Source organism: Streptomyces sp. NPDC051822, assembly GCF_044452745.1.
Lineage (GTDB): Bacteria > Actinomycetota > Actinomycetes > Streptomycetales > Streptomycetaceae > Streptomyces.
Window position 1 is genome coordinate 913508 of the sequence record NZ_JBITBZ010000002.1, and the last position, 56408, is coordinate 969915.

Annotated in this window: 53 protein-coding genes and 1 riboswitch (1 of these 54 cut by a window edge); of the genes, 36 read left to right on the forward strand and 17 right to left on the reverse strand. The window is 71.6% G+C overall.

Going from position 1 to position 56408, the window contains the following annotated elements; genetic code table 11:
• The 12 genes from lepB (ACIA8N_RS09945) to ACIA8N_RS10000 form a co-directional block, all read left to right on the forward strand.
• Positions 1-276: the end of a signal peptidase I gene (gene lepB, locus ACIA8N_RS09945; protein WP_365780484.1), read on the forward strand. It extends 534 nt beyond the left edge of the window; only the last 276 of its 810 coding nucleotides appear in the window; its start codon lies off the left edge, out of view; its stop codon occupies positions 274-276.
• Positions 269-1252 (forward strand): signal peptidase I, encoded by a 984-nt coding sequence (gene lepB, locus ACIA8N_RS09950; RefSeq protein ID WP_365780485.1) that lies wholly within the window; start codon positions 269-271, stop codon positions 1250-1252. Before lepB (ACIA8N_RS09945) ends, lepB (ACIA8N_RS09950) begins: the two co-directional genes overlap by 8 nt.
• Entirely contained in the window at positions 1221-2156 is a 936-nt protein-coding gene (gene lepB, locus ACIA8N_RS09955; RefSeq protein ID WP_365780552.1) for a signal peptidase I, read from the forward strand. The genes lepB (ACIA8N_RS09950) and lepB (ACIA8N_RS09955) overlap by 32 nt, the downstream gene beginning before the upstream one ends.
• Before the next feature lie 74 nt (positions 2157-2230).
• Entirely contained in the window at positions 2231-2980 is a 750-nt protein-coding gene (gene lepB / locus ACIA8N_RS09960) for a signal peptidase I (RefSeq protein WP_365780486.1), read from the forward strand.
• Positions 2977-3510 carry an NUDIX hydrolase gene (locus tag ACIA8N_RS09965; protein ID WP_365780487.1) on the forward strand — a complete coding sequence of 178 codons (534 nt, stop codon included), beginning with the start codon at positions 2977-2979 and terminating at the stop codon, positions 3508-3510. Before lepB (ACIA8N_RS09960) ends, ACIA8N_RS09965 begins: the two co-directional genes overlap by 4 nt.
• 55 nt (positions 3511-3565) lie before the next feature.
• Entirely contained in the window at positions 3566-3874 is a 309-nt protein-coding gene (locus ACIA8N_RS09970) for a DUF2469 domain-containing protein (RefSeq protein ID WP_005311352.1), read from the forward strand.
• 112 nt (positions 3875-3986) lie between these two features.
• A complete protein-coding gene (locus tag ACIA8N_RS09975; RefSeq protein WP_365780488.1) occupies positions 3987-4409 on the forward strand; it encodes a YraN family protein in 423 nt (140 codons plus the stop codon).
• A 1-nt stretch (position 4410) separates the two neighbouring features.
• Complete coding sequence (locus ACIA8N_RS09980; RefSeq protein WP_365780489.1) at positions 4411-6021, forward strand: YifB family Mg chelatase-like AAA ATPase; 1611 nt, start codon at positions 4411-4413, stop codon at positions 6019-6021.
• Positions 6018-7193 (forward strand): DNA-processing protein DprA, encoded by a 1176-nt coding sequence (dprA, locus tag ACIA8N_RS09985; protein WP_365780490.1) that lies wholly within the window; start codon positions 6018-6020, stop codon positions 7191-7193. Before ACIA8N_RS09980 ends, dprA begins: the two co-directional genes overlap by 4 nt.
• A 239-nt stretch (positions 7194-7432) precedes the next feature.
• A complete protein-coding gene (whiG, locus tag ACIA8N_RS09990) occupies positions 7433-8269 on the forward strand; it encodes an RNA polymerase sigma factor WhiG (RefSeq protein ID WP_030206417.1) in 837 nt (278 codons plus the stop codon).
• Positions 8270-8341: 72 nt separating this feature from the next.
• Complete coding sequence (locus tag ACIA8N_RS09995; protein ID WP_365780553.1) at positions 8342-8890, forward strand: helix-turn-helix domain-containing protein; 549 nt, start codon at positions 8342-8344, stop codon at positions 8888-8890.
• 73 nt (positions 8891-8963) lie between these two features.
• Positions 8964-9668, forward strand: a complete 705-nt coding sequence (locus ACIA8N_RS10000) for a TipAS antibiotic-recognition domain-containing protein (RefSeq protein ID WP_365780491.1) — start codon at positions 8964-8966, stop codon at positions 9666-9668.
• A gap of 45 nt (positions 9669-9713) precedes the next feature.
• Here ACIA8N_RS10000 and ACIA8N_RS10005 read toward each other — a convergent pair whose 3' ends face one another.
• Complete coding sequence (locus ACIA8N_RS10005) at positions 9714-10163, reverse strand: M23 family metallopeptidase (RefSeq protein WP_365780492.1); 450 nt, start codon at positions 10161-10163, stop codon at positions 9714-9716.
• A gap of 254 nt (positions 10164-10417) precedes the next feature.
• Between ACIA8N_RS10005 and rpsB the strand changes: the two genes are divergently transcribed.
• The 10 genes from rpsB to ACIA8N_RS10055 all read left to right on the forward strand — a co-directional run bounded on the left by rpsB (position 10418) and on the right by ACIA8N_RS10055 (position 21142).
• Positions 10418-11341: a 30S ribosomal protein S2 gene (gene rpsB, locus ACIA8N_RS10010; protein ID WP_359205304.1), complete on the forward strand. Its 924-nt coding sequence runs from the start codon at positions 10418-10420 to the stop codon at positions 11339-11341.
• Positions 11342-11443: 102 nt separating this feature from the next.
• Positions 11444-12280 (forward strand): translation elongation factor Ts, encoded by an 837-nt coding sequence (gene tsf, locus ACIA8N_RS10015; RefSeq protein ID WP_030551002.1) that lies wholly within the window; start codon positions 11444-11446, stop codon positions 12278-12280.
• A gap of 164 nt (positions 12281-12444) precedes the next feature.
• Positions 12445-13209, forward strand: a complete 765-nt coding sequence (pyrH, locus tag ACIA8N_RS10020; RefSeq protein ID WP_365780493.1) for a UMP kinase — start codon at positions 12445-12447, stop codon at positions 13207-13209.
• Between the two features lie 94 nt (positions 13210-13303).
• The gene (gene frr, locus ACIA8N_RS10025; protein ID WP_365780494.1) at positions 13304-13861 is read left to right on the forward strand and encodes a ribosome recycling factor; all 558 of its coding nucleotides are present in this window, start codon (positions 13304-13306) and stop codon (positions 13859-13861) included.
• A 113-nt stretch (positions 13862-13974) separates the two neighbouring features.
• Complete coding sequence (locus ACIA8N_RS10030) at positions 13975-14964, forward strand: phosphatidate cytidylyltransferase (RefSeq protein ID WP_365780495.1); 990 nt, start codon at positions 13975-13977, stop codon at positions 14962-14964.
• 293 nt (positions 14965-15257) lie between these two features.
• Positions 15258-16370, forward strand: coding sequence for a 23S rRNA (adenine(2503)-C(2))-methyltransferase RlmN (gene rlmN, locus ACIA8N_RS10035; protein WP_365780496.1), 1113 nt, complete (start codon positions 15258-15260; stop codon positions 16368-16370).
• Positions 16371-16399: 29 nt separating this feature from the next.
• A riboswitch (TPP riboswitch) is annotated at positions 16400-16510 on the forward strand.
• Between the two features lie 83 nt (positions 16511-16593).
• A complete protein-coding gene (locus tag ACIA8N_RS10040) occupies positions 16594-17688 on the forward strand; it encodes a thiamine ABC transporter substrate-binding protein (protein ID WP_365780497.1) in 1095 nt (364 codons plus the stop codon).
• Between the two features lie 38 nt (positions 17689-17726).
• Entirely contained in the window at positions 17727-19340 is a 1614-nt protein-coding gene (locus ACIA8N_RS10045; RefSeq protein WP_365780498.1) for an iron ABC transporter permease, read from the forward strand.
• Positions 19340-20374, forward strand: coding sequence for an ABC transporter ATP-binding protein (locus tag ACIA8N_RS10050; protein WP_365780499.1), 1035 nt, complete (start codon positions 19340-19342; stop codon positions 20372-20374). Before ACIA8N_RS10045 ends, ACIA8N_RS10050 begins: the two co-directional genes overlap by 1 nt.
• A 120-nt stretch (positions 20375-20494) precedes the next feature.
• Entirely contained in the window at positions 20495-21142 is a 648-nt protein-coding gene (locus ACIA8N_RS10055) for a dihydrofolate reductase family protein (protein WP_365780500.1), read from the forward strand.
• 15 nt (positions 21143-21157) lie between these two features.
• On the opposite strand, the gene ACIA8N_RS10060 is transcribed toward ACIA8N_RS10055, so the two are convergent.
• The 5 genes from ACIA8N_RS10060 to ACIA8N_RS10080 form a co-directional block, all read right to left on the reverse strand.
• Positions 21158-22297, reverse strand: coding sequence for a Rossmann fold nucleotide-binding protein (locus ACIA8N_RS10060; protein ID WP_365780501.1), 1140 nt, complete (start codon positions 22295-22297; stop codon positions 21158-21160).
• 92 nt (positions 22298-22389) lie between these two features.
• Positions 22390-23541, reverse strand: coding sequence for a hypothetical protein (locus tag ACIA8N_RS10065; protein ID WP_365780502.1), 1152 nt, complete (start codon positions 23539-23541; stop codon positions 22390-22392).
• Complete coding sequence (locus tag ACIA8N_RS10070; protein WP_365780503.1) at positions 23523-24251, reverse strand: ATP-binding cassette domain-containing protein; 729 nt, start codon at positions 24249-24251, stop codon at positions 23523-23525. Before ACIA8N_RS10070 ends, ACIA8N_RS10065 begins: the two co-directional genes overlap by 19 nt.
• A gap of 206 nt (positions 24252-24457) precedes the next feature.
• On the reverse strand, positions 24458-25828 hold the full coding sequence (locus ACIA8N_RS10075) for an aspartate aminotransferase family protein (protein ID WP_030206463.1): 1371 nt from the start codon (positions 25826-25828) through the stop codon (positions 24458-24460).
• Positions 25829-25830: 2 nt separating this feature from the next.
• Positions 25831-26337: an Lrp/AsnC family transcriptional regulator gene (locus ACIA8N_RS10080; protein ID WP_037629050.1), complete on the reverse strand. Its 507-nt coding sequence runs from the start codon at positions 26335-26337 to the stop codon at positions 25831-25833.
• 190 nt (positions 26338-26527) lie between these two features.
• Here ACIA8N_RS10080 and ACIA8N_RS10085 point away from each other — a divergent pair, with 190 nt between their 5' ends.
• From ACIA8N_RS10085 to ACIA8N_RS10095, 3 genes are all read left to right on the forward strand, one after another.
• Positions 26528-27964: a gamma-aminobutyraldehyde dehydrogenase gene (locus tag ACIA8N_RS10085; protein WP_365780504.1), complete on the forward strand. Its 1437-nt coding sequence runs from the start codon at positions 26528-26530 to the stop codon at positions 27962-27964.
• Positions 27965-28106: 142 nt separating this feature from the next.
• Positions 28107-29273, forward strand: a complete 1167-nt coding sequence (locus ACIA8N_RS10090; RefSeq protein WP_365780505.1) for a spermidine/putrescine ABC transporter substrate-binding protein — start codon at positions 28107-28109, stop codon at positions 29271-29273.
• Positions 29274-29327: 54 nt separating this feature from the next.
• Positions 29328-29873, forward strand: a complete 546-nt coding sequence (locus ACIA8N_RS10095) for a hypothetical protein (RefSeq protein WP_365780506.1) — start codon at positions 29328-29330, stop codon at positions 29871-29873.
• On the opposite strand, the gene ACIA8N_RS10100 is transcribed toward ACIA8N_RS10095, so the two are convergent.
• From ACIA8N_RS10100 to ACIA8N_RS10125, 6 genes are all read right to left on the reverse strand, one after another.
• A complete protein-coding gene (locus tag ACIA8N_RS10100) occupies positions 29855-31030 on the reverse strand; it encodes a serine hydrolase domain-containing protein (protein WP_365780507.1) in 1176 nt (391 codons plus the stop codon). The genes ACIA8N_RS10095 and ACIA8N_RS10100 overlap by 19 nt on opposite strands.
• A 96-nt stretch (positions 31031-31126) precedes the next feature.
• Positions 31127-31834, reverse strand: coding sequence for a response regulator transcription factor (locus tag ACIA8N_RS10105; protein WP_365780508.1), 708 nt, complete (start codon positions 31832-31834; stop codon positions 31127-31129).
• Positions 31831-33024 (reverse strand): histidine kinase, encoded by a 1194-nt coding sequence (locus tag ACIA8N_RS10110; RefSeq protein ID WP_365780509.1) that lies wholly within the window; start codon positions 33022-33024, stop codon positions 31831-31833. The genes ACIA8N_RS10105 and ACIA8N_RS10110 overlap by 4 nt, the downstream gene beginning before the upstream one ends.
• Positions 33024-33809, reverse strand: a complete 786-nt coding sequence (locus ACIA8N_RS10115) for an SAM-dependent methyltransferase (protein WP_365780510.1) — start codon at positions 33807-33809, stop codon at positions 33024-33026. Before ACIA8N_RS10115 ends, ACIA8N_RS10110 begins: the two co-directional genes overlap by 1 nt.
• Positions 33806-34549, reverse strand: coding sequence for a glycerophosphodiester phosphodiesterase (locus tag ACIA8N_RS10120; RefSeq protein WP_365780554.1), 744 nt, complete (start codon positions 34547-34549; stop codon positions 33806-33808). Before ACIA8N_RS10120 ends, ACIA8N_RS10115 begins: the two co-directional genes overlap by 4 nt.
• A 55-nt stretch (positions 34550-34604) precedes the next feature.
• Entirely contained in the window at positions 34605-35636 is a 1032-nt protein-coding gene (locus ACIA8N_RS10125) for an adenosine deaminase (protein WP_365780511.1), read from the reverse strand.
• 75 nt (positions 35637-35711) lie between these two features.
• Here ACIA8N_RS10125 and ACIA8N_RS10130 point away from each other — a divergent pair, with 75 nt between their 5' ends.
• Positions 35712-36410: a DUF4190 domain-containing protein gene (locus tag ACIA8N_RS10130; RefSeq protein WP_365780512.1), complete on the forward strand. Its 699-nt coding sequence runs from the start codon at positions 35712-35714 to the stop codon at positions 36408-36410.
• An 84-nt stretch (positions 36411-36494) separates the two neighbouring features.
• Here ACIA8N_RS10130 and ACIA8N_RS10135 read toward each other — a convergent pair whose 3' ends face one another.
• The gene (locus tag ACIA8N_RS10135; RefSeq protein WP_365780513.1) at positions 36495-37043 is read right to left on the reverse strand and encodes an NADAR family protein; all 549 of its coding nucleotides are present in this window, start codon (positions 37041-37043) and stop codon (positions 36495-36497) included.
• A 175-nt stretch (positions 37044-37218) separates the two neighbouring features.
• Between ACIA8N_RS10135 and ACIA8N_RS10140 the strand changes: the two genes are divergently transcribed.
• From ACIA8N_RS10140 to ACIA8N_RS10165, 6 genes are read left to right on the forward strand one after another with little or no spacing between them, the layout of a single operon-like run.
• On the forward strand, positions 37219-38733 hold the full coding sequence (locus ACIA8N_RS10140) for a gamma-aminobutyraldehyde dehydrogenase (protein WP_365780514.1): 1515 nt from the start codon (positions 37219-37221) through the stop codon (positions 38731-38733).
• Between the two features lie 48 nt (positions 38734-38781).
• On the forward strand, positions 38782-40029 hold the full coding sequence (locus tag ACIA8N_RS10145; RefSeq protein WP_030206504.1) for a spermidine/putrescine ABC transporter substrate-binding protein: 1248 nt from the start codon (positions 38782-38784) through the stop codon (positions 40027-40029).
• A gap of 44 nt (positions 40030-40073) precedes the next feature.
• Positions 40074-41243, forward strand: coding sequence for an ABC transporter ATP-binding protein (locus tag ACIA8N_RS10150; protein ID WP_365780515.1), 1170 nt, complete (start codon positions 40074-40076; stop codon positions 41241-41243).
• Entirely contained in the window at positions 41240-42172 is a 933-nt protein-coding gene (locus tag ACIA8N_RS10155) for an ABC transporter permease (RefSeq protein WP_365780516.1), read from the forward strand. Before ACIA8N_RS10150 ends, ACIA8N_RS10155 begins: the two co-directional genes overlap by 4 nt.
• Positions 42172-42975 (forward strand): ABC transporter permease, encoded by an 804-nt coding sequence (locus ACIA8N_RS10160; protein WP_365780517.1) that lies wholly within the window; start codon positions 42172-42174, stop codon positions 42973-42975. The genes ACIA8N_RS10155 and ACIA8N_RS10160 overlap by 1 nt, the downstream gene beginning before the upstream one ends.
• A gap of 37 nt (positions 42976-43012) precedes the next feature.
• The gene (locus tag ACIA8N_RS10165; RefSeq protein ID WP_365780518.1) at positions 43013-44431 is read left to right on the forward strand and encodes an FAD-dependent oxidoreductase; all 1419 of its coding nucleotides are present in this window, start codon (positions 43013-43015) and stop codon (positions 44429-44431) included.
• A gap of 19 nt (positions 44432-44450) precedes the next feature.
• Here the strand turns inward: ACIA8N_RS10165 and ACIA8N_RS10170 are convergent, their stop codons facing one another.
• Positions 44451-46787 (reverse strand): MMPL family transporter, encoded by a 2337-nt coding sequence (locus ACIA8N_RS10170; protein ID WP_365780519.1) that lies wholly within the window; start codon positions 46785-46787, stop codon positions 44451-44453.
• A gap of 230 nt (positions 46788-47017) precedes the next feature.
• Between ACIA8N_RS10170 and ACIA8N_RS10175 the strand changes: the two genes are divergently transcribed.
• Positions 47018-47488 carry a hypothetical protein gene (locus ACIA8N_RS10175; RefSeq protein WP_365780520.1) on the forward strand — a complete coding sequence of 157 codons (471 nt, stop codon included), beginning with the start codon at positions 47018-47020 and terminating at the stop codon, positions 47486-47488.
• Positions 47489-47587: 99 nt separating this feature from the next.
• Positions 47588-49402, forward strand: a complete 1815-nt coding sequence (locus ACIA8N_RS10180; RefSeq protein ID WP_365780521.1) for a glycoside hydrolase family 18 protein — start codon at positions 47588-47590, stop codon at positions 49400-49402.
• Here the strand turns inward: ACIA8N_RS10180 and ACIA8N_RS10185 are convergent.
• Positions 49353-50102 carry a phosphatase PAP2 family protein gene (locus ACIA8N_RS10185; protein WP_365780522.1) on the reverse strand — a complete coding sequence of 250 codons (750 nt, stop codon included), beginning with the start codon at positions 50100-50102 and terminating at the stop codon, positions 49353-49355. The genes ACIA8N_RS10180 and ACIA8N_RS10185 overlap by 50 nt on opposite strands.
• Before the next feature lie 103 nt (positions 50103-50205).
• The gene (gene gabT, locus ACIA8N_RS10190) at positions 50206-51540 is read right to left on the reverse strand and encodes a 4-aminobutyrate--2-oxoglutarate transaminase (RefSeq protein WP_365780523.1); all 1335 of its coding nucleotides are present in this window, start codon (positions 51538-51540) and stop codon (positions 50206-50208) included.
• 267 nt (positions 51541-51807) lie between these two features.
• Between gabT and ACIA8N_RS10195 the strand changes: the two genes are divergently transcribed.
• Together ACIA8N_RS10195 and ACIA8N_RS10200 are read left to right on the forward strand one after the other, a co-directional pair.
• Positions 51808-54225, forward strand: a complete 2418-nt coding sequence (locus ACIA8N_RS10195; protein ID WP_365780524.1) for an ATP/GTP-binding protein — start codon at positions 51808-51810, stop codon at positions 54223-54225.
• Positions 54226-54310: 85 nt separating this feature from the next.
• Positions 54311-55864, forward strand: a complete 1554-nt coding sequence (locus tag ACIA8N_RS10200; protein WP_365780525.1) for a PucR family transcriptional regulator — start codon at positions 54311-54313, stop codon at positions 55862-55864.
• 189 nt (positions 55865-56053) lie between these two features.
• Here the strand turns inward: ACIA8N_RS10200 and ACIA8N_RS10205 are convergent, their stop codons facing one another.
• Positions 56054-56254 (reverse strand): hypothetical protein, encoded by a 201-nt coding sequence (locus tag ACIA8N_RS10205; RefSeq protein WP_365780526.1) that lies wholly within the window; start codon positions 56252-56254, stop codon positions 56054-56056.
• Between the last annotated feature and the right edge of the window lie 154 nt (positions 56255-56408).

The window sequence follows — 56408 nt, forward strand, 5'->3', positions numbered from 1 at the left end:
GTGATGCCGGGCGACCAGCCGTCCAGCGTGCCCTTCGACATCGTCGTGCCGCAGGACAGGCTCTGGGTCATGGGCGACCACCGCAGCCAGTCCAGCGACTCCCGCGACCACCTGGGCAGCCCCGGCGGCGGCATGGTCCCCGTCGACAAGGTCGTCGGACGGGCGGACTGGATCGCCTGGCCCTTCGCCCGCTGGTCCACCGTGCCGGGGTCCGGCGCCTTCGACGGCGTGCCGGCCGCGCCCGCCCGCGGACACGGGGCGGGCGCCCATGGGTAGCCGGGGCCGACGGCCGGGCGGATCCGGTCCCGTCGCCGACGACGGCACCGCCCGACCGGGACGGGCCGAGCGGCGCAGGCTCGCCCGCAAGGTCAAGCGGCGCCGGCAGCGTTCCGCGGTCCGCGAGATCCCCGTCCTCATCACCGTGGCCGTGCTCATCGCGCTCGTGCTCAAGACCTTCCTGGTCCAGGCGTTCGTCATCCCGTCCGGCTCCATGGAACAGACGATCCGCATCTCCGACCGGGTCCTCGTCGACAAGCTCACCCCCTGGTTCGGCTCCCGCCCGCAGCGCGGCGACGTCGTCGTCTTCAAGGACCCCGGCAACTGGCTCCAGCAGGAGGCAGCGCCGCCCGCCGACGACCCGGTCGGCGTCAAGCAGGCCAAACAGGCCCTCACCTTCATCGGGCTGCTGCCCTCCGCCGACGACCGGGACCTCATCAAGCGTGTCGTCGCCGTCGGGGGCGACACCGTCCGCTGCTGCGGCGAGGACGGACGGATCACCGTCAACGGCGTACCGCTCGACGAGCCGTACCTGCACCCCGGGAACCAGCCGTCCACGATCCCCTTCGAGGTGAAGGTCCCCCAGGGCCGGATCTTCGTCCTCGGCGACCACCGCTCGGACTCGGCCGACTCCCGCTTCCACCTCGACGAGAAGGACCACGGCACCGTCTCGGAGGAGCAGGTCGTGGGGCGTGCCGTGGTGATCGCCTGGCCCGTCGGGCACTGGCGGAGCCTGGAGGAGCGGGGCACCTTCGCCGCCGTACCGGACGCCCGTACGGCTTCCGGGTCCGCGCTCGGTCCGTCGCATAGTGTGTCCCAGCGGAATCTGAACGGATTGCCCGGGCTCCCGACCCCTGCGGAACTTCTGCTCGTTATGGGAGTGGTGGGCCTGTCCCTGACCCGGGACAGGCGTTCGCACGGACTGAGGAGTGGATGTGGGGGATTTGGCCGTCGGCGCACGATCCGGACACGATGAGCCCGACAAGAGGGCCGGCGGGGCCTTCGGCGATGACACGACGGGTGACGACGTGACGGGTGACGAGCAGGCGCAGCCACCGGGCGGTGGCACGCCGGGCGAGGGCGACGACGACACGGCGGGCGGGTCCGGCAGGGGCCCGAAGAAGCAGCGCTCCTTCTGGAAGGAACTGCCCCTCCTCGTAGGCATCGCCCTGGTGCTCGCCCTGCTGATCAAGACCTTCCTGGTGCAGGCGTTCTCGATCCCCTCGGAATCGATGATGAACACCCTCCAGAAGGGAGACCGGGTCCTCGTCGACAAGCTGACCCCCTGGTTCGGCTCCGAGCCCGAGCGCGGCGAGGTCGTCGTCTTCCACGACCCGGGCGGCTGGCTCGAAGGCCAGCAGACGCCCACGCCGAACGTGGTGCAGAAGTTCCTCAGCTTCATCGGCCTCATGCCGTCCGCCGAGGAGAAGGACCTCATCAAGCGCGTCATCGCCGTCGGCGGGGACACCGTCTCCTGCAAGGAGGGCGGCAAGGTCGTCCTCAACGGCAAGGCGCTGGACGAGACCGCCTACCTCTACCCCGGCTCCGTCCCCTGCCAGGACTCCTTCGGCCCCATCAAGGTCCCCGAGAACCGGATCTGGGTCATGGGCGACAACCGGCAGAACTCGCTGGACTCCCGCTTCCACCAGCAGCTCCCCGGCGGCGGCACCGTCTCCGAGGACGAGGTCGTGGGTCGCGCCGTCGTGATCGCCTGGCCCGTCACCCGCTGGGCGACCCTCCCCGTGCCGGACGTCTTCGACCAGCCCGGCCTCAACCAGGCGTTGACCGCCGCGCCCGTCGGCGCCGCCGGTCTCGCCGGCGCGCTCCCGCTGGTGCTGTGGCGCCGGAAGAAGCTCGCCGCACGGCATACCGCCGCGTAGTGACCCGCGGGTAGGGTGCCGTCCCGGACCGTCGACAGACCCACGGTCCGCCGACAGACCTACGGGGTGCGCGCATGAGCGGAAAGATACGGACCCAGGACGGCCACGGCCGCCTCGGCAGCGTGCTGTCGGGGCTGGCCGTGGCCGTCGGCTGTGTGCTCTTCCTCGGCGGCTTCGTCTGGGGAGCGCTGCTCTACCAGCCGTACACCGTCCCCAGCGACTCCATGACCCCGACCATCGGCGTCGGGTCCAAGATCCTCGCGCAGCGCATCGACGGCGACGAGGTGCGGCGCGGGGACGTGGTCGTCTTCACCGACCCGCTCTGGGGCGGCGCGCCCATGGTCAAGCGGGTCGCCGCCGTCGGCGGCGACACCGTCGTCTGCTGCGACCGCGACGGACGCCTCACCGTCGACGGCACCCCCGTCGAAGAGCCCTACCTGCGGCCCGGACCCGACGGCAGGACCGTCGCCTCCGGCACGGAGTTCTCCGTCACCGTCCCGCAGGGCAACCTCTTCCTCCTCGGCGACGACCGGCACACCTCGCTCGACTCCCGTACGCACATGGAGGAGGCCGGACAGGGGTCCGTCCCGCGCTCCGCCGTCCTCTCCAGGGTCGACGCCGTGGTCTGGCCCGCCGAGGGGCTCCTGGAGCGCCCCACGGGCTTCGCGGGCCTTCCCGGCGGCATCTCCGAACCCGGGCCGGTACGGCCGCTCCTCGCCGCGATCGCGGTCGGAGCGATCCTGGTCCTCGGCGGCGGGGCGTACGGACCGGTGGCCCGTCTCTTCACGCGGCAGGGCCGCGAGCGCGAGAAGGTGGGTACATGACGGACTCCGACGCACGGGTGGCCGTGGACGCGGACCCGACGCCCGCCCGGCGGCGGGTCGCCAGGGTCGTGCTCCTCGACCCCGACGACCGCGTCCTGCTGCTGCACGGGTACGAGCCGGACGACCCGGCCGACACCTGGTGGTTCACCCCCGGCGGCGGCCTGGAGGGCGCCGAGACCCACGAGCAGGCGGCACTGCGCGAGCTCGCCGAGGAGACCGGCATCACCGACGTCGACCTCGGACCGGTGCTCTGGAAGCGGTACTGCTCATTCCCCTTCGACGGGCGCCGCTGGGACCAGGACGAGTGGTACTACCTCGCCCGCACCCGCGGAACCGAGGCCGCGCCCCGGCCGCGGGCCCTCACCGAACTCGAGAACCGCAGCATCGCGGGCCTGAGATGGTGGACCTCCGCCGAACTGTCGGCGGCCCGTGAGACGGTGTACCCGACCAGACTCGCCGAGCTGCTGCGCACGCTGCTGGACGAGGGACCTCCGAGTGCCCCGGTCGATCTCGCCCCGGAAATCGTTTAGGGGCACGTTCGACTGGCGCACAATAGGGGGACGCACGGCTGAAGGGGAACATGCCATGAGCGCCGAGGACCTCGAGAAGTACGAGACCGAGATGGAGCTGAAGCTCTACCGGGAGTACCGCGACGTCGTCGGGCTGTTCAAATACGTCATCGAGACCGAGCGGCGCTTCTACCTCACCAACGACTACGAGATGCAGGTGCACTCGGTGCAGGGCGAGGTGTTCTTCGAGGTCAGCATGGCCGACGCCTGGGTCTGGGACATGTACCGACCGGCCAGGTTCGTCAAGCAGGTCCGCGTCCTGACCTTCAAGGACGTGAACATCGAGGAGCTCAACAAGAGCGACCTCGAACTCCCCGGCAGCTGAGAACGCCCCTCACCCGCAAGGGTGAGGGGGTTTCCCACAGCCCCACGGCCGTCCACAGCGCCGCACGCGGAACCCACCCACCCGTCACAGTCGGTGACGGAGGTGGTACCGCATGAACGCGATCGACGCGACCGACAGCAACACCGGCACGGAACCGACCGCCGGACGATCCCGGACGACCCGGGCCCTCGGGCAGTACGGCGAGGAACTGGCCGCCCGCCGGCTCACCGCCCTCGGCATGCACATCCTCGCCCGCAACTGGCGCTGTGGCCGGACCGGCGAGATCGACATCGTCGCCCGCGACGGCGACACCCTCGTCGTCTGCGAGGTCAAGACCCGGCGCCTGGGCACCTACGAACATCCGATGGCCGCCGTCACGCCCCGCAAGGCCGACCGGCTCCGCCGCCTCGCCGCCTGCTGGCTCGACCGCCACGACAGCCCGGCGCCCCCCGGCGGCGTCCGCATCGACCTCGTCGGCATCGTCCTGCCCCGGCGCGGCGCCCCCGTCCTCACCCACGCCCAGGGGGTGGCCTGAGATGGGATTCGCCCGCACCTGCTCCGTCGCCCTCGTCGGCGTCGAAGGCGTCGTCGTCGAGGTCCAGGCCGACCTCGAACCCGGCGTCGCCGCCTTCGCCCTCGTCGGCCTCCCCGACAAGAGCCTCAGCGAGAGCCGCGACCGGGTCCGCGCCGCCGTCGTCAACTCCGGCGCGGAATGGCCGCAGAAGAAGCTCACCGTCGGACTCAGCCCGGCGTCCGTCCCGAAGGGCGGCTCGGGATTCGATCTGGCCGTGGCGGCGGCGGTACTCGGCGCCGCCGAACGCATCGACCCGCGTGCCATCGCCGACCTCGTCCTCATCGGTGAACTCGGCCTCGACGGACGTGTCCGCCCCGTCCGGGGCATCCTGCCCGCCGTCCTCGCCGCAGCCGACGCCGGATACCGCCAGGTCGTCGTCCCCGAACAGACCGCAGGCGAAGCCGCGCTCGTCCCCGGAGTGTCCGTCCTCGGCGTCCGCAGCCTCCGCCAGCTCATCGCCGTCCTCACCGACGAACCCGTCCCCGAAGAGGAACCCACCGAAGCGGGCAGGCCCGACGCCATGCTCGCCGGCCTCCTCGTCCCCGGAGCGGGCATCGGCACCGGACTCGCCCCCGACGCCAGCGACGGCCCCGACCTCGCCGACGTCGCGGGCCAGCACCGCGCCCGCCGCGCCCTGGAAGTCGCCGCCGCCGGCAGCCACCACCTGCTGCTCTCCGGCCCACCAGGCGCCGGGAAGACCATGCTGGCCGAACGCCTCCCCGGCATCCTCCCGCCGCTCACCCGGCAGGAGTCACTCGAAGTCACCGCCGTCCACTCCGTCGCCGGCATCCTCCCGCCCGGCGAACCCCTCGTCCGCCGCGCCCCCTACTGCGCGCCCCACCACTCCGCCACCATGCAGTCCCTCGTCGGCGGCGGAAACGGCCTCCCCAGGCCCGGCGCCGTCTCCCTGGCACACCGTGGAATCCTCTTTCTCGACGAGGCCCCCGAGTTCTCGGGCAAGGCCCTCGACGCCCTCCGCCAGCCCCTCGAATCCGGACACGTCGTCATCGCCCGCGCCGCCGGGGTGGTACGCCTTCCCGCCCGCTTCCTCCTCGCCCTCGCGGCCAACCCGTGCCCCTGCGGACGGCACACCCTGCAGGGTGCCGGCTGCGAATGCCCGGCCGCGCTCGTCCGCCGCTACCAGGCGCGCCTCTCCGGGCCCCTCCTCGACCGTGTCGACCTGCGCGTCGAGGCCGAACCCGTCACCCGCGCCGACCTCGGCCAGGGCGGCCGGGGCGAGACCACCGCCGTCGTCGCCGCACGCGTCCACGAGGCCCGCGCCCGCGCCGCCGCCCGCCTCGCCGACACCCCCTGGAACGTCAACAGCGAGATCCCCGGCCACGAACTGCGCACCCGCTACCTCGCCGCACCCGGAGCCCTCGCCACCGCCGAACGCGACATCGAACGCGGACTCCTCACCGCCCGCGGCCTCGACCGCGTCCTCCGCGTCGCCTGGACCGTCGCCGACCTCGCCGGACACGACCGGCCGGACAGCCAGGACATCGCCCTCGCCCTCGAACTGCGCACCGGCATCACCCGCGGAGTACCCGTAGGGGCAGGGGAGCGCGCATGAACGCCCCCACCGCCACGGACGAACGGCGGGCCCGCGCCACACTCAGCCGCGCCGTCGAACCCGGCGACGAACACGCCGGCCGCTGGCTCCGCCGGTACGGAGCAACCGGCTTCCTCGACCGGCTGCTCTCCGGCTCCGCCGACACCTCCGGGGAAGAGCCCTTCCCCGGCACCGGGCAGAAGCGCGTGGCCACCTGGCGCCGCCGCGCCACCGCGGCCGACCCCGACCGCGACCTCGACACCATCCGGGAACTCCGCGGCCGCTTCCTCGTCCCCGGCGACACCGAGTGGCCCCGTCAACTCGACGACCTCGGAGACGCCCGCCCGCTCGGCCTCTGGGTCAGGGGCCCCGCCGACCTCCGCACCTGGGCCCTGCGCTCCGTCGCCCTCGTCGGCGCCCGCGCCTGCACCCCGTACGGCGCCCACACCGCCGCCGACCTCGCCACCGGCCTCGCCCGCCACGGCTGGGTCGTCGTCTCCGGAGCCGCCTACGGCATCGACGGCGCCGCCCACCGCGGCGCACTCGCGGCGGCCGGGGCCACCGTCGCCGTCCTCGCGTGCGGCGTCGACACCCCGTACCCCCGGGGCCACGACCAGCTCATCCGGCGCATCGCCGAACAAGGCCTCGTCGTGGGGGAGTTGCCGCCCGACAGCCATCCCACCCCGAGCCGCTTCATCCTCCGCAACCGCGTCATCGCCGCCCTCACCCGCGGCACCGTCGTCATCGAGGCCCAGCACCGCAGCGGATCCCTCGTCACCGCCCGCGCCGCCGCCCGCCTCGGCCGCCACACCATGGGCGTCCCCGGACCCGTCACCAGTGCGCTCTCCGCGGGCGTCCACGAACTCCTGCGCGGCGACGCCACCCTCGTCACCGACGCCGAGGAGGTCATCGAACTCGTCGGCGACATGGGCCAACTCGCCCCGGCGCGCCGGGGACCCGTACTGCCCCGCGACCTCCTCGCCCCCGCCGCCGCGCACATCCTGGAAGCGGTTCCCGCCCGCGGACCCACCCCCACGACCGTCATCGCATGCCGAGCCGGAACCGGCCCCGACGACACCCTCGCCAGGCTGTACGAGCTCCACTCGCTCGGGTTCGTCGAACGGCGCGGCGAGGGCTGGCAGTTGACGAACACGGCCATGGACGCGTCGAACGCCCGGCGAGGCGGTACTTGACCTGGAGCATTCGGGTGAAAGGGTGATGGCGATGAACAATCGAGTTCTCTCGGCCGCACCCGAGGGGCCGACACGCGCCACGGCCCGGGTTCGACAACGCGACCGAAGGCGTTCCCCCGGAGCGGCGCGATCCCTCTCCGTTCGCGCACCGCGACCACGCACTCACGCTACGCTCACCAGGATTCCGTCCAGGACACTCCCACCGACACACCCGACAGCAGAACGGCTCAAGGCAACGCATGCCCCAGCACACCTCCGGGTCTGACCGCGCTGCGGTGCCCCCAGCGGCCCGGGGCACCGTGCGACCGCCCGCACCGACCTCCCTCGACGAACTGTGGCGGTCCTACAAGGACACGGGCGACGAGCGGCTGCGGGAACAGCTGATCCTGCACTACTCGCCGCTCGTCAAATACGTCGCCGGACGGGTCAGCGTCGGGCTGCCGTCCAACGTGGAACAGGCCGACTTCGTCTCCTCCGGCGTCTTCGGCCTCATCGACGCCATCGAGAAGTTCGACGTCGAGCGGGCGATCAAGTTCGAGACGTACGCCATCACCCGTATCCGCGGCGCCATGATCGACGAACTCCGCGCCCTCGACTGGATCCCCCGCTCCGTCCGGCAGAAGGCGCGCAACGTCGAACGCGCCTACGCCACCCTCGAGGCCCAGCTCCGGCGCACCCCCTCCGAGAGCGAGGTCGCCGCGGAGATGGACATCACGCTGGAGGACCTGCACGCGGTTTTCAGCCAGTTGTCCCTGGCGAACGTCGTCGCCCTCGAAGAGCTGCTGCACGTCGGCGGAGAGGGCGGCGACCGGCTCTCCCTGATGGACACCCTGGAGGACACGGCCGCCGACAACCCGGTCGAGGTCGCCGAGGACCGTGAGCTGCGCCGGCTGCTCGCCCGCGCCATCAACACGCTCCCGGAACGGGAGAAGACCGTCGTCACGCTCTACTACTACGAGGGCCTCACCCTCGCCGAGATCGGCCACGTCCTCGGGGTCACCGAGAGCCGTGTCAGCCAGATCCACACCAAGTCCGTCCTCCAGCTCCGCGCCAAGCTGGCCGACGTCGGACGCTGACCCGCCGCGAGCCGGTCGTAGAGTGGAGCCGTGCCCAGGATCAGAGCGGCCTCGGTGGCCGAGCACCGGACGATGCAGCGCGGCGCCCTCCTGGACGCCGCGCGTTCCCTGCTGTCCGAGGGCGGTACGGAGGCGCTGACCTTCCCCGCCCTCGCCGAGCGCACGGGCCTCGCCCGCTCCTCGGTGTACGAGTACTTCCGGTCGCGAGCGGCCGTCGTCGAGGAACTCTGCGCCGTCGACTTCCCGGTCTGGGCCGCCGAGGTCGAGACCGCCATGGACGGGGCGCAGACACCTCAGGGCAAGGTCGAGGCGTACGTCCGCAAGCAGCTGGAGCTGGTCGGCGACCGGCGCCACCGCGCGGTCGTCGCCATCTCGGCGAGCGAGCTCGACGACGGCGCCCGCGAGAAGATCCGCGCGGCCCACGGCGGCCTCGTCGCCATGATCGTCGAAGCGCTCGCCGCCCTCGGCCAGCCCCAGCCGAGGCTCGGCGCCATGCTCCTCCAGGGCGTCGTCGACGCCGCCGTCCGCCGTATCGAACTCGGCGCGGCCGAGGACCCGACGGAGATCGCCGAGGCGGCGGTCACGATGGCCCTCCACGGCGTCAACGGCACCATGGCCTGAGCGCTCGGCACGGGGAAGGGCCTCCTCCCTGGAACTCGGGGTTGAAGTTGCCGCTGCGGCAGCTCCTACCGTCGTGACCAGGGCCGGAGAGACCGGCCTGCTGCCACCGGCCCGGATCGGCGCCAACGGTCACCGCTACTACGAGGAGCACCAGCTCCTGCTGCTGCAGCAGATCCTCGTGCTGCGGGCGCTGGGCGTCGGGCTGCCGGAGATCGGCCGGATCCTGTCCGCACAGGTCGACGAGGTGGACGCCCTGCGCGGCCACCACCGGAGGCTGCTCGCGGAGCGGGACCGGCTCGACGCCCTGGCCGCCACCGTCTCCCGCACGATCGCCGAACTGGAGCGGTCCAGGAAGGACGGCAACCCCGTGACCATCAACCGACCGGAGAACCTCTTCGAGGGCGTCCAGCCCTCCCACTACGCGGAGAACATGCGCGACTTCCCCGAGCTCGCCGAGGAGGTCGGACGCCGTGCCGCCGCGATGAGCCAGGCCGACGCCGACGCCGGGCACCGTGAGCGCACCGCCCGGATGATCCGGCTGGCCGAGCTCATGGCCGCGGGCCACACGGCCGGCGCCGGACCGGTACAGGCGGAGATCGACGCCCAGTACCGGGCGCTGACCCGGCTGCGTACCGTCTCCGCCGAGGAGTACCGGGCCATCGGGCGCTCCTGCGTGGACAACGACGCCTGGCGCACCGCGTACGAGGCGATCGCCCCCGGCCTGGCCGGGTACCAGCGCGACGCCATCGAGGCCTACGCCACCACCCGGCTGAGCTGAGCCGACGCACGGCCGTCCTCCCGGAGCGGAGGCGGCGACCCCTCCTCATCCCCCGAGCGGCAGCAGGCGCGACGGCGGGCGGGGGACGAGGAGCAGGGGGTTCAGGTACAGGTCGCCTCTGAGGAGGCCCCAGTGCAGGCACGTCCGAGCGCAGTGGGTGCCCGGTGCGACCCGGGCGACAGGGGTGCCCGCACGGACCGTGGTGCCCGCCTTCACCAGGGGCGTCACGGGGGAGAAGGTCGTGCGGAGCGGGGGAGCGCCCGTGCCCGGGAGGGTGAGGGTGAGGACCCCGCGCCCGCCGACCGGCCCCGCGAAGGTGACCGTCCCGGCCGCCGGGGCCAGGACCGGGGCGTCCGCCGGGGCGGCCAGGTCGACCCCTCGGTGACCCGGGGCGTACGGGCCGGCGGGGGGCTGCCAGCCGCGGAGGATCTCGGGAGGCGGCGGGCCCACCGGCCACAGCAGCCCGAGCGTGAGGATCAGCGTCGTGAGGAGCATGGGAGAAGGCTCCCCGGCGCGACCGGTCCGGACGGGTCCCGGACCGTATCTGTGGACTACTCGCAGGTTGTGGACAGGGCCGTCACCCGACGCTCCCGGGGTCCCGTACACTTCCTATGGCGACTCGGGTCACCGGGTCGACTTCGCACGCCCCGCCACCGCCTCATCGGTGGTGGCAGCGCCTTTCGGTCCCTCGTGGGCATGGCGCGCCGGGGCGTCAGGAACACAACCGAGAAACCCAAGGAGATACGGCCATGGCCGTCGTCACGATGCGGGAGCTGCTGGAGAGCGGCGTCCACTTCGGTCACCAGACCCGTCGTTGGAACCCGAAGATGAAGCGCTTCATCTTCACGGAGCGCAACGGCATCTACATCATCGACCTGCTCCAGTCGCTGTCGTACATCGACCGCGCCTACGAGTTCGTCAAGGAGACCGTCGCCCATGGCGGCTCCATCATGTTCGTCGGTACGAAGAAGCAGGCGCAGGAGGCCATCGCCGAGCAGGCGACGCGCGTCGGCATGCCGTACGTCAACCAGCGTTGGCTCGGTGGCATGCTCACCAACTTCTCCACCGTCTACAAGCGTCTGCAGCGCCTCAAGGAGCTCGAGCAGATCGACTTCGAGGACGTCGCCGCTTCCGGTCTCACCAAGAAGGAGCTTCTCGTGCTCTCGCGCGAGAAGGCCAAGCTGGAGAAGACCCTCGGTGGTATCCGCGAGATGTCCAAGGTGCCCAGCGCCGTCTGGATCGTGGACACCAAGAAGGAGCACATCGCCGTCGGCGAGGCGCGCAAGCTCAAGATCCCGGTCGTCGCGATCCTCGACACCAACTGTGACCCCGACGAGGTCGACTACAAGATCCCGGGCAACGACGACGCGATCCGCTCCGTCACCCTGCTCACCCGCGTGATCGCCGACGCCGTCGCCGAGGGCCTCATCGCCCGCTCCGGCGCCGCGACCGGCGACTCGAAGCCGGGCGAGAAGGCCGCCGGCGAGCCGCTCGCCGAGTGGGAGCGCGACCTGCTCGAGGGTGAGAAGAAGGAGGCCTCCGAGGAGGTCGCCGAGGCTGCTGCCGAGGCCCCCGCCGCCGAGGCGCCGGCCGCCGAGGCCACCGAGGCTCCGGCCGAGGCCGCTGCCGAGGTCGCCACCGAGGCTCCGGCCGCGGACGCCGAGCAGGCCTGACCCTTCAGGACCTTCGGGTGACGACGGCGGGGGCCCACGAAGCCCCCGCCGTCCACCCGTGGACCCGCCCGATCTTTCAGACTTCGAGAGAGAAACAGACTCATGGCGAACTACACCGCCGCTGACGTCAAGAAGCTCCGCGAGCTCACCGGCGCCGGCATGATGGACTGCAAGAAGGCCCTCGACGAGGCCGACGGCAACGTCGACAAGGCCGTCGAGGCCCTGCGCATCAAGGGCCAGAAGGGCGTCGCCAAGCGCGAGGGCCGCTCCGCCGAGAACGGCGCCGTGGTCTCCCTCATCGCCGACGACAACACCTCCGGCGTCCTCGTCGAGCTGAAGTGCGAGACGGACTTCGTCGCCAAGGGTGACAAGTTCCAGGCCGTCGCCGACAAGCTCGCCGCCCACGTCGCCGCCACCTCCCCGGCCGACCTGGACGCGCTGCTCGCCTCCGAGATCGAGGCCGGCAAGACCGTGCAGGCGTTCGTCGACGAGGCCAACGCCAACCTCGGCGAGAAGATCGTCCTGGACCGCTTCGCGCAGTACGCCGACGGCTTCGTCTTCTCGTACATGCACCGCACGATGCCGGACCTCCCGCCGCAGATCGGTGTCCTCGTCGAGTTCGACAAGGCCGACGCCGCCGTGGCCAAGGGCATCGCCCAGCACATCGCCGCCTTCGCGCCGAAGTACCTCACCCGTGAGGACGTTCCGGCCGAGGTCGTCGAGACCGAGCGTCGCGTCGCCGAGGAGACCACCCGCGCCGAGGGCAAGCCCGAGGCCGCGCTCCCGAAGATCGTCGAGGGTCGCGTGAACGGCTTCTTCAAGGACGCGACGCTGCTCGGTCAGCCGTACGCCCTTGACAACAAGAAGTCCGTCCAGCAGATCCTGGACGAGGCCGGTGTCACCCTGAAGCGCTTCACCCGCATCAAGGTCGGCATCTGAGTCCGTCCGCGAACGCGACGGACACCGGACCCCGGTAGGGTCTGAGGCAGTCGTCCGCCCCCGCGCAGGACGACCGCAGATCTGACGAGGAGGCCATTGCCGTACGGGATACCGCGAGGACCCACCGGCAATGGCCTTCGTCGTATGTGCACGAGGAGATCTCCATGAACCAGTCCGCCGCCCAGGGCGACGACATCCACGGCAAAAAGTCCGGCCGCTTCATGCTGAAGCTGTCCGGCGAGGCGTTCGCCGGCGGCGGCGCGCTCGGCGTCGACCCCGACGTCGTGCACAAGATCGCGCGCGAGATCGCGGCGGTCGTCCGCGACGGAGCGGAGATCGCGATCGTGATCGGCGGCGGCAACTTCTTCCGCGGCGCCGAGCTGCAGGTCCGCGGCATGGACCGGGCCCGCTCCGACTACATGGGCATGCTCGGCACCGTGATGAACTGCCTCGCCCTCCAGGACTTCCTGGAGAAGGAGGGCATCGACTCCCGCGTCCAGACCGCCATCACCATGGGTCAGGTCGCCGAGCCGTACATCCCGCTGCGCGCCGTGCGGCACCTGGAGAAGGGCCGCGTGGTCATCTTCGGTGCAGGCATGGGCATGCCGTACTTCTCCACCGACACCACGGCCGCCCAGCGTGCCCTGGAGATCGACGCCGAGGCCCTGCTGATGGGCAAGAACGGCGTGGACGGCGTCTACGACTCCGACCCCAAGGCCAACCCCGACGCGGTCAAGTTCGACGCGCTGGAGTACGGCGAGGTGCTCTCCCGTGACCTCAAGGTCGCCGACGCCACCGCCATCACCCTGTGCCGGGACAACAACCTCCCGATCCTCGTCTTCGAACTGCTCGCCGAGGGCAATATCGCTCGCGCGGTGAAGGGTGAGAAGATCGGCACGCTCGTGAGCGACCAGGGCACCCGGGCCTGACCCGAACCGGGGAACCGCCCCGCAAGGGGATGGACAGAGCCCTGCCGGTCGTACACCGTGCAGGACACAACGCGACGACACGCAGGAGCATGTGGTGATCGAAGAGACCCTCCTCGAGGCCGAGGAGAAGATGGAGAAGGCCGTCGTGGTCGCCAAGGAGGACTTCGCCGCGATCCGCACCGGCCGTGCGCACCCGGCGATGTTCAACAAGATCGTGGCGGACTACTACGGTGCCATCACCCCCATCAACCAGCTCGCGTCGTTCTCCGTTCCGGAGCCGCGCATGGCCGTGGTGACCCCGTTCGACAAGAGCGCGCTGCGCAACATCGAGCAGGCCATCCGGGACTCGGACCTCGGCGTCAACCCGAGCAACGACGGCAACATCATCCGGGTGGTGTTCCCCGAGCTGACCGAGGAGCGCCGTCGGGAGTACATCAAGGTCGCCAAGGGCAAGGCCGAGGACTCGAAGATCTCGATCCGCGCCGTCCGCCGCAAGGCCAAGGAGACCATCGACAAGTTCGTCAAGGACGGCGAGGTCGGCGAGGACGAGGGCCGCCGCGCCGAGAAGGAGCTCGACGACACCACCGCGAAGTACGTCTCGCAGGTGGACGAGCTGCTCAAGCACAAGGAAGCCGAGCTGCTCGAGGTCTGATGAACGACTCTTCCTGGGGGGCCCCGGGCGGCACCGGCCGTCGGGGACCCGACCAGGGGCCTGCCCCGGCGGGTCCCGCATACGATCGGCATCAGGCGGCGCAGACTCGGCCCATGCCCATCGTGCCCGACGTTCCCGCCGGCGGATTCCAGGACGGTCACGGCCGGGGGGCCGCTCACCCGAGCGGTCCCCTGTTCCGTGACGAGACGCCGCACGAGCACCCGCAGGAGCCCATGCCCAGCCCCACCCCGCCTCCGCCGCCCGCGCCGTCGGCGCCCCGGCAGAAGAAGAGCGCGGGGCGCGATCTGGGTGCGGCCATAGGGGTCGGGGTCGGTCTCGGCGCCGTCATCATCGCCTCGCTGTTCATCTGGAAGCCCGCGTTCATCGGGGTGATAGCGGTCGCCGTGGTGGTCGGGCTCTGGGAGCTCACCTCCCGCCTCCAGGAGCGCAAGGCGATCAAGGCTCCGCTGGTCCCCCTCGCGGTCGGCGGTGCGGCGATGGTCGTCGCCGGCTACGTCAGGGGTGCCGAGGGTGCCTGGGTGGCGATGGCGCTGACGGCGCTCGCGGTGCTCGTCTGGCGCATGACGGAACCGCCCGAGGGCTATCTGAAGGACGTCACGGCGGGTGTGTTCGCCGCGTTCTACGTGCCGTTCCTCGCGACCTTCGTGGCCCTGCTGCTCACCGCCGACGACGGTCCGCAGCGGGTGCTGACCTTCCTGATCCTGACGGTGGTCAGCGACACCGGGGCGTACGCGATCGGCTGGCGCTTCGGCAAGCACAAGCTGGCCCCGCGGATCAGCCCCGGCAAGACCCGCGAGGGTCTGCTGGGCGCGGTCACGTTCGCGATGGCGGCGGGCGCGCTGTGCATGGAGTTCATGATCGACGACGGTGTCTGGTGGCAGGGCCTGATCCTCGGTGTCGCGGTGGCGGCGAGCGCGACGCTCGGCGACCTCGGCGAGTCGATGATCAAGCGTGACCTGGGCATCAAGGACATGGGAACGCTGCTGCCCGGGCATGGGGGCATCATGGACCGGCTGGACTCGCTGTTGCCGACGGCGCCGGTGGTCTGGCTGCTGCTCGCCTTGTTCGTCGGGACCGGCTGACCGGGCATGGTGCCACGCGGCGGAGCCGCACGTCGACACAGCATGGACCGGCTGGACTCGCTGTTGCCGACGGCGCCGGTGGTCTGGCTGCTGCTCGCACTGTTCGTCGGAACGGCTTGACGGACACCGGGTACTCTGGAAGGGCTCGTGGCGCGTGCGCCGCGGGCCCTTCCGTCGTCCTCGCCGCTGCGGGGATGTTCCAGTGAGGTCTCCTGGCTCCGGCATCGCGATGCCGCGGTCCCCGTTTTCACGGGGATGGCCAGACCTCGTGCCGTCTGAGGAGACACCCCATCGTGGCCCGTCCCGTGCCCGGAGAACTCACTTTCGTCGCCCCCCGCGGAGCCAAGAAGCCGCCGCGGCACCTGGCCGACCTCACCCCCGCCGAGCGGAAGGACGCCGTCGCCGAGATCGGCGAGAAGCCCTTCCGCGCCAAGCAGCTGTCCACGCACTACTTCGCGCGGTACGCGCACGACCCCGCGGAGTGGACGGACATCCCCGCCGCCTCGCGGGAGAAGCTGGCCGCGGAGCTGCTGCCCGACCTGATGTCCGTGGTGCGGCACATCTCGTGCGACGACGACACCACCCGTAAGACCCTGTGGCGGCTGCACGACGGCACGCTCGTCGAGTCGGTGCTCATGCGCTACCCGGACCGGGTGACCATGTGCATCTCCTCCCAGGCCGGCTGCGGGATGAACTGCCCGTTCTGCGCGACGGGCCAGGCCGGGCTCGACCGGAACCTGTCGACCGCCGAGATCGTGCACCAGATCGTCGACGGCATGCGCGCGCTGCGCGACGGCGAGGTCCCCGGAGGCCCGGCGCGGCTCAGCAACATCGTCTTCATGGGCATGGGCGAGCCGCTCGCCAACTACAAGCGCGTCGTCGGCGCCATCCGGCGGCTGACCGACCCCGAGCCGGACGGCCTCGGCCTCTCGCAGCGCGGGATCACCGTCTCCACCGTCGGCCTCGTGCCGGCGATGCTGCGCTTCGCCGACGAGGGCTTCAAGTGCCGCCTCGCGGTCTCGCTCCACGCCCCCGACGACGAGCTGCGCGACACCCTGGTGCCGGTGAACACCAAGTGGAAGGTGCGCGAGGTCCTCGACGCGGCCTGGGAGTACGCGGAGAAGTCCGGGCGCCGGATCTCCATCGAGTACGCGCTCATCCGGGACATCAACGACCAGGCCTGGCGCGGTGACCTGCTGGGCCGGCTGCTCAAGGGCAAGCGGGTGCACGTCAACCTGATCCCGCTGAACCCGACGCCCGGCTCGAAGTGGACCGCGTCCCGCCCCGAGGACGAGAAGGCCTTCGTCGAGGCCATCGCGCGCCACGGCGTTCCGGTGACCGTACGGGACACCCGCGGTCAGGAGATCGACGGTGCCTGTGGACAGCTCGCGGCGTCCGAACGCTGACCTTGTACTCTGAGCTCGAACACATCTCCATATTCCGACAGGGGAGCGCCACAGCGCTGAGAGTGCGGTCACCGTAGGACCGCAGACCCTCTGAACCTTGCCCAGGTCATTCTGGGTAGGAAGTTCGGTCGTTAACTCAAGCTGTTGCGCCCTGCCCGCGTCCGGTTCCGCCGGCCGTGGGCAGGGCCGCGTCTCTTCCTGGTCATACCCAGGAGGAATCTCAGTGACCATCAAGAAGACCGCTGCCGCCGCGATCGTCGCGGCGCTCGGCGTCACCACCCTCGCCGCCTGCGGCACGGAGGACGCCCGCGACGCCGCCGGCAAGTCCGGCGCGCCCGCGCCGAAGACCGTGACCCTCGTCAGCCACGACTCCTTCAACGCCTCCAAGGAGGTGCTCGCGGAGTTCACGAAGCAGACCGGCTTCACCGTCAAGGTCCTCAAGGCGGGCGACGCGGGCGAGGCCGTCAACAAGGAGATCCTGACCAAGGGCTCCCCGCAGGGCGACGTCTTCTTCGGCGTCGACAACACGCTGCTCTCCCGCGCCCTCGACAACGGGATCTTCGTCCCGTACGAGGCCGAGGGCGTCGACCGGGTCCCGGCGGAGTACCGGCTCGACAAGGAGAACCGGGTCACGCCGGTCGACTCCGGTGACATCTGCGTCAACTACGACAAGAAGTACTTCGCGGGCAGGAAGCTGGCGCCGCCGCAGACCTTCGACGACCTGGCGAAGCCCGCGTACAAGAACCTCCTCGTCGTCGAGAACCCCGAGCGGTCCTCGCCGGGCCTCGGCTTCCTCCTCGGCACGGCCGCGAAGTACGGCGACGACGGCTGGCAGGACTACTGGACGAAGCTCAAGGCCAACGGCGTGAAGACCGTCGACAGCTGGGAGCTCGCCTACAACCAGGAGTTCTCCGGCTCGGCCGGCGGCAAGCAGGCCAAGGGCGACCGGCCGCTCGTCGTCTCGTACGCCTCCAGCCCGCCGGTCGAGGTGCTGTACGGCGAGCCGCAGCCGAAGGTGGCGCCCACCGGCGTCTCCACCGGCACCTGCTTCCGGCAGACCGAGTTCGCGGGCCTGCTGAACGGCGCGAAGAACCCCGAGGGCGGCAAGGCGCTGATCGACTTCCTGATCTCGAAGAAGTTCCAGGAGGACATGCCGCTCCAGATGTTCGTCAACCCGGTGGCGAAGGACGCGGTGCTGCCGGAGCTGTTCACGAAGCACGGTGTGGTCGTCGAGAAGCCGGAGACCATGGCCCCCGAGAAGATCGCCGAGAAGCGTGACGCGTGGATCCAGCAGTGGTCGTCGCTCGTCCTGAAGTAGCGCGCGACCTCCGGGGGAGCGCGGCGCGGCTGGGGCTCATGGCCCTGCCCGTCGCGTTCTTCGGGGTCTTCTTCGCCTGGCCCGTGGCGTCGATCGTCGAGCGGGGGCTGCGGCCCGACGGGACCTGGCGGTTCGGACGGATCGGCGAGACGCTGAGCCGGCCGGACATCCTCGACGTGCTCGGCTTCACCGTGTGGCAGGCGCTCGCCTCCACCGGCCTGACGCTGCTCGTCGCACTGCCCGGCGCGTACGTCTTCGCGCGCTTCGACTTCCCGGGCAAGAGCGTGCTGCGGGCCGTGGTCACGGTGCCGTTCGTGCTGCCGACCGTCCTCGTCGGCACGGCGTTCCTGGCGCTCGTCGGCCGGGGCGGTCTCACGGACGAGCTGTGGGGGCTGCGCCTCGACACCGGTGTCTGGGCGATCCTCCTCGCGCACGTCTTCTTCAACTACGCGGTCGTCGTACGGACGGTCGGCGGCCTCTGGTCCCAGCTCGACCCGCGCCAGGAGGAGGCCGCCCGGGTCCTCGGCGCGTCCCGGTGGACGGCCTGGCGGACGGTGACGCTGCCCGCGCTCGTGCCGGCGGTGTCGGCGGCGGCCCTGATGGTGTTCCTCTTCACCTTCACCTCCTTCGGCGTCGTGCAGATCCTCGGCGGGAACACGTACTCCACCCTCGAGGCCGAGATCTACCGGCAGACCGCGCGGCTGCTCGACCTGCCGACGGCCGCCGTCCTGACCCTGGTGCAGTTCGCGGCGGTCGGCGCGATCCTGGCCGTGCACGCCCGGACGGTACGGCGGCGGGAGACCGCGCTGCGGCTCGTCCCGCCGGAGCGGACCGCGCGCCGGCCGCGCGGCGCCGGACAGTGGGCGCTGCTCGGCGGTGTCCTGCTCTCGGTGGCGCTGCTGATCCTGCTGCCGCTCGGCGTGCTCGTGGAACGTTCCTTCGCAGGACCGCAGGGGTACGGGCTCGGCTACTACCGGGCGCTCGGCTCGCTCGACGAGTCCGGCACCTTCCTCGTACCGCCCCTGGAGGCGATCGGGAACTCGCTGCGGTACGCGGTGGCCGCCACCGGCATCGCGGTGCTGATCGGCGGGCTCGCGGCGGCGGCCCTCACCAGGAGGGCGGGGCGGCTCGTACGGGGCTTCGACGCGCTCCTGATGCTGCCGCTCGGGGTCTCGGCGGTCACCGTCGGCTTCGGCTTCCTCATCACCCTCGACGAACCGCCGTTCGACCTGCGGGCCAGCTGGATCCTGGTCCCCCTCGCACAGGCCCTGGTCGGCGTCCCGTTCGTCGTACGGACGATGCTGCCGGTCCTTCGCGCGGTCGACGAGCGGCTGCGGGAGGCGGCGGCCGTGCTCGGCGCGTCCCCGTGGCGGGCCTGGCGGGAGGTGGACCTGCCGCTGGTGCGGCGGGCGCTGCTCATCGCCGCCGGGTTCGCCTTCGCCGTCTCGCTCGGCGAGTTCGGCGCGACGGTCTTCATCGCCCGGCCCGACAGCCCGACGCTTCCGGTGGCGGTGGCCAGGCTCCTCGGCCGGCCGGGCGAACTCAACTACGGCCAGGCCATGGCCCTCTCGACGATCCTCATGGTGGTGTGCGCGGTGTCCCTGCTGCTGCTCGAACGGCTCCGGACCGACCGCACCACGGGGGAGTTCTGATGCTGAGACTCGACGGGGCGACCGTACGGTTCGGGGACCGGGCCGCGCTCGACGCCGTGGACCTGGAGGTCGCGGACCACGAGATCGTGTGCGTCCTCGGACCGAGCGGCAGCGGCAAGTCCACGCTGCTGCGGGCCGTCGCCGGACTCCAGCCGCTCGACCGCGGCCGGGTGCTGCTCGGCGGCGCCGACCAGAGCGGGGTGCCGACGCACCGGCGCGGCCTCGGCCTGATGTTCCAGGACCATCAGCTGTTCCCGCAGCGGGACGTCGGCGGCAACGTCGCCTTCGGCCTCCGGATGCGCGGGGACGCGAAGGCCGAGCGGACGCAGCGGGTCCGGGAGCTGCTCGACCTCGTCGGCCTGCCGGGGGCCGAGCGGCGCTCCGTCGCCGCGCTCTCCGGCGGCGAGCAGCAGCGGGTCGCGCTGGCCCGTGCGCTCGCGCCCCGGCCCCGGCTGCTCATGCTGGACGAACCCCTCGGACAGCTCGACCGGGGGCTGCGGGAGCGGCTCGTCGTGGAGCTGCGGCAGCTGTTCGGACGGCTGGGTACGACGGTCCTGGCGGTCACCCACGACCAGGGTGAGGCGTTCGCGCTCGCGGACCGGGTGGTGGTCATGCGGGACGGGCGGATCGCCCAGTCGGGTGCGCCCGTCGAGGTGTGGTCCCGGCCGGCGACGGAGTTCGTGGCCCGCTTCCTGGGCTTCGACAACGTGGTGGCGGCGCGGGTGACCGGGACGGTCGCGGACACGGTGTGGGGCAAGGTCCCGGTGCCGGAGGGCTCGCCGCAGGGCGAGCGGCGGCTGCTCGTCCGGCCGGGCGGGGTCAGGCTCGTACCGGCGGCGGAGGCGGGGGCGCCGGGCTGGACGGTGGAGTCACGGACGTTCCGGGGCAGCCGGGTGGCCGTACGGCTCCGCCCCGCGGACGGCCCGCCGCTGGACGCCGAGCTTCCGCTGCGGGAGGTGCCGGAGGAGGGCGCCGGTGTGACGGTGGCCTTCCGGGCGGAGGACGTGGTGGTGCTGGGGGACGACGGCCCGTAGCGGGACGAGCGGGCGACACCGGCGGTGGGTGCGATGAGTTTTCTCCGCCCGGGGAGTCTCATGGGTGTGCGGTCGTCTCTCTTCGTCGACCACGCGTGTCGACCACTCAGGAGGAAAGCCGTGAGCCAACTGCTCAGAGTCCAGAACTTCATGGTCTCGTCCGACGGGTTCGGTGCCGGTGAGGGCCAGAGCCTCGAGCGGCCGTTCGGCCACGCCGATCCCGGGGAGATGTTCTCCTGGGCCGGTGCCACGGCGAGCTGGCCCATGCGCACCGACGCCGGGGGCAGCCGTGGCCTGGACGACTACTTCACGCGGGACTTCTCCCGCAACATCGGTGCCGAGATCATGGGCCGCAACAAGTTCGGGCCCCAGCGCGGGCCCTGGCAGGACCACGAGTGGCTCGGCTGGTGGGGTGAGGAGCCGCCGTTCCACACCCCGGTGTTCGTCCTGACGCACCACCCGCGTCCCTCGTTCACCCTCTCCGACACCACGTTCCACTTCGTCGACGCCGACCCGGCCACGGTGCTCGACCGGGCGCGGGAGGCGGCGGCAGGCAAGGACGTCCGCCTCGGCGGCGGGGCGACCACCGTCCGGGAGTTCCTCGACGCCGACCTCGTCGACACCCTGCACGTCGCGGTCGCGCCGGTGAAGCTCGGCTCCGGGGCACGGCTCTGGGAGTCGCCCGACGAGCTGCTCGACCGTTTCCACCGCGATGTCGTGCCCAGTCCGAGCGGCGGGGTGACCCACCACCTGTACTGGCGGAAGTGAGGGAGAAGGCGGGCCCTACGTCTTCGTGAGCCGTTCCAGGGCCGTCGGCGCCTCGTCGACCGAGTCCACCAGGGCGATCGTGGCCGCCATCGGGCGCCCGGTCGCCAGGGTCTCCAGGAGAGGCCAGGCCGGCAGGCGTTCGGTCCAGTGGGTGCGGTCGACGAGGACCATGGGCGCGGGGGCGCCCCGGGACTCGTAGTAGTTCGGGGTGGCGTCGTCGAAGATCTCCTGGACCGTTCCCGCCGCGCCGGGCAGGAACACGACGCCCGCCGTGCAGCGGGCCAGGAGGCCGTCCTCGCGGGTGGCGTTGGCGAAGTACTTCGCGATGTGGCCGGCGAAGGCGTTCGGCGGCTCGTGGCCGTAGAACCAGGTGGGGATGCCGACCGAGCCGCCGCCGCGCGGCAGCCGGGACCGTACCCGGAAGGCCGCGCGGGCCCAGTCCGTCACCGAGGGCGCGAACGAGGGGACCTCCGCGAGCAGGCCGAGGGCCTCGGTCAGTGCCTCGTCGGGCAGCGGGGCCGTGTACGCGCCGAGGTTCGCGGCCTCCATCGCGCCGGGGCCGCCGCCGGTCGCCACGGTCAGTCCGGTCCGTGCCAGCGTCCTGCCGAGCCGGGCGGCGCCCGCGTACGCCTCCGTGCCCCGGCCCATCGCGTGGCCGCCCATGACGCCGACGACCCGGGCGCCGTCGAGCAGCTCGTCGAGCGCGTCCGAGACGGCGTCGTCGTGGACCGAGCGGAGCATCGAGGCGAAGATGTCGCCGTCGGCCCTGGTCCGCTCGAACCAGGCGTACGCCAGCGCGTCGGGGGTGGCCTCGTACGCCGTCTCCGTGATCCCTGCGTACAGGTCCTCGGGGGAGTACAGCGCCGGCCGGTACGGGTCGAAGGGCAGGTCGGGTACGGGCGGGAAGACCAGCGCGCCGTCGACGCGGACCTTGGCGGCGGCCTCTGGTTCCATCGGGCAACCGAGGAAGACGGTGCCGGCGGTGGTGGCGGTCAGCAGGGCGAAGGTCCGGTCGGTCAGGTCGACGGACTGCACCCGGTACCCGGCGAGCGATCCGGGCCGGGCGACCGCCTCGTCGAACTCGTCGAGGGTGTGGATCTCGCGCCCGTGCCCCCGCGGTCCGGGCGGCCGGTGGGACGGAGGAAGCGTCGCCATGGGCCCACGGTAGGGGCGGTAGGGCGGACCCACCACAGGGGCCGTCCCGGGTGGAGGACGGCCCCTGTCGTGGGTGACGGGCGGTGCGGGACTCAGCCCGTCAGCGGCACTGCGGCCAGCTCCGCCACCACCCAGGTCAGCGGGACGAAGACCGCGAGCAGGACGCCCGCCCGCATCAGGGCCGCGGTGCGCAGGACCGTCGGAGGGGCGCCGATGCGCAGGAGGGCCTCGGTGGTGTGCGCGCGGCCCTGCTTGGACTCCAGGGCGGCGGTCAGGAGGGTGGCCGTCGTGCAGCCGAGGATCAGGGCCGCGCCGAGGCTGGTGAGCGGGCCGAACGCGTCGGAGCGCGTGTCCGAGTCGTACAGCGCCGCCGCCGCGAGCGTGCCGGAGAGCACCGCGCTGACCACGCCGAGCGGGCGGCCGATACGCCGGGACTCGTCCATCAGGACGCGGCCGGCGAGCAGCCGGGTGGCGCCGGGCCGGACCGCCTGGAGGAGGCGCCCGCAGCCGTGGGTGATGCCGGGGCCGGCCATCGCGAGGCCGATCGCGGTGAGGACCCAGCCGGCCAGGACGCCCGCCGGGTTGCCGTCGAAGCGTCCTGGCAGCGGGAGCGCGCTCCCGGAGCCGCCGCGGCCCGCGTACGTCTCGACGGCCAGGCCGACCGCGACCAGGGCGACGCCCCACGGAAGGCCGGACGGCGCCGGCTTCGCCGCGCCCTCGGGCGGGGCGGGCGCGGTGCGCGGGCGCAGCGCGAGGCCGGCGGCCGTGGCGGCGGCGACCGGGAGGATCGCCAGCAGGGTGAGGGCCCCCGCGAGCGGGATCGGCTGGTCGGCGGCGAGGAGTTCGGCGGCGGCCCCGTCGAAGGGCAGGCCGGTGATGTCGCCGCGCAGGTGCAGGTAGAACAGCAGCGCGACCATGGAGCCGAGCGTGCAGGCGACGGCGGTGGAGGCGGCGGCGATGGCCGTGAGGCGGGCGGGGCCGAGGCCGACCGCCGAGAGTCCGGGCCGGGGGCGGGTCGCGGGGTCGGTGCGGGCCACGGCGACGGCGAACTGGACGGTGGCGGCGAGCGGCAGGACGCACCACAGGAGCCGCAGCACGGACGCCGAGGACCGCTCCGGGTGCCCGACGGCGTATCCGAGGGTGCAGAGCAGCAGGAAGCCCACCCCCGCGGCCGCGGCGGAGACGAGGAGCCGGCGGGTCAGGACGAGGGGATGGGCCCCGCGGGCTAGACGGAGAGCGAGCACGCGGCGACGCCCTCCGCCCCTGACGCCGGGGGTACGGCGCCGACCCGTCGTCCGTCGAGGAGCGCGACCGTGCGGTCGGCGAGCGCCGCGACCTCGCCGTCGTGGGTGGCGAGGAGCACGGTGATGCCGTGCGAGCGGGCGGCGGCCGTCAGGGTGCGCAGGACCTGTGCGCCGTCGGCGCGGTGCAGGGTGGCGGTGGGTTCGTCCGCGAAGAGCACCGTGGGGGTGGTGACCAGGGAACGGGCGATGGCGATGCGCTGGCGCTGCGAGTGGGTGAGGGCGTGCGGCCGCTTGCGGGCGCAGGCGCCGATGTCGAGGCGCTCCAGCCATTCCACGGCGGCGGTCTTCGCGGCCCGGTGGGAGACCCCGCGGAGCAGCAGGGGCAGGGCGGTGTTCTCCCAGCCGGTGAGTTCGGGGACGAGGCCCGGTTCGGGGTCGATCCAGCCGAAGCGGTCGCGCCGGAGCCGCTCGCGGTCGGCGGGGCCGAGCGTGTGGACGGGGCTGCTGTTGAACCAGACCTCGCCCTGCTGGGCGAGGAGCTGGCCGGACAGGCAGCGCATGAGGGTGGTCTTGCCGCTGCCGCGCGGCCCGACGAGGGCGAGGATCTCGCCTTCGCGGACGCCGAGCGAGACGCCGCTGAGCGCGTCGGAACCGCCCAGGGCGCAGTGCAGGGAACGCGCCCAGAGCACGTCGTTGTCCGGTGGGGCCATCGCGTACACCTCGATGTCGGATCCGATACTCGCTTTCCCCCGTCCGGGGGAACGAAGGACGGGCCTGTCGGTCACTGGGCACCGTAAGGATTCAGATCCGCTCATACGGACAGCACACGGCCCGGGCCGCCTCCATCCACTCGGATGGAGGCATGCCCGGGCCGGGGTCACGCCGTGAGGGCGGCGTGATGCTGGGGGAGGACCCTTTAGAGCTTGGTCCACGCCTCGGTGAGCACCGAGCGCAGGATGCCTTCGATCTCGTCGAAGGTGCCCTGGTCGGCGATCAGCGGCGGGGCCAGCTGGATGACCGGGTCGCCACGGTCGTCGGCACGGCAGTACAGGCCGTTCTCGAAGAGCGCCTTGGAGAGGAAGCCGTACAGGACGCGCTCGGTCTCCTCGTCCGTGAAGGACTCCTTGGTGACCTTGTCCTTGACGAGCTCGATGCCGTAGAAGAAGCCGTTGCCGCGGACGTCGCCGACGATCGGGAGGTCGTGCAGCTTCTTCAGGGTGTCGAAGAAGTTGCCCTCCTGGTCGAGGACGTGCTGGTTCAGGCCTTCCTTGTCGAAGATGTCCAGGTTGGCGATCGCGACCGCCGAGGACACCGGGTGGCCACCGAAGGTGTAGCCGTGGAGGAAGGTGTTGTCGCCCTTGTAGAACGGCTCCGCGATGCGGTCGGAGACGATGCAGGCACCGATCGGGGAGTAGCCCGAGGTCATGCCCTTGGCGCAGGTGATCATGTCGGGCACGTAGCCGAACTTGTCACAGGCGAACATCGTGCCGAGGCGGCCGAAGGCGCAGATCGTCTCGTCGGAGACGAGCAGCACGTCGTACTGGTCGCAGATCTCGCGGACCCGCTGGAAGTACCCGGGCGGCGGCGGGAAGCAGCCGCCGGCGTTCTGCACCGGCTCCAGGAAGACGGCGGCGACGGTGTCGGCGCCCTCGAAGAGGATCTCCTGCTCGATCTGGTCGGCGGCCCAGCGGCCGAAGGCCTCGGGGTCGTCGCCGTGGATCGGGGCGCGGTAGATGTTGGTGTTCGGCACCTTGTGCGCGCCGGGGACCAGCGGCTCGAAGGGGGCCTTGAGGGCCGGGAGACCGGTGATGGACAGGGCGCCCTGCGGGGTGCCGTGGTAGGCGACCGCACGCGAGATGACCTTGTACTTGGTGTGCTTGCCCTGCAGCTTGAAGTACTGCTTGGCGAGCTTCCACGCGGTCTCGACGGCCTCGCCGCCACCGGTGGTGAAGAACACCTTGTTCAGGTCACCGGGGGCGTAGTCGGCCAGGCGCTCGGCGAGCTCGACGGCCTTGGGGTGCGCGTACGACCACACGGGGAAGAACGCGAGTTCCTTGGCCTGCTTGTACGCGACCTCGGCCAGCTCCTCGCGGCCGTGTCCCGCGTTGACCACGAAGAGACCCGCGAGACCGTCGAGGTAGCGCTTGCCCTTGTCGTCGAAGATGTAGGTGCCCTCACCACGCACGATGGTGGGAACGGGCGAGTTCTCATACGACGACATGCGGGTGAAGTGCATCCACAGGTGGTCGTACGCGGTCTTTGAGAGGTCGCTTCGGGACTGGGTCACGATTATCGAGTTCCCCACATATAGGTCTGCTTCTTGAGCTTGAGGTAGACGAAGCTCTCGGTGGAGCGCACGCCGGGGAGGGTGCGGATGCGCTTGTTGATCACATCCAGCAGGTGGTCGTCGTCCTCACAGACGACCTCCACCATGAGGTCGAAGGAGCCCGCGGTCATCACCACGTACTCGCATTCGGCCATGGCCGTGAGCGCTTCCGCGACCGGATCCAGGTCACCCTCGACGTTGATGCCGACCATCGCCTGCCGTCGGAAACCCACGGTGAGCGGGTCGGTGACGGCGACGATCTGCATGACGCCCTGATCGAGCAGCTTCTGGACGCGCTGCCGCACGGCGGCTTCGGAGAGGCCGACGGCCTTTCCGATCGCCGCGTAGGGGCGGCGCCCGTCTTCCTGGAGCTGTTCGATGATCGCCAGGGAGACGGCGTCGATCGTCGGGGAGGAACCGCTTCCGGTTCTGGAGTCTGTGCTTCGACTGGCCACGACTTCACTGTGCACCGAGATTGGCCGTCGCGCAAGCTCGAAGCGATGTAATTCGTTGTCGATGGCTCTCAATCTCACTGAATCCGAAGTTGAGCGGGGTCGGGGCTGTTGAAAGCGTCAGTCGAGCGACTAGGCTGAGGTGTCTCGCCCATCGGGACACCGCACAAGGACGTGCGACGACAGAACGTGACAGGAGGGGTGGCAAGTGACCACCGAGCTGCGCCGGCTGCGTAACTACATCAACGGGGAGTTCCGCGACGCGGCCGACGGCCGCACCATCGAGGTGGTCAACCCGGCCACCGGCGAGGTGTACGCCACCTCCCCGCTCTCCGGGCAGGCCGACGTCGACGCCGCCATGGAGGCCGCCGCGGCCGCCTTCCCCGCCTGGCGAGACAGCACCCCGGCCGAGCGCCAGAGGGTGCTCCTCAAGATCGCGGACGCCTTCGAGGAGCGCGCCGCGGACCTGATCGCCGCCGAGGTCGAGAACACCGGCAAGCCGGTCGCCCTCACCGCGAGCGAGGAGATCCCGCCGATGGTGGACCAGATCCGCTTCTTCGCCGGTGCGGCGCGGATGCTGGAGGGCAAGTCCGCGGGTGAGTACATGGAGGGGATGACCTCGATCGTCCGCCGTGAGCCCGTCGGCGTCTGTGCCCAGGTCGCGCCGTGGAACTACCCGATGATGATGGCCGTGTGGAAGTTCGCCCCGGCGCTCGCCGCGGGCAACACCGTCGTCCTCAAGCCCTCGGACACGACCCCCGCGTCGACCGTCCTGATGGCGGAGATCATCGGCCAGATCGTCCCCAAGGGCGTCCTCAACGTCGTCTGCGGCGACCGTGAGACGGGCAAGGCCATGGTCGAGCACCCGACCCCGGCGATGGCCTCCATCACCGGCTCGGTCCGGGCCGGCATGCAGGTCGCCGAGTCGGCGTCCAAGGACGTCAAGCGCGTCCACCTGGAGCTGGGCGGCAAGGCCCCCGTCGTGGTCTTCGAGGACACCGACATCGACAAGGCCGTCGAGGACATCGCGGTCGCGGGCTACTTCAACGCCGGCCAGGACTGCACGGCCGCCACCCGCGTCCTCGTGCACGAGTCCATCCACGACGAGTTCGTCGCCGCGCTCGCCAAGGCCGCCGCCGAGACGAAGACCGGCCAGCCGGACGACGAGGACGTGCTCTACGGCCCGCTCAACAACGCGAACCAGCTGAAGCAGGTCGCCGGCTTCATCGAGCGCCTCCCGGCCCACGCCAAGGTCGAGGCCGGCGGTCACCGCGTCGGCGACAAGGGCTACTTCTACGCCCCGACCGTCGTCTCGGGCCTCACCCAGGACGACGAGATCGTGCAGAACGAGGTCTTCGGCCCGGTCATCACCGTCCAGTCCTTCACGGACGAGGCCCAGGCCCTGGAGTTCGCGAACGGCGTCGAGTACGCCCTCGCCTCCTCCGTCTGGACCAAGGACCACGCGCGCGCGATGCGCATGTCCAAGGCGCTCGACTTCGGCTGTGTGTGGATCAACACCCACATCCCGCTGGTCGCCGAGATGCCCCACGGCGGCTACAAGAAGTCCGGCTACGGCAAGGACCTCTCCGCCTACGGCTTCGAGGACTACACGCGCATCAAGCACGTCATGACCTCCCTGGGCTGATCCACCGGCCCCGCCACCGCGGCCCCGGCACCTTGATCGACAGGGTGTCGGGGCCGCGGTGGTTCGCTCGACGGACCGTCCATTGCCGCGGCCGGCGGCGGGCCGGGAAGCTGCTCGGGTGAGAGCGACAGCCAGGAAGAACATGTCCCGCCGGTCCCTGCTGCGCGGTATCGGCGGTGCCGGCGCCGCGAGCCTGCTCGCCGCCGGCTGCGGGGTCCCCGCCGCGTACGTCGACGAGGAGGACCGGGCGGGCCGCGACCTCTCGGCGCGCGACCGGACGCTCGACTTCGCCAACTGGCCGCTCTACATCGACACCGACGACGAGGACACCCGGAAGCGGCCGACCCTCGACGCCTTCGGCGGGCGCACCGGGATCTCCGTCCGGTACACCGAGGAGATCAACGACAACGACGAGTTCTTCGGCAAGATCGGCCCGTCCCTGATGAACCACCAGGAGACCGGGCGCGATCTGATCGTCGTCAGCGACTGGATGGCCGCCCGCTTCGTCCGCCTCGGCTGGGCCCAGGAGATGGACCGCGCCGCGCAGCCGCACGTCGCCGCCCACCTCGACCCGCAGCTGCGGACGCCCGCCTTCGACCGGGGGCGGCGGCACAGCGTTCCCTGGCAGTCCGGGATCACCGGCATCGCGTACGACCGGCGGAGGCTCGGCCGCGAACTCCGCTCCACCAGGGAGCTGTGGGCCGACGACCTGCGCGGCAAGGTGACCCTGCTCTCCGGGCTCGACGAGTCCTTCGCCCTGCTCATGCAGGGCAACGGCGTCGACGTCACCCGGTGGACCGGCGACGACTTCCACGCCCTGTGCGAGCAGGTCGAGCGGCTGGTCCGCGCGAAGCACATCCGCCGCTTCACCGGCAACGACTACATCAAGGACCTGTCCACCGGCGACGTGCTGGCCTGCCAGGCGTACTCCGGTGACGTCATCCAGCTCCAGGCCGACAACCCGGACATCGAGTTCGTCGTCCCCGAGGAGGGCGGCGAGCTGTGGGCCGAGTCCCTGCTGATCCCCAACCGCGCCCGGCACAAGGCGAACGCGGAGAAGCTCGTCGACTACTACTACGAGCCCGAGGTCGCCGCAGAACTCGCCGCCTGGGTCAACTACGTCTGCCCCGTGCCGGCCGCGCGGGACGTCCTCGCGGACTCCGGCGACGCGGAGCTGGCGGCCCTCGCGGAGGACCCGCTGATCTTCCCGGACGCCGCCCTGCGGGGAAGGCTCGCCATCGCCCGGGACATCACGGCGGAGGAGCGGCAGTCCTTCGCCGAGCGGTGGAACGCGATCGTGGGGCTGTGAGCACCCGGGCCCCCCGGGTTTTGAACACGTTCATAAAAGGCGTACGCTGCGATCATGAGCGACACGAACGGGCCGAGAGCCCTTCTTCGGCGTATACGCGTCTGGCTGATCGTCTTCGTCGTCTGTCTGGTCCTGAGCGGGATCACCGCCTTCCCGCTCGTCACCGAACTCCGCCTCCTCGACGACTCGCTCGACGGGTGGGCGGCGCCCGTGGCCGAACTGCTCCCCGGGCTCGCCGAGTGGATCGACCGGGTGCGGGGCGGCCTCGAGACCGCCGACGAGCAGGCCCCGTACCTGCTCTACGGCACCGACTGGCTGGCCTTCGCCCATCTCGTCATCGCCGTCGCCTTCTACGGCGCCTACCGCGACCCCGTCCGCAACATCTGGGTCGTCGAGTTCGGCATGATCGCCTGCGTCGGCATCATCCCGCTCGCCCTGATCTGCGGCCCCCTCAGGGACATCCCTTTCTGGTGGTCGGTCATCGACATGTCCTTCGGCGTCATCGGGATCCTGCCGCTGCTCCACGTACGCCGGATGATCAAGCGGCTCGAGACCGAGACCGAGACCGGCACCGGGACCGTTCAGTCCGGCAGGCCGTAGGCCGCCACCATCAGGCCGAGGGCCGTCGGGTTCATGTCCTGGCCTTTGGCGTCGGTGGAGTTGACGCTGTAGACGAGGGTGCGCGCGCCGTCGCGGGTCGAGGCGACGGCCGCGTTGTACCCCCAGCGGCCGCCCGTCTTGCCCCACACCTCACGCCCGCCGAGCCGCTTCATCGACAGGCCGGCGGAGTACGCGGCCGGGGCCCCGGTCTTCACGTCCGGCACCCGCGGCAGCGTGAACATCTCCTCCAGGAGCGGCCCGCGCACCACCCGGCCCGCGAACAGCTCCCGGGTGAACCGCTCCAGGTCGGCGGTGGTCGACACCAGGTCGCCCGCCGCCCAGCCGTCCGTCGTCCCCCACACGGAGACGTCCCGCAGCCCGGTCGTCCCGTCGTCGAGCCGCATCGTCTGGTAACCGTGGTTGTACGGCCCGGTCATCTCGGCGGCCGTGCCCGGCAGGTACGTGTCCCGCAGGCCGAGCGGGCGAAGGACGAGGCGCTCCGCCTGGCTCTCGTACGAGGCGCCCGTCACCCGCTCCACGATGAGGCCGGCGACCGTGTACCCGATGTTCAGGTAGTGCTGCCGGGTGCCCGGCCGGAACTCGCGCGGCTTCGCCGTCGCCGAACGGACCATCGCCTCCGGGGTGTGGACCCGGAAGCGGTTCGCGTACCACTCCTCCACCGTGTCGCCCTGGAAGTCGGGGGCCGGGATGCCGTGCGTGTGGTTCAGGAGCTGGCGGACGGTCACCGTGGCGTAGCGGCCGGGTATCAGGTCCGGGAGGTACGAGCGGGCCGTGCGGTCCAGGCCGATCCGGCCCTCGGCGGCCAGCCGGAGGACGGTCGCCGCCGTGAACACCTTCGTCACCGAACCGGCCCTGAAGCGGGCGGCCGGGTCCGCGGGGGCGTTCGTCTCCAGGTCGTGGACGCCCGAACCGCCCTGCCAGGAACCCTCGGTGCCGCCGACCCGGACGAGCGCCGCGGTGGCGTCGGCGCGGGGGAGTCCCGCGATGACCGCGCCCAGATCCGGACTCGTCGTGCGAGGTGCCTCGGACCCGGCCGTCGCCGGAACCGGCGCCGCGAAGGCCGGGGTCAGTGCCGGTCCTGCGGCGACGCCCAGGACCAGTGTCGCGGCGAGCAGCGTGCGGGTGGACTTCCTCATGGTCAACTCCGGTGGTGTGAGCCCTTGTTCTCGATGGCTCCATCCTGCTGACCAGGGACGACGAGCGGATCGCCCGCACTGGCGGTCTTCGGCGGGTCAGTTCCTCCCCGGCGCGGGGGAGCCGCCTCCCTCCGCCGGGGGAGAACCCACGGCCACCAGGCCCGTCTCGTACGCGCAGATCACCGCCTGGATCCGGTCGCGCAGGCCGAGCTTGGCGAGCACGTTGCCCACGTGGGTCTTCACCGTGTGGTCGCTGACCACCAGCTCCGCCGCGATCTCCGCGTTGGACAGGCCGCGCGCGAGCAGCAGCAGCGTCTCGCGCTCCCGGCCCGTCAGCACGTCGAGCCGGGGGTCGGGGCCCGTGGCGGTCGGGCGCGGGCCGCCCGCCGTGTACTGCTCCACGAGCCGCCGGGCCACGGACGGCGCGAGCAGCGAGTCGCCCGCCGCCACCACCCGCACCGCGTGCACCAGGTCGTCCCGCCGCACGTCCTTGAGGAGGAAGCCGCTCGCACCCGCGTGCAGCGCCTCGTACACGTACGCGTCGGTGTCGAAGGTCGTCAGGATCACCGTCCGGCACGTGGAGCCCATGGCGCTGATCGCCCGGCAGGCCTCGATGCCGTCGGTCCCGGGCATCCGGATGTCGAGCAGCGCCACGTCCGGCGCGTGCCGGCGCACCGCCTCGACCGCCGCGGCCCCGTCCCCGGCCTCCGCCACCACCTCGATGTCCGGCTGCGCGTCCAGGATCATCGCGAAGCCGCTGCGGACCAGCTCCTGGTCGTCCGCGACCACCACCCGGATCGTCATGTCCCCACCTCCGCCGTCCGCGGAACGGGCAGCAGGGCCCGCACCTCGAACCCTCTGCCGCCCGGTCCCGGGCCCGTCGTCGCCGACCCGCCGTGCGCGGCGGCCCGCTCCCGGATGCCGACGAGACCGTGTCCGCCGGAGCCGCCCTGCGGGCCGCGTCCGTCGTCCGTCACCGTGATCCGCAGGACGCCGTCCGCGTGGGCGAGCCGTACCTCGACCGTGCGGGCGGCCGCGTGCTTGACGACGTTCGTCAGCGCCTCCTGCACGATCCGGTAGGCGTGCGCCCCGGTCGCCGTGGGCAGGGCCCGTACCCCGCCCTCCGTCGTGTACGAGACGTCCAGGCCGCTGCTCCTGACCCGTGCAAGGAGCTCGGGGAGCGCGGCGAGGTCCGGCTGCGGTTCCTTCGGCGCCGCGCCCGCCGCGCCCGCCGCGCTCTCGGAGCCCTCGCGCAGGAGTCCCAGCATCTGCCGCAGCTGGGTCATCGCCTCGCGGCCGGTCTCCGAGATCGCCTCGAACGCGGCCTCGGCACGCTCCGGCGCCGCCCGCACCGCCACCGGGCCCGCCTCCGCCTGCACGATCATCAGGCTGACCGCGTGCGACAGGATGTCGTGCATCTCGCGCGCGATCCTGGCGCGTTCGCGCGCGGCGGCCCGCTCGGCCTCGATCAGATGGGCGCGCTGCCGGGCGTCCTGGAGCCGGCCGAAGACGTACGCGGCGGCGAACACGAAGAGCGAGAAGGCCAGTTCACGCACCGACCGGGTGTTGAGCCACACCGAGACCGGCACCGCGACCAGCATGAGCCCCGCCGTCGCGAGCCGCTTCCACGGGGAGGAGAGCAGCGCGATCGTGTAGACGATGACGAGCCCGGTGTACGGCAGCGGCTGCCCGGGCCCCTCCAGGGCCACCTTGTACAGCGCGCTCGCCGCCATGATCGCCAGCAGCACGGCGACGGGAGCCCGCCGCCGCCAGACGAGCGGCAGCACCGTGAGCGTCGTGAGTCCGTACGCGGCCCAGGTCGCCGGTTCGAGCCCGGGCGCGCGCGGCACCACGAACGGCATCGTCATCGCCGCCTGGACGAGCAGCGCGATCCCGACGTCCACCGCCCAGGGGTTCGCCGCGCCCCAGACGCGTGCGCGCTCCCGCCGGCCGCGCACGTCCGCCCGGATGCCCCCGGGCCCCCGTATGCCCATTACGGCTTGCGGCCCACCGCGCCGAACTGCGCCACCGTGTGCCCGGCGGCGTTGTCGGGGCGCCAGCGCGCGCAGGACACGACGCCCGGCTCCAGGACGTCGAGGCCGTCGAGGAAGGAGACGAACTCGGCGCGGTCGCGGGCGGTGATCGGCGGGGTCGCGTTCTCGTTCCAGAAGGCCATCGCGGCCTTGTTGCCCTCGCCGCCCAGCTCCGGCTCCAGGGTCGGATGGGTCAGCACCAGATGGCTGCCGGAGGGGACGGCGGCCATCAGGGTCCGCACGATCGACCGGGCCTTCTCGGTGTCCAGGACGAAGTTGAGGATGCCGAGCATCATCACCGCGACCGGCCGGGAGAAGTCGAGCGTGGCCGCGGCCGCCGCCACGATCTTCTCCGGGTCGTGCGCGTCGGCGTCCACGTACTCGGTCCTGCCCTCCGGCGTACCGGTCAGCAGCGCGCGGGCGTGGGTGAGGACGATCGGGTCGTTGTCGACGTAGACGATCCGCGCGTCGGGCGCGACCCGCTGCGCCACCTCGTGGGTGTTGTCGGCGGTCGGCAGGCCCGTACCGATGTCCAGGAACTGGCGTACGCCCGCCTCGGCGGCCAGATGGGTCACCGCGCGGCCCAGGAACGCCCGGTCCGCGCGGGCCACTTCGCCGATGCTCGGGTAGAAGGCGGTGACCTGGTCGCCGACGGCGCGGTCCACGGGGTAGTTGTCCTTGCCGCCCAGCCAGTAGTTCCACACCCGGGCGTTGTGGGCGACGTCGGTCCTGATCCGGTCGTTCATGCTGCCTGGGCCTTTCGCAGGACGGCGGTGAGTGCGTCGACCCGGTTCGTGGTGACCGCGTCGACCCCGTTCATGATCAGCTTACGCATGGTGCGGGGGGTGTCCGCCGTCCAGGCCGAGAGCAGCATCCCGTCCCGGTGCACCCGCTCCGTCAGCCCCCGACTCACCAGACCGAAGCGGTAGTTGAGCCACCGGGGCCGCACCACGTCCAGCAGCACCGGCCGGGGCGGGGCGAGCGTGGTCCAGGTCAGGGCGATCTCGGCGGCCGGGTCGGCGGCGCGCACCTGGAGCATGGCGACGGCCCCGGCGCAGTAGTACACCCGCTCCCCGGCGCCGCACTCGCGGACCGTCCCCACGATCGTGCGGACCGAGCTCTCGTCGCCGCCCGGCAGGTCCAGCATCAGACGGTTCTCGCCGGCGGTCAGCAGTGCCTCGCGCAGCGTCGGCACCCCGCCGTACGTCAGCTCACGGACCTGCTCGTACGAGAGCGAGGCGAGCGGCCGGTCGTGGCGCCACAGGCGCTTGAGGGTGTCGTCGTGGAGGAGGACCGGCACCCGGTCCTTCGTCAGGCGGACGTCGACCTCGACCGCGCCCGCGCCCCGCTCGATCGCCGAGCCGATCGAGCGGAGCGTGTTCTCGCGGACGCGGTACGGGTCGCCGCGATGACCGACCACGGTGACGGGCGGTCTCCCCGCCGCTTCCCTCGCGGCGGTCAGGTCCCTCGCGGCGGTCAGGTCCATGGCGGCCGTCGGGTCCACGGCGGTGTCGGAGTCCATGACCCCATTCTCGCCGCCGTCAGCGTGCGAGCCAGCCGTCGGTGTACGTGTCGATCTCGGCGGCGATCCTCGCCTTGCCGGCCGCGTCGAGGAAGGAGGCCTCCACGGCGTTCTTGGCGAGGGCGGCGACACCGCGCTCGTCGAGGCCGAGGAGACGGGCGGCGACCACGTACTCGTTGTTGAGGTCGGTACCGAACATCGGCGGATCGTCGCTGTTGACCGTGACGAGGACCCCGGCCTCCACCATCCGCCGGATCGGGTGCTCGTCCAGGGTGGCGACGGCCCGCGTGGCGATGTTCGAGGTCGGGCAGACCTCCAGGGCGATGCGGTGCTCAGCCAGGTGGGCGAGGAGCTCCGGGTCCTGGACCGAACTGGTGCCGTGGCCGATGCGCTCGGCGCCCAGGTCGTTGATCGCGTCCCAGACCGTCTGCGGGCCCGTCGTCTCGCCGGCGTGCGGGACGGAGTGCAGACCGGCCGCCCGCGCCAGGTCGAAGTACGGCTTGAACTGCGGACGCGGCACGCCGATCTCCGGGCCGCCGAGGCCGAAGGAGACCAGGCCCTCGGGGCGGATCCCGTCGGTCGTGGCGAGCCGGGCGGTCTCCTCGGCGGAGACGAGGCCGGCCTCGCCCGGGATGTCGAAGCACCAGCGCAGGACGGTGCCGAACTCGGCCTCCGCCGCCTTGCGGGCGTCCTCGATCGCCGCCATGAAGGCACGCTCGTCGATGCCCCTGCGGGTGGAGGAGTAGGGGGTGATGGTCAGCTCGGCGTACCGGATGTTCTGCCGGGCCATGTCACGGGCGACCTCGAAGGTGAGCAGCCGGACGTCCTCCGGCGTGCGGACCAGGTCGACGACCGACAGGTAGACGTCGATGAAGTGCGCGAAGTCGGTGAACGTGAAGTAGTCGGCCAGCGCCTCCGGGTCCGTGGGGACCTTGGAGTCGGGGTGCCGGGCCGCCAGTTCGGCCACGATGCGGGGCGAGGCGGAGCCGACGTGGTGGACGTGCAGCTCGGCCTTGGGCAGGCCCGCGATGAAGGGATGGAGATCGGTCATCGGGTCATCGTAGGCCGGGCGGTTCCCCCGGAACGGTGAGGTCGTAGCATGGCGGGACCATGATGGGGGAGGCCCATGTCTGACAACCGAGACCAGTCGCGGGGTGGCTACGACCCGACGGACCCGTGGGCTCCGCCGAACCGCGACGGGGTGGAACTGAGCAAGCCGGCGACGCCGACGCCGACGCCGCCACCCGTGCACGACCAGATGACGGTCACGTCCATGCCGGCCGCCACCGGCCCCGGCGGCGACGTGCCACCGCCGCCGGTGGCCCCGGGCGGCCCGGCGGCCGCGCCCGGGACGTACGGCTACCCGGCGGCGAACACCCCCGGGGCGTACGGCTATCCGGCGGCCAACACCTCCGGCGCGTACGGCTATCCGGCCGCCCCGACCCCGCCGCCGGCCTCCGGGTACGGCTACCCGGGATACGCCCAGGCCGGCTGGCAGCAGCCGAACAACGGGATGGGCATCGCCTCGATGGTGCTGGGCATCTGCGCCGTCGTGCTGTCCTTCTGCTCGTACGGCATCCTCGGCCTGATCCTGGGCGGGGTCGCGCTGCCCCTCGGGATCGTGGGCCGCAAGCGGCACCTGCGGGGCGAGGCGAGCAACAAGGGGCAGGCCGTCGCCGGCATCGCGCTCGGTTCCATCGGCATCGCCCTCGGCCTCGCGGGCATCGCGCTCATCATCTTCCTCGCGACGAAGGCCGACGAGTGGGACAAGAGCGGTGAGGACCCCTGGTCGTCGACCGGGACCTCCCTCAGCGCTCCGCGCTGAGTCTCCGATCCCGCGACGGGCCCCGCACCTCACCGAGGTGCGGGGCCCGTCCCGTTTCACCGAGGGTGCGGGGCCCGGCGCGTCTCACCCGCTCCGCAGCCGCTCCCGCGCCTCCATGAGCGCGAAGCCCAGGAGGTTCAGGCCGCGCCAGCGGGCCGGGTCGTGGGCGCGGGGATCGTCGGCCGCCAGGCCGATCCCCCAGACGCGGTCCACGGGGCTGGCCTCCACCAGGACCCGGGTGCCCGTTCCCAGGAGGTACGCGCGCAGGGCCTCGTCCGAGGCGAACTTGTGGACGCTGCCCTCGACGACGATCCCGAACCGCTCCCGCTCCCACACGGTCTCGTCGAAGCCCCGCACGAGGCGTCCCGCCTTCTTGGCCTCGGCGGGGGTACGGGCGGCGAGCGCGGCCCGCTCGGCGTCCGCGTCCCCGAAGAGGCGGGCCTTGGCGGCCATCATCCAGTGCTCGGCGGTCGCGTAGCGTTCTCCGGTGACCTCGAAGGGTGCGGGCCACCACTGGCTCAGACAGCTCGCCGAGAGGCGTCCCTCCGGGTGTGGACGGTGGCCCCAGAAGTGCAGCCACTTGACCCTGTCACCCCTGTTGACCTGCTGCGTCAGCTCCTCGATCTCGCTCATGCATGCGAGTCTGGCAGCCGCCACGGACACTCCGTACGGAGATTTTCCGGGCACCTCGACACATGGTCGACCGATTCCGTCGCGTAACCAAAAGGCAACAACGGAATCCCTTGTTGGAGGGTCATCCCTCTGTCAGGATCGGCACTCAATTCGAGCTTGGACAACGGAGAGCGTCATGGGCAACCGCTTCCAGGTGTCGGACCGCTTCGCGGCCGGCGCGCAGTACATCGGCGGGCGGCTCCGTGCCGGAACGTCAGGTCAGGAACACAGCGTGATCGACCCGGCGACAGGGGAGAGCGTGTACACCTACACGCTCGCCTCCACCGCCGACGTCGACGAGGCCGTCGCCGCCGCCAAGGCCGCCTTCCCCGGCTGGGCGGGCGCCACCCCCGGCGAGCGCTCCGACGCGCTGCACCGCTTCGCCGGCGTCCTCGCCGAGTGGGCCGACGACATCGCCCGCGTGGAGTCCCTCCAGTGCGGCAAGCCCCTCAAGCTCACCACCGAGTTCGACGTGCCGGGCACCATCGACAACGCCGCCTTCTTCGCCGGGGCCGCCCGCCACCTCCAGGGCCAGTCGGCCGCCGAGTACAGCGGCGACCACACCTCGTACATCCGGCGCGAACCGATCGGTGTCATCGGCTCCATCGCCCCTTGGAACTACCCGCTCCAGATGGCCGCCTGGAAGATCCTCCCGGCCGTCGCGGCCGGCAACACGATCGTCCTGAAGCCCGCCGAGCTCACCCCGCTCACCTCCCTGATGTTCGCGCAGGCGGCGAAGGAGGCCGGCATCCCCGACGGGGTCGTCAACGTCGTCAGCGGTGCCGGGCGGACCGTCGGCGAGCACCTCGTCGGACACCCCGACGTCGTCATGACCTCCTTCACCGGCTCCACCCCGGTCGGCAAGCGGGTCGCCGAGATCGCCACCGCCACCGTGAAGCGCCTCCACCTCGAACTCGGCGGCAAGGCCCCCTTCGTCGTCTTCGACGACGCCGACCTGGAGGCCGCCGCCCAGGGCGCCGTCGCCGCCTCCCTCATCAACAGCGGCCAGGACTGCACCGCCGCCACGCGCGCGTACGTCCAGGGCCCGCTCTTCGACGCCTTCGTCGCGCGCGTCGCGGAACTGATGGAGACCGTCCGCGTCGGCGACCCCTTCGACCCCGCCACCGACCTCGGCCCGCTCATCAGCCACCGGCACCGCGACAGCGTCGCCGGCTTCGTCGAGCGCGCCCGGGCCTACGCCACCGTCGTCACCGGCGGCGAAGCCCCTGGCGGCGAACTGAAGGACGGTGCGTACTACCGTCCCACCCTGATCACGGGCGCCGCCCAGGACAGCGAGGTCGTGCAGTCGGAGATCTTCGGACCCGTCCTGGTGGCCCTGCCCTTCGACAGCGACGACGAGGGCATCCGGCTCGCCAACGACACGCCGTACGGCCTGGCCGCCTCGGCCTGGAGCCGTGACGTCTACCGGGCCAACCGCGCCACCCGGGACATCAAGGCGGGATGCGTGTGGGTCAACGACCACATCCCGATCATCAGCGAGATGCCCCACGGCGGCACCAAGGCCTCGGGCTACGGAAAGGACATGTCGGCGTACTCCTTCGAGGAGTACACGCAGGTCAAGCACGTGATGTTCGACAACACGGCGGTGGCCGCCAAGGATTGGCACCGCACGATCTTCGGGGACCGATAGCAATCCGTCGCCGGACCAGCGACGAACCATCCCGAAAGGGCACAGCGCATGGAGCAGTACGAGCCCGAAAGCCTGTCCGCCGCGCAGCTGGCGGCGATACGGCGCAGCATGACGAGCGGCCGGGGCGCCCTCAGCCGCCGTTCGATGCTGCGGGCGGGCGGCGTCGGCGCGCTCACGGTCGGCGGCCTCGCCGGACTGAGCGCCTGCGGCATCCCGCCGGCCAAGCGGGAGGGCCAGGGGCCCGCCTCCACCGACGTCTCGGCCAAGGAGAAGACCCTCGCCTTCTCCAACTGGACCGAGTACATGGACGTCAGCGAGGACGAGAAGTCCCGCCCCACCCTGGAGGCGTTCGCCAAACGCACCGGGATCAAGGTCAAGTACACCGAGGACATCAACGACAACGTCGAGTTCTTCGGCAAGATCAAGCCGCAGCTCGCGGCCGGCCAGGACACCGGCCGCGACCTGATCTGCGTCACCGACTGGCTCGCCGCCCGCATCATCCGGCTCGGCTGGGCGCAGAAGCTCGACCCGGCCAACCTCCCCAACGCGTACGCGAACCTCTCCAGCCAGTTCCGCCGCCCCGACTGGGACCCGGGCCGGTCCTACTCGTACCCGTGGACCGGCATCTCCACCGTCATCGCGTACAACGCGAAGGCGACCGGCGGGAAGAAGGTCGACTCGGTCACCCAGCTCCTCGACGACCCCGCCCTCAAGGGCCGCGTCGGCTTCCTCACGGAGATGCGCGACTCCGTCGGCATGACGCTGCTCGACATGGGCAAGGACCCGGGGAACTTCACCGACGCCGACTACGACGCGGCGATCGGACGCCTCCAGAAGGGCGTCGACAAGAAGCAGATCCGCCGCTTCACCGGCAACGACTACACCTCCGACCTGGACAAGGGCGACATCGCCGCCTGTCTCGCCTGGGCCGGCGACATCATCCAGCTCCAGGTGGACAACCCGGACATCAAGTTCGCGATCCCGTCCGCCGGCTACATCACCTCCAGCGACAACCTGCTCGTCCCCGCGCAGGCCCGGCACAAGACGAACGCCGAGAAGCTCATCGACTACTACTACGAGCTTCCCGTCGCCGCCCAGCTCGCCGCGTACATCAACTACGTCTGTCCCGTCGACGGGGTGAAGGACGAACTCGCCAAGATCGACCCGGAGCTCGCGAACAACACGCTGATCCTCCCGGACAAGGCCATGGCCAAGAAGTCGCGCGCCTTCCGCTCGCTCACCAGCGCGGAGGAGACGGCGTACGAGGAGAAGTTCGCCAAGCTCATCGGCGCCTGAGGCCCACGTCGTCCACCTCTCTCACTCCCCTGGGATCAGAACCCATGACTGACAACACAGCTCACACCGGAAAGAACACTGGCGGCGGCGACGTCCGTCTCACCGGGATCAGCAAGACGTACGGCTCCTTCACCGCCGTCCACCCGCTCGACCTGACCGTCCCGCAGGGTTCCTTCTTCGCCCTCCTCGGCGCCTCCGGCTGCGGCAAGACCACCACGCTGCGCATGATCGCCGGCCTGGAGGACCCCAGCACCGGCACCGTCTTCCTCGGCGACAAGGACGTCACCGACCTCCCGCCGTACAAGCGGCCGGTCAACACCGTCTTCCAGTCCTACGCGCTCTTCCCGCACATGGACATCACCGAGAACATCGCCTTCGGCCTGCGCCGGCGCGGTATCAAGTCGGTGAAGAAGCAGGTCGACGACATGCTGGAGCTCGTCCAGCTCGGCGACAAGGCCCGGCACAAGCCGCACCAGCTCTCCGGCGGCCAGCAGCAGCGCGTCGCCGTGGCCCGCGCGCTCATCAACCACCCGCAGGTGCTGCTCCTCGACGAGCCGCTCGGCGCCCTGGACCTCAAGCTGCGCCGGCAGATGCAGCTGGAGCTCAAGCGGATCCAGACCGAGGTCGGCATCACCTTCGTGCACGTCACCCACGACCAGGAGGAGGCCATGACGATGGCCGACCAGGTCGCGGTGATGAACGGCGGCCGGGTCGAGCAGCTCGGCGCCCCCGCCGATCTGTACGAGAACCCGCAGACCACCTTCGTCGCCAACTTCCTCGGCACCTCCAACCTCATCGAGGCCGAGGTCGTCGAGACCGGCACCGACGTGGTGGTGACGGCGGGCGGCGGCAAGCTCCGCGTGCCCGGCGACCGCTGTACCTCCGCCGTCCGCCAGGGCGGCAAGGTGCTCGTGGGCGTGCGACCCGAGAAGATCTCGCTCGCGCACGCCGACGACGCGGGGAAGATCGCCGACGGCCGCAACCGGGTCACCGGCCGGATCGCCGACTCCTCGTTCATCGGCGTCTCCACGCAGTACGTGGTGAACAGCCCGGCGGGCGCGGAGCTCCAGGTATACGAGCAGAACATCGAGCGTGACACCCGGCTCGTCCCGGGTGCCGAGGTGGTCCTGCACTGGAACCCGGCGCACACCTTCGGTCTCGACGCGGCCCAGGACATCGACGCGGGCGTGGAGACGGTGGAGGACGCCGGATGAGTGCTCCCACCTTGGCGAAGGAGGCTCCCGAATCGGTCGAGGAACCGGTTCTGCGCAAGCCCTCCGCCCGCAAGCGGCTCGTCCCCTACTGGCTCCTGCTGCCCGGCATCATCTGGCTGCTCGTCTTCTTCGCGCTGCCGCTGATCTACCAGGCCTCGACCTCGGTGCAGACCGGCTCCCTGGAGAAGGGCTTCGAGGTCACCTGGCACTTCCAGACCTACTGGGACGCCTTCACCGAGTACTGGCCGCAGTTCGTCCGCTCCCTGCTGTACGCCGGGACCGCGACCCTGCTCTGCCTGCTGCTCGGCTACCCGCTGGCGTACCTGATCGCCTTCAAGGCCGGCCGCTGGCGCAACCTCCTGCTCGTCCTGGTCATCGCGCCCTTCTTCACCAGCTTCCTCATCCGGACCCTGGCGTGGAAGACGATCCTCGCGGACGACAGCGTCGTCGTGGACGTACTGAACACCCTCCACGTCCTCGACGTGACCAGCTGGATCGGCTGGACCGAGGGCGACCGCGTGCTCGCCACCCCGATGGCGGTCGTCTGCGGTCTCACGTACAACTTCCTGCCCTTCATGATCCTGCCCCTCTACACCTCCCTGGAGCGGATCGACGGACGGCTGCACGAGGCCGCGCGGGACCTGTACGCCTCCCCTGCGACCACCTTCCGCAAGGTGACCTTCCCGCTGTCGATGCCCGGCGTCGTCTCCGGCACCCTGCTCACCTTCATCCCGGCGAGCGGCGACTACGTCAACGCCGAGCTGCTCGGCTCCACCGACACCAAGATGGTCGGAAACGTCATCCAGTCCCAGTTCCTGCGGGTCCTCGACTATCCGACGGCGGCCGCGCTCTCCTTCATCCTCATGGCGATCGTCCTTGCCATGGTCACCGTCTACATCCGCCGAGCGGGAACGGAGGACTTGGTCTAATGGGGATGATTCGCTGGATACGGCGCAACCTCGTCGTCATCGCGGGCCTGCTGACGCTCGCGTACATGATCCTGCCGAACCTCGTGGTCATGGCGTTCTCCTTCAACAAGCCGAAGGGGCGCTTCAACTACTCCTGGCAGGAGTTCTCCCTCGACGCCTGGAAGGACCCCTGCGGCGTCGCCGACATGTGCGAGTCGCTCTCGCTCTCGCTCCAGCTCGCCGCCTGGGCGACGGTCGGCGCGGTCGTCCTCGGCACGATGATCGCCTTCGCGCTGGTCCGCTACCGCTTCCGGGCGCGCGGCGCGATCAACTCGCTGATCTTCCTGCCGATGGCGATGCCCGAGGTCGTGATGGCCGCCTCGCTGCTCACGCTCTTCCTCAACATGGGGATCGAGCTGGGCTTCTGGACGGTCCTGATCGCCCACATCATGTTCTGCCTGTCGTTCGTCGTGACGGCGGTCAAGGCCCGGATCATGTCCATGGACCCGCGCCTCGAAGAGGCGGCGCGCGATCTCTACGCCGGGCCGACGCAGACCTTCCTGCGGGTGACCCTGCCGATCGCCGCGCCCGGCATCGCCGCCGGCGGACTGCTCGCCTTCGCGCTGTCGTTCGACGACTTCATCATCACCAACTTCAACGCGGGCTCCACCGTCACCTTCCCCATGTTCGTCTGGGGCTCGGCGCAGCGCGGAACCCCCGTTCAGATCAACGTCATCGGCACCGCGATGTTCGTCCTCGCGGTACTGGTGGTCATGGCCGGGCAAATCATTACGAACCGGCGCAAGAAAACAGCAACAGCCTGAGCAATAGGCAGCTCAGGCACCGAAGGAGTTGGAAACCATGGCCCCAGTCGCCATGCGTCTCGCTGCACAATCTCTCTCCGACGCCCAGCCCGTCCCCTTCTGGCTGGAAGACCCCGGCAAGCCCGGAGCCCTGCCCGCCCTCACCGGCACCGAGAAGTGCGACCTCCTCGTCGTCGGCGGCGGCTACAGCGGACTGTGGACCGCGCTCCTCGCCAAGGAGCGCGACCCCGCCAGGGACGTCGTACTGATCGAAGGGCGCGAGGTGGGCTGGGCCGCCTCGGGCCGCAACGGAGGCTTCTGCGCCGCCTCCCTCACCCACGGCTTCGGCAACGGGCTCGCCCGCTGGCCGGGCGAGCTGCCGAAGCTGGAGGAGCTCGGCGAGCGCAACCTCGACGCCATCGAGGAGGCGGTCGCCCGCTACTCCCTCGACTGCGACTTCGAGCGCACCGGCGAGATCGACGTCGCCACCGAGCCGTACCAGGTCGAGGAACTGGCCGAGGCGTACGCGGAGATCGACCGGCTCGGTCTCGCGGACGGCCTCGAACTGCTCGACCAGGACGCCGTCCGCGCCGAGGTCGACTCGCCGACCTTCCTCGGCGGCCTCTTCGACCGCCGCGGGGTCGCCATGGTGAACCCCGCCAAGCTGGCCTGGGGCCTCAAGCGGGCCTGTCTCGACCTGGGCGTACGGATCTTCGAGAACACCCCCGGTCTGGAACTGGTCTCCGTCGGCGCGGGCATGGGCGTCCGCACCCCGTACGGCCGGGTCGTCGCCCGCCGGGTCGCGCTCGGCACCAACGTCTTCCCCTCGCTGGTCAAGCGGGTCCGCCCGTACACCGTCCCGGTCTACGACTACGCCCTGATGACCGAGCCGCTCAGCCCCGGGCAGCTCGCCTCCGTCGGCTGGAAGAACCGGCAGGGCCTCGGCGACTCCGCCAACCAGTTCCACTACTTCCGCATCACCGCCGACAACCGGATCCTCTGGGGCGGCTACGACGCGATCTACCCCTTCGGCGGCAAGCTCAACGCCGACATGGACCACCGCCCGGAGACGTACCTCAAGCTCGCCGAGCACTTCTTCCGCTGCTTCCCGCAGCTGGAGGGGCTGCGCTTCAGCCACGCCTGGGGCGGAGCGATCGACACCTGCTCCCGCTTCTCCGCCTTCTTCGGTACCGCGTACCAGGGCAAGGTGGCGTACGCGGCCGGGTTCACCGGCCTCGGCGTCGGCGCGACCCGCTTCGGCGGGGACGTGATGCTCGACCTGCTCGCGGGGGAGCGCACCGAGCGCACCGACCTGGAGATGGTCCGCTCCAAGCCGCTGCCGTTCCCGCCCGAGCCGGTCGCCTGGGCCGGCATCGGCATCACCAAGTGGTCGATGGCCCGCGCCGACGAGAACGGCGGCCGGCGCAACCTGTGGCTGAAGACGATGGACAAGCTGGGTCTGGGCTTCGACAGCTAGGACCGGTGAAGCGGCGGGGTCATGGCGTGTGCCGTGGCCCCGCCCCGCCGTTCCCGTCCGCCGCGGCCATCTCGCCCTCGCCCTCCGTGTCGACGTGCGGGAGGATCCTGTCCAGCCAGCGCGGGGTCCACCAGGCCCACTTCCCGAGCAGGGTCATCACCGCGGGCACGAGCAGCAGCCGCGCGACCGTCGCGTCGATGAGCACGCTCGCGGCCAGGCCGAGCCCCATCATCTTCACGACGATGCTGTCGTTGAGGATGAAGGCCGCGAAGACGCTCACCATGATGAGCGCCGCGCAGGTGATGACGCGCGCGGTGATCTCCAGGGCGTGGGCCACGCTCGCCTTCGCGTCGCCGGTGCGCAGCCACGCCTCGTGGACCCGGGACAGCAGGAAGATCTCGTAGTCCATGCTCAGGCCGAAGACGATGGCGAACATCATCATCGGCACGTAGCTCTCGATGGGCACCTCGCCTGAGACGCCGAGCGCCGGGCCGCCCCAGCCCCACTGGAAGACGGCGACGACCACGCCGTACGAGGCGGCGATGGACAGCAGGTTGAGCACCGCCGCCTTGGCCGCCACGAGCGGGCCCCGGAAGACGACCAGGATGACGAGGAACGCGAGCGCGACGACCACGGCGATGATGAACAGCAGCCGGCTGGAGACGATGTCGAGGAAGTCCACCTGCGCGGCGGTGGTGCCGGTGACGTAGGTGGCCGCGGTGGTGCCGCCGACCGCCTGGGGGAGGACGTCGTCGGCCAGGTGGTTGGTCAGCGACGTGGTCTTCTCGTCCTGAGGGGCGGCGACCGAGTAGGCCGTGGCGATCAGGACGTCGCCGTCCGAGGTCGGCGTGAGCGGGGTGATCAGGGCGGCGTCGGGCACCCCGGTGAGCGCCTTCTGGGCCTGGCTCGCCAGGGCGGAGCGGTCGGCCGCGGGGACGGAGGTCTGGTCGATGACGAGGGTCAGCGGCCCGTTGGAGCCGGGGCCGAAGGCCGAGGACATCAGGTCGAAGGCGCGCCGGTCGGTGAAGGACTTCGGGTCCGCGCCGTCGCCGATGTGCCCGAGCTGGATGGAGAACAGGGGGATGGCGAGCACGACGAGGACGACGACGCCCGAGGTCAGGAACCACCAGGGGCGGCGCTCCACGCGCAGGGCGTAGCGGTGCCAGGTGCCGTGCGCCTCACCGGTCGCTGCGTCGGTCGTCCCGCCGGTCGTCTCGTCGCTCTCGGCCACGGGAGTGCGCAGACGCAGCCGGTCGATGTGGCGGCCGATGAGCCCGAGCATCGCCGGGACGAGCGTGAGGGCTCCGGCGACGGCGGTGACGACGGTGGAGGTCGCGGCCAGGCCGAGCAGTCCGATGAAGCTCAGTCCGGAGACCCACAGTCCGCCGAGGGCGATGACGACGGTGCAGCCCGAGACGAGGACCGCCCGCCCGCTGGTCGCGGTGGCGAGTCCGGCGGCCGTGACCGGGTCCTGGCCGTTCATCAGCAGCTGCCGGTGCCGGGTGATCAGGAAGAGCGCGTAGTCGATGCCGACGCCGATGCCGATCATCGTGGCCAGGGTGGGGGAGACGGTCGCGAAGTTCCACACCGCGGCGAGGAGGCCGAGGACCGCGAGGCCGCAGACGGCCGCCACCAGGGCGGTGACCAGCGGCAGTACGGCGGCGATCAGGCTGCCGAAGCCGATGATCAGGACGATGACCGCGACGCCGAACCCGATCGCCTCGCTGGTCCGGTCGTCCGCCTCCGGCCGGGCCAGTTCGCCCAGCGCCCCGCCGTACTCGACCTGGACCCCGGCGGCCCGCAGGGGTGCCACGGCGCTGTCCACGCCGGTCAGGTAGTCGTCGCCGAGGGTGCCGGGCTGGACGTCGAAGCGGACGGTGATGTAACCGGTCTTCCCGTCGGTGGACAGCGGGCCGACGTTCGGGGTGCCCGCGGGAGGGGAGGGCGGCGGGGTGCCGGACGCCGGCAGCGGGCTGGTGGCGTTCAGGACGTGCGGGAGCTTCTCCAGCGAGGCCACGGCGGCCGAGATCTGGTCGCCGGCGTCCGTGAGCGGCTTGGCTCCGTCGTACAGCACCACCTGGGCGCTGTAGCCGCCGGCGGCGGGCTCGTGCGCACGCAGCACGTCGAGCCCCTCCTGGGACTGGGTGCCCGGCAGCGAGTAGTTGTCGGAGTACTCGCCGCCGTACGCGTGGTTCAGCCCCACCAGGGCGCCCAGGGCCACCACCCAGGCGACAAGCACGACGGCGAAGTGACGGGCCGACCACTCGCCGAGGCGGCGCAGCAGCCCCTTGCCGGGGCGCCGCGCGCCGCCCGGTGCCGGGGCTCCGGCACCACCCGATGTCTGGGGGAACGGCATGGGTACTCCCGTGGCGAGGGCGGCGATACCGGGCGGAGGCTCATACATACGACCACGGGGGGCGGGACGAGCGAGGGAAGCCGTCGACCAGGCCCGGCGCCGTCCACCCGATCGGCCCCCCGCTGTGTGACCCAGGTCACATTTTCGATGACCCGAAGTCGCGTAAGGGAAGACGTCGACCCCGCTCTCTCCGTGTGGACACCGTGTCCACTCGGAAGGAGACCGTTGCGATGACTGATACGGGGGCCACAGGCGCCAGGAGTGCCGTGGAGTGGCTGGCGTCGGTGGCGCCGGATCCCGACGTCTGCCGGTGGGAGTGGGAGCGCAATCCCCACGGGGTCGCGCTGCTGCCCGCCGGCAGGTTCTGGGACGTCCTGATCCTGCCGTCGGAGCTCGGCTATCCGACCCTCGACGTGCTGGGGCGGCTCGTGGACCGGCCAGGACCGGTCCTCGTCGACTTCGGCGACGCCCGGATGGGCTTCTTCGTTCCGCCCGGCACCGTCACCCGCTGGCTCGGCAGCGGGGTGCGCGGCGCGGGCGCCGGGACCTGGATCGTCGTCCCGTATCCGGGCCGGGCGACCGGTGCGGTGCGCTGGCTGGTGGCGCCGGACGGCGCGGGCACCCTCACCGACGCGTCGCTCCTGGAGCTGGCGATGCACGAGGCGGCGGGGCAGCTGGCGCGGGGGGCCGAAGGGGACTGAATCGGGGGCGAGGTCCGGACAGAGGTCTTGACCACTCGATTGGTCTGGACCATGCTGTGGCGCGCTCGCACCTCGATTCCCCCACCCCCGGAGGCAGTTGTGGAACGCGCCAGACCCCTCACCCTGCTCCTCGCGAGCGTCCTCGCCGCCGGCGGACTCGCCGCGCTCACCCCCGCCGCACAGGCCGCCGACGCCGAACTCGCCCGCAACGGCGGCTTCGAGGCCGGCCTCGAAGGATGGACCTGCACGGCGGGCAGCGGCGCCGTCGTCTCCTCGCCCGTACACAGCGGTACGAAGGCACTCCAGGCGACCCCCGCGGGGAGCGACAACGCCCGCTGCTCCCAGACCGTGACCGTGAAGCCCAACTCGACGTACACGCTCAGCGGCTGGGTACGCGGCAGCTACGTCTACCTCGGCGCCGCCGGCACCGGCACCACCGACGTCTCCACCTGGACGGGATCCGCCCCCGACTGGCAGAAGCTGAGCACCGGTTTCACCACGGGCGCCTCCACCACCTCCGTCACGATCTACACCCACGGCTGGTACGGCACCCCCGCCTACCAGGCCGACGACCTCTCCCTGTACGGCCCCGGCGGGGACCCCGTCCAGCTCCCGGCGGCCCCCACCGGCCTCGCGGCGGGCTCCCCGACCTCCACCTCCGTGCCGCTGACCTGGACCGCGGTCCCGGGAGCCACCTCGTACAAGGTCTACAAGGGCGGTGCTCCCGTCGCGACCGCGACCGGCACCTCGTACACCGTCGGCGGCCTCGCCCCCGCCACCTCCCACACCTTCCAGATCTCGGCGGTGAACAGCGCGGGCGAGTCGCCGAAGTCGGCGGCCGTGACCGCGACGACGACCAGCGGCGGCGGTGGCAACCCCGGCCTTCCCGCGCACGCCCTCGTCGGCTACCTCCACGCGAGCTTCGCCAACGGCTCCGGCTACACGCGCATGGCCGACGTCCCCGACTCCTGGGACGTCGTCAACCTCGCCTTCGGCGAACCGACCTCGGTGACCTCGGGCGACATCCGCTTCAGCCTGTGCCCGGCGACGGAATGCCCGAACGTCGAGTCGGTCACGGACTTCAAGGCGGCGATCAAGGCCAAGCAGGCCGCGGGCAAGAAGGTCCTCATCTCCATCGGCGGCCAGAACGGTCAGGTCCAGCTCTCCACGACCGCCGCCCGCGACGCCTTCGTCTCCTCCGTCTCGAAGATCATCGACGAGTACGGTCTCGACGGCCTCGACATCGACTTCGAGGGCCACTCGCTCTCGCTCCAGACCGGCGACACGGACTTCCGCAACCCCACCAGCCCGGTCATCGTGAACCTCATCCAGGCGGTCAAGACCCTCAAGGCCAAGTACGGCTCCGGCTTCGTCCTGACGATGGCCCCGGAGACCTTCTTCGTCCAGCTCGGCTACCAGTACTACGGCTCGGGCCCCTGGGGCGGCCAGGACCCGCGCGCCGGCGCCTACCTGCCGGTCATCCACGCCCTGCGCGACGACCTCACCCTGCTCCACGTCCAGGACTACAACTCGGGCTCCATCATGGGCCTCGACAACCAGTACCACTCCATGGGCGGCGCCGACTTCCACATCGCGATGACCGACATGCTCCTCACCGGCTTCCCCGTCGCCGGCAACACGGACCGCTTCTTCCCGGCCCTCCGCGCCGACCAGGTCGCGATCGGCCTCCCCGCCTCCACCCAGGCGGGCAACGGCCACACGACCCCGGCCGAGGTGAACAAGGCTCTGAACTGCCTGACGAGGAAGACCGACTGCGGCACCTACCGGACCCACGGCACCTGGCCCGCCCTGCGCGGCCTGATGACCTGGTCGATCAACTGGGACCGCTACAACCAGTGGGAGTTCAGCCGGAACTTCGACACGTATTTCGGGAACGCTGCCGCGTGGAGCTGACCGCCAGGACCAGCACTCCCAGGCACAGGCTGGCCAGCACGTCCAGGGGCCAGTGGTAGCCGCGCAGGACGAGACCGGTCCCCGCCACCGCCGTCAGCACGGCGGCGACGGGGATCAGCCGGTTCGAGACGAGGAAGGCCGCGCCGAAGTAGGCGACCACCGCGGTGGCCGTGTGGCCGGAGGGGTAGTAGCCCTGCGCCCACGGCTCCAGGGGGCCGGGCCTGGCCGTCCACTCCTTCAACGGAATCACCAGGAGCGGTACGAGGGCCATCGCCAGTCCCGCGTACAGGGCGGCGGCCCGGCGGCCGCGCCACACCGCGTACGCCATCGCGCAGCCGAGGACGGGCAGGGCGACCGTCAGGTTGCCGAGGTCGGCGCCGAGTTCGGAGAGGGGCCGGGGGACCGTGTCCACCAGGGCCCGGGACACCCGCTCGTCGAGCCTGGCCAAGGGGCCGTGGACGAGCACCTGCCAGGTCACGACGGCGAGGGCGACGAGCGCCGAGAAGAGAGCCGGCCGCCCTGGAACAGGGGGGGTGGTTCCAGGGCGGCCGAGGGGATCGGGCTGCCGCACGCCCCGGGGGGTGTGGGGCGGGCGGCCATCCGATCGGTGAGGAGTTCCGGAGCACGAGGCTCCAGCGGTGTGCGCGACGGCACGGGTCGGGCGGGGCTGGGGAGGCTCCGCCCGGGGTGTTTCTCTCATCTGCAGAAACCGTACGGCAGAGAAGAGGGGACCGACAGCGGGAAACGCAACCCGCCATCGGCCCCCCACAGAGTCTTCACACCATGGCCCTCACGGGCAGGGGTCAGATCTGCGCGAACGCGTTCTCGATGACGTCGAGGCCCTCGTTCAGAAGGTTCTCGTCGATGACCAGCGGCGGCAGAAAGCGCAGCACGTTGCCGTAGGTGCCGCAGGTCAGGACCAGCACGCCCTCGGCGTGGCAGGCCTTCGCCAGCGCGCCGGCGGCCTCCGGGTTCGGCTCCTTGGTCGCGCGGTCCTTGACGAGCTCGATGGCGATCATGGCGCCACGGCCGCGGATGTCGCCGATGGCGTCGAACTTCTCGGCCATCGCCGACAGGCGGGCCTTCATGACCTCCTCGATGCGCTTGGCCTTGCCGTTGAGGTCGAGCTCCTTCATCGTCTCGATGGAGCCGAGCGCACCGGCGCACGCCACCGGGTTGCCGCCGTAGGTGCCGCCCAGACCGCCGCCGTGGACGGAGTCCATGATCTCGGCGCGGCCGGTGACGGCGGCCAGCGGCAGACCGCCCGCGATGCCCTTGGCGGTGGTGATGAGGTCGGGGACGATGCCCTCGTCCTCGCACGCGAACCACTGGCCCGTACGGCAGAAGCCGGACTGGATCTCGTCGGCGACGAAGACGATGCCGTTGTCGTTGGCGAACTTCACGATCGCCGGCAGGAAGCCCTTGGCCGGCTCGATGAAGCCGCCCTCGCCGAGGACCGGCTCGATGATGATCGCGGCGACGTTGTCGGCGCCGATCTGCTTGCTGATCTGGTCGATCGCCTGGGCGGCGGCCTCGGGGCCGCAGTTCTCGGCACCGGTGGGCCAGCGGTAGCCGTACGCCACCGGCACGCGGTAGACCTCGGGCGCGAACGGACCGAAGCCCTGCTTGTACGGCATGTTCTTCGACGTCAGCGCCATCGTGAGGTTCGTGCGGCCGTGGTAGCCGTGGTCGAAGACGACGACGGCCTGGCGCTTGGTGTACGAACGGGCGATCTTGACGGCGTTCTCGACGGCCTCGGCACCGGAGTTGAACAGCGCCGACTTCTTCGCGTGGTCGCCCGGGGTCAGCTCGGCGAGCGCCTCGCAGACCTCCACGTAACCCTCGTACGGCGTCACCATGAAACAGGTGTGGGTGAAGTCCTGGAGCTGCGCGGAAGCGCGGCGCACGACGGCCTCGGCGGAGGCGCCGACCGAGGTCACGGCGATGCCGGAACCGAAGTCGATCAGACGGTTGCCGTCGACGTCCTCGATGATGCCGCCACCGGCCCGCTTCGTGAAGACGGGGAGCGTCGAGCCGACGCCACCGGCGACCGTGTCGAGCCGTCGGGCCTGAAGCTCCAGCGACTTCGGACCGGGAATGGCGGTGACGACGCGCCGCTCCTGCGGGACAGCGTTCATGCGGGGCTCCTGGGGGTGTTCTGGACGCACTTGCGGGTTTCCTCCGCAGGCTAGGCGCGGGGGAGGCCCGGCGGCATGCGCCGATCGGGAGTGATGGGGGGTGTGTCGTTGTCCGGGATGGACAGGGCGACCCCGAACCGCCCTACCGGGCGCCTGTCCCGGCCGCCCGGGCACACGGCTGGGCGAAACCCCTCCGGGGCGTCTGCGGGCCACTAGATTGACGGTGGCACAGAGACGGCGACCTGGCTGTTCAGGGGGCAGGGGTTCATGGAGACGGACGGCACGTACGAGTCGCGCGACACCCGGGGAGGCGCGGTCCCGCGCCCGGCGGGGCCGCCCGTGCCCTCCACTCCTCCGGCCCAGGGGCCGCCTCCGGTCTCGCACACCGGTCCGACCGGGCCAGGGCCGCAGGCCGGACAGCCGGGGCGGACCGGGGCGGGCCCGCGGCCCACCGCCCCGCCGCTCGTACCGCCGCCCCCCACGCACGCGCCCACCCGACTCGGGGTCGCCGAGTGGCTCAGGATCCCCCGTCCCGCCGCGGCGACCGGTATCTGGAGGCTGGGGCACCGCGAGCGGCCCGAGCGCGAACCGGACCTCGTGCCCGGCCGTCAGCTGATCACCGGCGCCTTCATCGCGTACCTCTGCGGCTGGCTCCTCTGGTCACTCCTGTGGAACGGCTACCTGGACGGGGGATGGATCTTCGTCGACGACTGGTGGCTGCTGCCGATGCTGTGGCTCGTCCCCTCGGACTGGACGAACCCCGACAGCCCCGACTTCGAGATGTACATCGGCGCGCAATACCTCTGGTACGCCGTCCTCCTCGTCCTGTTCGCCGTCGGTTTCGGCCGCGTCGGCAACTGGCGGGACGTCTGGCAGCGCTACGGCGTTCCCGTGTGGCCCCTGTTCGTACTCCTGCCGGGCGTCTGGCGCGAGCTGCCCCGCACGCTCACCTGGCTCACCTGGGTCTCCAACCTCTACTACGTGCTCCTGATCGCCGCCCTCGTCGCGGCCGTCGGCCGGGTGGGCACCTGGCCCCCCGTACGGCGACGCTTCGGGACCGGAGGGGCCACCGCCGCCGCTCCGCGGCCCGCGACCCAGCCGGGAGCCGACCCCGCGGAGTGGCCGGAGCTGCGTGACGCCGGACTGGCCGAGACTGCGGCACAGCTCGCGGAGGCCACCCGGCAAGGCGTGCTCGGGGACGTCGACTACGCCCGGATCCGTCGTGCCTGGCAGGGCGTACGGAGCCGGCCCGAGCGCCTCGCCGCCTTCACCGAGGCCGTGCGCACCCGTGGCGCGGCCGCATGCGGACATCCCTCCGGCCTGCGTGACCTGCCCGTACGCACCGCCACCCACGACCTCGCCACGGGCCAGGTGCTCATCGGCACCGCCGCCGACCACCCTCGCAACCCCTATGTGCGCCGCACCACCGGCGTGGCCCTGGAGCCGGGTGTGCTCGGGACCTCGCTGCTCGCCGTCGGGCCCGCCGGGTCGGGGAAGACCGTGCGACTGGTGCGGCCCGCCGTCGAGGCGCTTTGCCTCCAGGCGCTCGCCAACCGCGCCGCCGTCGTCGCCGTCACCGCGCAGGGCGGTCTTCTCGGCCCCGACGAGGCCTTCGACGTCGTCGTCTCCGTCGGGCGGCGCGAGTCCACCCACGACCTCGATCTGTACGGCGGCGCCGTGGACCCCGACGAGGCCGCTCGCATCCTTGCCGAGGCCCTCGTGGGCGACCTGGTCGCCGACAGCCGCCGTGCCGCCACCGTGCTCGCCCAGTTGATCGGACCGTTCCTGAGCGCGTACGGCCGTTTCCCCGGCGTACCCGAGCTGCGCGAACTGCTCGGCGGGGCGCCCGAGGCACTCGCCACGCTCCGGGCCGCTGTCGCCGACGACCCCACCCAGCTGCGCGAGCTCGACGCACGCCGGCGGCAGACGGAACGGGGCGACGACGTCGGCATCCTCCTCGCGGAACGCATCACGTTCCTCGACCGGCCCGCATTCGTCGGCTTCTTCCGCACGGAGGGCGGATCCCGCCGAGGCGAAGGCGAGGAACGACCTCAGTTCTCGCTCAAGGCGGTCGAACATCCGCTGCGCGTCCGCGTCGACCTGCCCGAACGCGGCCACGCCGAGGCCTCCCGGATCGTCTCCCGGCTCCTCCTCGCCCAGTTCACGGAGGCCGCCCTCGCACGCCGTGACCGCTCCCTCTTCGCCTGCCTGGTCCTCGACGACGCCACCTACACCGTCACCGGCGAATCCGTACGAGCCCTGCAGAGGCTGCGCTCCGTCAACGCGGGCGTCCTCCTCGCCCTCCGCAGCCTGGAGGACGTGCCCGAGACGCTGCGCGATCCGCTGCTCGGCGCGGTCGGCTGCCGGATGGCCTTCGCAGGCATCGCGCCGTGGGACGGCGGACGGTTCGCCGACACCTGGGGCACCGAGTGGGTCCAGACGAAGGACGTCACCAACCGGCAGATCATCTCCGACGAGCCGCTCACCAAGGTCCTGCACGCCATGCGGCGGATGGTGACGGGCAAGGCGGCCACGGCGGAGGCCGTCACCGTGCGGGAGGTGGAGCGGCAGCGGTGGTCCGCCTCCGATCTCGCGCACGCCGTGCCCCCCGGGCACGCCGTCCTCTCCCTCACCCATGTGCGGGGCGAGCACATGCCGCCGCTCCTCGTCGACCTGCGAGGCTGAGCGCGGCCCTCCGGACGGGCTGGCACAATCGGGGGCGCCGCTCGGCTGAGCGGCGCCCCCTCGCTCAAAGGTCCGACGGTCCCTTATGCCGCCCACCCTCGCCTCGCTCGTCCAGCACTCCTCCCTCAAGCTCGTCGTGCGTGCCGGTGAGGACCGTCTCGACACCCCCGTCCGCTGGGCGCACGTCAGCGAGCTCGCCGACCCCGTCCCGTACATGGAGGGCGGCGAGCTCCTCCTCACCACCGCGCTCACGCTCGACGCGGAGGACCTTGAGGCGATGCGCCGTTACGTGCGGCGGCTGCTCGGCGCGGGGGTGGTGGGGCTCGGCTTCGCCGTCGGCGTCAACTACGACGAGATCCCGTCGGCGCTGCTCGAAGCGGCCCGTGACGAGCACCTGCCGCTCCTCGAGGTGCCGCGCCGGACCCCGTTCCTCGCCATCAGCAAGGCGGTGTCCGCCGCCATCTCCGCCGACCAGTACCGCGCCGTCACGGCCGGTTTCGAGGCCCAGCGCGAGCTGACCAGGGCCGCGCTCGCCGAAGGCCCCGAGGCCGTCGTCGCCCGGCTCGCCGCGCACGTCGACGGCTGGGCCGCGCTCTACGACACCTCCGGCACGGTCGTCGCCGTCTCGCCCGACTGGGCGGCACGCCGGGCGGCCCGGCTCACCTCGGACGTGGAGCGGCTGCGCGACCGTCCGGCGCCCGCCAGCGCCGTGGTCGGCGGTACGGACGACCGCGTCGAGCTCCAGTCGCTCGGGTCCGGGCGGCGGGTGCGGGGCGCCCTCGCCGTCGGTACGGGCGCGCCGCTCGGAACGGCCGAGCGGTACGCGGTGCACTCGGCGATCGCCCTGCTCACCCTCACGACCGAGCGTTCCCGTTCGCTCCAGGCCGCCGAACAGCGGCTCGGCGCGGCGGTCCTGCGCATGATGCTGGCCGGCCAGCCGGACCACGCGCGCGCGGTGGCGGGGGACGTGTACGGCGGGCTGCTCGACGCCCCCTTCCGGCTGATCGTCGCGGAAGCCGCCGGCGGCGACCCGACCGGCGAGCCGGCGCTCCCGGCTCTCGCCGAGACGCTGGAGGCGGCGGCGGCACGCGCCGGCGAGGCGGTGCTCACCGTCGCCGAGAGCGAGCAGCGGCTCGTCGTCCTCGCCGGGGACGGCGGCGCGGTCGTCGCCGCCTGCGGCGGGTACGCGGACCGGGACGCGGAGGACGCCGGCGTCACCATCGGACTCTCGGCCCCGGCCGGACCGATCGTGGCCGCGGCGGCGTACAAGCAGGCGGAGCAGGCGCTCTCGGTGGCCAGGCGGCGGGGGAAGGCGCTCGTCGAGCACGAGGACCTGGCGGCCGGCTCCGTGCTGCCGCTCCTCGCCGACGACGCCGTCCGCGCCTTCGCCGACGGGATGCTCCGCGCCCTGCGGGAGCACGACGCGACGGGCCGCGGCGACCTGGTGGCCTCCCTGCGGGCCTGGCTCTCCCGGCACGGGCAGTGGGACGCCGCGGCGGCCGACCTGGGCGTCCACCGGCACACCCTGCGCTACCGGATGCGGCGCGTGGAGGAGATCCTCGGCCGCTCCCTGGACGATCCGGACGTACGGATGGAGCTGTGGCTGGCCCTCAAGGCGACGGGCGAGGGCACGGAGTAGCGGCTGCCGGGCCGCCGGGCCCGTCTAGGGCCTGTCCGGCGGATCATGGCCGGGTCCGCGACGCCTGGCACGGCACCTCGCCGCGTTGCCGAAACGCCCGCATAGCTCCGCTATGAGGACGCTCCGGCGCCTTGCGATGCACCGCGCCAGACGCCGCGGCCTATCCGACCCTGATCCGCCGGACAGGCCCTAGTCCGAGCCGCCACCGTCGTCGCCCCCGCCGGACCGGCGTCCGCCCCGACGGGCGCCGTCGCGCGCCACCTCGCCGCCCAGCAGGGTCACGGTGGCCACCGCGCGGACCCAGCGGGGGCCGCCCCGTGCCGCCCACACGACGCAGGCGCAGCCCGCGACGGCGAGGACCAGGACGCCGATCAGTACGTAAAGGATCATGCTTTCCCCCTGTGCTCTTGCGGTCCGGGCCATCCTCCCACTCCTCCGGATTCCCTCGGGAGCGCCCACCGGGAGCCCCTTCCGGGGTTCTCCCTTGTTCAAAATCCGCTGCCCCTGCCCGGATTCGGGCAATTTTCTTGGTCATCGGGGCCCG

Coding starts and splice junctions, on each gene's coding strand:
- lepB (WP_365780485.1), top strand. CDS start 269: ATGGGTAGCCGGGGCCGACGGCCGGGCGGATCCGGTCCCGTCGCCGAC.
- lepB (WP_365780486.1), top strand. CDS start 2,231: ATGAGCGGAAAGATACGGACCCAGGACGGCCACGGCCGCCTCGGCAGC.
- ACIA8N_RS09965 (WP_365780487.1), top strand. CDS start 2,977: ATGACGGACTCCGACGCACGGGTGGCCGTGGACGCGGACCCGACGCCC.
- ACIA8N_RS09970 (WP_005311352.1), top strand. CDS start 3,566: ATGAGCGCCGAGGACCTCGAGAAGTACGAGACCGAGATGGAGCTGAAG.
- ACIA8N_RS09975 (WP_365780488.1), top strand. CDS start 3,987: ATGAACGCGATCGACGCGACCGACAGCAACACCGGCACGGAACCGACC.
- ACIA8N_RS09980 (WP_365780489.1), top strand. CDS start 4,411: ATGGGATTCGCCCGCACCTGCTCCGTCGCCCTCGTCGGCGTCGAAGGC.
- dprA (WP_365780490.1), top strand. CDS start 6,018: ATGAACGCCCCCACCGCCACGGACGAACGGCGGGCCCGCGCCACACTC.
- whiG (WP_030206417.1), top strand. CDS start 7,433: ATGCCCCAGCACACCTCCGGGTCTGACCGCGCTGCGGTGCCCCCAGCG.
- ACIA8N_RS09995 (WP_365780553.1), top strand. CDS start 8,342: ATGCAGCGCGGCGCCCTCCTGGACGCCGCGCGTTCCCTGCTGTCCGAG.
- ACIA8N_RS10005 (WP_365780492.1), bottom strand. CDS start 10,163: ATGCTCCTCACGACGCTGATCCTCACGCTCGGGCTGCTGTGGCCGGTG.
- rpsB (WP_359205304.1), top strand. CDS start 10,418: ATGGCCGTCGTCACGATGCGGGAGCTGCTGGAGAGCGGCGTCCACTTC.
- tsf (WP_030551002.1), top strand. CDS start 11,444: ATGGCGAACTACACCGCCGCTGACGTCAAGAAGCTCCGCGAGCTCACC.
- pyrH (WP_365780493.1), top strand. CDS start 12,445: ATGAACCAGTCCGCCGCCCAGGGCGACGACATCCACGGCAAAAAGTCC.
- ACIA8N_RS10030 (WP_365780495.1), top strand. CDS start 13,975: ATGCCCATCGTGCCCGACGTTCCCGCCGGCGGATTCCAGGACGGTCAC.
- ACIA8N_RS10045 (WP_365780498.1), top strand. CDS start 17,727: ATGGCCCTGCCCGTCGCGTTCTTCGGGGTCTTCTTCGCCTGGCCCGTG.
- ACIA8N_RS10050 (WP_365780499.1), top strand. CDS start 19,340: ATGCTGAGACTCGACGGGGCGACCGTACGGTTCGGGGACCGGGCCGCG.
- ACIA8N_RS10060 (WP_365780501.1), bottom strand. CDS start 22,297: ATGGCGACGCTTCCTCCGTCCCACCGGCCGCCCGGACCGCGGGGGCAC.
- ACIA8N_RS10070 (WP_365780503.1), bottom strand. CDS start 24,251: ATGGCCCCACCGGACAACGACGTGCTCTGGGCGCGTTCCCTGCACTGC.
- ACIA8N_RS10090 (WP_365780505.1), top strand. CDS start 28,107: ATGTCCCGCCGGTCCCTGCTGCGCGGTATCGGCGGTGCCGGCGCCGCG.
- ACIA8N_RS10095 (WP_365780506.1), top strand. CDS start 29,328: ATGAGCGACACGAACGGGCCGAGAGCCCTTCTTCGGCGTATACGCGTC.
- ACIA8N_RS10100 (WP_365780507.1), bottom strand. CDS start 31,030: ATGAGGAAGTCCACCCGCACGCTGCTCGCCGCGACACTGGTCCTGGGC.
- ACIA8N_RS10105 (WP_365780508.1), bottom strand. CDS start 31,834: ATGACGATCCGGGTGGTGGTCGCGGACGACCAGGAGCTGGTCCGCAGC.
- ACIA8N_RS10110 (WP_365780509.1), bottom strand. CDS start 33,024: ATGGGCATACGGGGGCCCGGGGGCATCCGGGCGGACGTGCGCGGCCGG.
- ACIA8N_RS10115 (WP_365780510.1), bottom strand. CDS start 33,809: ATGAACGACCGGATCAGGACCGACGTCGCCCACAACGCCCGGGTGTGG.
- ACIA8N_RS10120 (WP_365780554.1), bottom strand. CDS start 34,549: ATGGACCTGACCGCCGCGAGGGACCTGACCGCCGCGAGGGAAGCGGCG.
- ACIA8N_RS10125 (WP_365780511.1), bottom strand. CDS start 35,636: ATGACCGATCTCCATCCCTTCATCGCGGGCCTGCCCAAGGCCGAGCTG.
- ACIA8N_RS10130 (WP_365780512.1), top strand. CDS start 35,712: ATGTCTGACAACCGAGACCAGTCGCGGGGTGGCTACGACCCGACGGAC.
- ACIA8N_RS10135 (WP_365780513.1), bottom strand. CDS start 37,043: ATGAGCGAGATCGAGGAGCTGACGCAGCAGGTCAACAGGGGTGACAGG.
- ACIA8N_RS10140 (WP_365780514.1), top strand. CDS start 37,219: ATGGGCAACCGCTTCCAGGTGTCGGACCGCTTCGCGGCCGGCGCGCAG.
- ACIA8N_RS10145 (WP_030206504.1), top strand. CDS start 38,782: ATGGAGCAGTACGAGCCCGAAAGCCTGTCCGCCGCGCAGCTGGCGGCG.
- ACIA8N_RS10150 (WP_365780515.1), top strand. CDS start 40,074: ATGACTGACAACACAGCTCACACCGGAAAGAACACTGGCGGCGGCGAC.
- ACIA8N_RS10155 (WP_365780516.1), top strand. CDS start 41,240: ATGAGTGCTCCCACCTTGGCGAAGGAGGCTCCCGAATCGGTCGAGGAA.
- ACIA8N_RS10160 (WP_365780517.1), top strand. CDS start 42,172: ATGGGGATGATTCGCTGGATACGGCGCAACCTCGTCGTCATCGCGGGC.
- ACIA8N_RS10165 (WP_365780518.1), top strand. CDS start 43,013: ATGGCCCCAGTCGCCATGCGTCTCGCTGCACAATCTCTCTCCGACGCC.
- ACIA8N_RS10170 (WP_365780519.1), bottom strand. CDS start 46,787: ATGCCGTTCCCCCAGACATCGGGTGGTGCCGGAGCCCCGGCACCGGGC.
- ACIA8N_RS10175 (WP_365780520.1), top strand. CDS start 47,018: ATGACTGATACGGGGGCCACAGGCGCCAGGAGTGCCGTGGAGTGGCTG.
- ACIA8N_RS10185 (WP_365780522.1), bottom strand. CDS start 50,102: ATGAGAGAAACACCCCGGGCGGAGCCTCCCCAGCCCCGCCCGACCCGT.
- gabT (WP_365780523.1), bottom strand. CDS start 51,540: ATGAACGCTGTCCCGCAGGAGCGGCGCGTCGTCACCGCCATTCCCGGT.
- ACIA8N_RS10195 (WP_365780524.1), top strand. CDS start 51,808: ATGGAGACGGACGGCACGTACGAGTCGCGCGACACCCGGGGAGGCGCG.
- ACIA8N_RS10200 (WP_365780525.1), top strand. CDS start 54,311: ATGCCGCCCACCCTCGCCTCGCTCGTCCAGCACTCCTCCCTCAAGCTC.
- ACIA8N_RS10205 (WP_365780526.1), bottom strand. CDS start 56,254: ATGATCCTTTACGTACTGATCGGCGTCCTGGTCCTCGCCGTCGCGGGC.